Annotated in this window: 57 protein-coding genes and 1 riboswitch; of the genes, 37 read left to right on the top strand and 20 right to left on the bottom strand. The window is 73.4% G+C overall.

Annotated features, from left to right (window positions below; genetic code table 11):
- Positions 1-109 precede the first annotated feature (109 nt).
- Positions 110-565, top strand: coding sequence for a flavodoxin family protein (locus RM812_RS32860; protein ID WP_311580968.1), 456 nt, complete (start codon positions 110-112; stop codon positions 563-565).
- 260 nt (positions 566-825) lie between these two features.
- Here RM812_RS32860 and RM812_RS32855 read toward each other — a convergent pair whose 3' ends face one another.
- From RM812_RS32855 to RM812_RS32835, 5 genes are all read right to left on the bottom strand, one after another.
- Positions 826-1,644 (bottom strand): ABC transporter ATP-binding protein, encoded by an 819-nt coding sequence (locus tag RM812_RS32855; RefSeq protein WP_311580964.1) that lies wholly within the window; start codon positions 1,642-1,644, stop codon positions 826-828.
- Entirely contained in the window at positions 1,641-2,639 is a 999-nt protein-coding gene (locus RM812_RS32850; protein WP_394816549.1) for a FecCD family ABC transporter permease, read from the bottom strand. The genes RM812_RS32855 and RM812_RS32850 overlap by 4 nt, the downstream gene beginning before the upstream one ends.
- 35 nt (positions 2,640-2,674) lie before the next feature.
- Positions 2,675-3,685: an ABC transporter substrate-binding protein gene (locus tag RM812_RS32845; RefSeq protein WP_311580979.1), complete on the bottom strand. Its 1,011-nt coding sequence runs from the start codon at positions 3,683-3,685 to the stop codon at positions 2,675-2,677.
- A 178-nt stretch (positions 3,686-3,863) separates the two neighbouring features.
- Positions 3,864-4,049, bottom strand: a riboswitch (cobalamin riboswitch).
- 63 nt (positions 4,050-4,112) lie between these two features.
- Positions 4,113-5,045: a M56 family metallopeptidase gene (locus RM812_RS32840; protein WP_311580958.1), complete on the bottom strand. Its 933-nt coding sequence runs from the start codon at positions 5,043-5,045 to the stop codon at positions 4,113-4,115.
- 6 nt (positions 5,046-5,051) lie between these two features.
- Positions 5,052-5,438: a BlaI/MecI/CopY family transcriptional regulator gene (locus RM812_RS32835; protein WP_311580954.1), complete on the bottom strand. Its 387-nt coding sequence runs from the start codon at positions 5,436-5,438 to the stop codon at positions 5,052-5,054.
- A gap of 166 nt (positions 5,439-5,604) precedes the next feature.
- Here RM812_RS32835 and RM812_RS32830 point away from each other — a divergent pair, with 166 nt between their 5' ends.
- Together RM812_RS32830 and RM812_RS32825 are read left to right on the top strand one after the other, a co-directional pair.
- Positions 5,605-6,180, top strand: coding sequence for a TerD family protein (locus tag RM812_RS32830; protein WP_311580951.1), 576 nt, complete (start codon positions 5,605-5,607; stop codon positions 6,178-6,180).
- Positions 6,181-6,385: 205 nt separating this feature from the next.
- A complete protein-coding gene (locus RM812_RS32825; protein ID WP_311580948.1) occupies positions 6,386-7,684 on the top strand; it encodes a phytase in 1,299 nt (432 codons plus the stop codon).
- 22 nt (positions 7,685-7,706) lie between these two features.
- Here RM812_RS32825 and RM812_RS32820 read toward each other — a convergent pair whose 3' ends face one another.
- Together RM812_RS32820 and RM812_RS32815 are read right to left on the bottom strand one after the other, a co-directional pair.
- On the bottom strand, positions 7,707-9,395 hold the full coding sequence (locus RM812_RS32820; protein ID WP_311580945.1) for a hypothetical protein: 1,689 nt from the start codon (positions 9,393-9,395) through the stop codon (positions 7,707-7,709).
- A gap of 121 nt (positions 9,396-9,516) precedes the next feature.
- Complete coding sequence (locus tag RM812_RS32815; protein WP_311580942.1) at positions 9,517-10,197, bottom strand: lytic polysaccharide monooxygenase auxiliary activity family 9 protein; 681 nt, start codon at positions 10,195-10,197, stop codon at positions 9,517-9,519.
- Between the two features lie 362 nt (positions 10,198-10,559).
- Between RM812_RS32815 and RM812_RS32810 the strand changes: the two genes are divergently transcribed.
- The 19 genes from RM812_RS32810 (at position 10,560) to RM812_RS32720 (ending at position 27,122) form a co-directional block, all read left to right on the top strand.
- Complete coding sequence (locus RM812_RS32810; RefSeq protein WP_394816547.1) at positions 10,560-11,216, top strand: class I SAM-dependent methyltransferase; 657 nt, start codon at positions 10,560-10,562, stop codon at positions 11,214-11,216.
- Between the two features lie 107 nt (positions 11,217-11,323).
- The gene (locus RM812_RS32805) at positions 11,324-11,647 is read left to right on the top strand and encodes a gas vesicle protein GvpO (protein ID WP_311580936.1); all 324 of its coding nucleotides are present in this window, start codon (positions 11,324-11,326) and stop codon (positions 11,645-11,647) included.
- A gap of 36 nt (positions 11,648-11,683) precedes the next feature.
- Entirely contained in the window at positions 11,684-12,193 is a 510-nt protein-coding gene (locus RM812_RS32800) for a gas vesicle structural protein GvpA (RefSeq protein ID WP_311580933.1), read from the top strand.
- Positions 12,190-12,954 (top strand): GvpL/GvpF family gas vesicle protein, encoded by a 765-nt coding sequence (locus tag RM812_RS32795; RefSeq protein ID WP_311580930.1) that lies wholly within the window; start codon positions 12,190-12,192, stop codon positions 12,952-12,954. Before RM812_RS32800 ends, RM812_RS32795 begins: the two co-directional genes overlap by 4 nt.
- Before the next feature lie 4 nt (positions 12,955-12,958).
- Positions 12,959-13,237: a gas vesicle protein GvpG gene (locus RM812_RS32790; RefSeq protein ID WP_311580927.1), complete on the top strand. Its 279-nt coding sequence runs from the start codon at positions 12,959-12,961 to the stop codon at positions 13,235-13,237.
- Positions 13,234-13,806 (top strand): hypothetical protein, encoded by a 573-nt coding sequence (locus tag RM812_RS32785; RefSeq protein ID WP_311580924.1) that lies wholly within the window; start codon positions 13,234-13,236, stop codon positions 13,804-13,806. The genes RM812_RS32790 and RM812_RS32785 overlap by 4 nt, the downstream gene beginning before the upstream one ends.
- On the top strand, positions 13,803-14,708 hold the full coding sequence (locus RM812_RS32780) for an SRPBCC family protein (protein ID WP_311580921.1): 906 nt from the start codon (positions 13,803-13,805) through the stop codon (positions 14,706-14,708). Before RM812_RS32785 ends, RM812_RS32780 begins: the two co-directional genes overlap by 4 nt.
- 18 nt (positions 14,709-14,726) lie before the next feature.
- Positions 14,727-15,071 carry a gas vesicle protein gene (locus RM812_RS32775; protein WP_311580919.1) on the top strand — a complete coding sequence of 115 codons (345 nt, stop codon included), beginning with the start codon at positions 14,727-14,729 and terminating at the stop codon, positions 15,069-15,071.
- A complete protein-coding gene (locus RM812_RS32770) occupies positions 15,068-15,982 on the top strand; it encodes a GvpL/GvpF family gas vesicle protein (RefSeq protein ID WP_311580916.1) in 915 nt (304 codons plus the stop codon). The genes RM812_RS32775 and RM812_RS32770 overlap by 4 nt, the downstream gene beginning before the upstream one ends.
- Positions 15,983-16,017: 35 nt before the next feature.
- Positions 16,018-16,227 carry a gas vesicle protein gene (locus RM812_RS32765; protein WP_311580976.1) on the top strand — a complete coding sequence of 70 codons (210 nt, stop codon included), beginning with the start codon at positions 16,018-16,020 and terminating at the stop codon, positions 16,225-16,227.
- Complete coding sequence (locus RM812_RS32760) at positions 16,224-16,517, top strand: gas vesicle protein K (RefSeq protein ID WP_311580913.1); 294 nt, start codon at positions 16,224-16,226, stop codon at positions 16,515-16,517. Before RM812_RS32765 ends, RM812_RS32760 begins: the two co-directional genes overlap by 4 nt.
- Before the next feature lie 97 nt (positions 16,518-16,614).
- A complete protein-coding gene (locus RM812_RS32755) occupies positions 16,615-17,706 on the top strand; it encodes a substrate-binding domain-containing protein (RefSeq protein WP_311580910.1) in 1,092 nt (363 codons plus the stop codon).
- 126 nt (positions 17,707-17,832) lie between these two features.
- The gene (locus tag RM812_RS32750; protein WP_311580907.1) at positions 17,833-19,164 is read left to right on the top strand and encodes an ABC transporter substrate-binding protein; all 1,332 of its coding nucleotides are present in this window, start codon (positions 17,833-17,835) and stop codon (positions 19,162-19,164) included.
- 25 nt (positions 19,165-19,189) lie between these two features.
- Positions 19,190-20,179 (top strand): carbohydrate ABC transporter permease, encoded by a 990-nt coding sequence (locus tag RM812_RS32745; RefSeq protein WP_311580904.1) that lies wholly within the window; start codon positions 19,190-19,192, stop codon positions 20,177-20,179.
- Complete coding sequence (locus RM812_RS32740) at positions 20,176-21,039, top strand: carbohydrate ABC transporter permease (protein ID WP_311580901.1); 864 nt, start codon at positions 20,176-20,178, stop codon at positions 21,037-21,039. Before RM812_RS32745 ends, RM812_RS32740 begins: the two co-directional genes overlap by 4 nt.
- A 59-nt stretch (positions 21,040-21,098) precedes the next feature.
- Positions 21,099-22,079, top strand: a complete 981-nt coding sequence (locus RM812_RS32735) for a hydroxyacid dehydrogenase (protein ID WP_394816548.1) — start codon at positions 21,099-21,101, stop codon at positions 22,077-22,079.
- Positions 22,076-23,974: a DUF2264 domain-containing protein gene (locus tag RM812_RS32730; protein ID WP_311580895.1), complete on the top strand. Its 1,899-nt coding sequence runs from the start codon at positions 22,076-22,078 to the stop codon at positions 23,972-23,974. Before RM812_RS32735 ends, RM812_RS32730 begins: the two co-directional genes overlap by 4 nt.
- A 505-nt stretch (positions 23,975-24,479) precedes the next feature.
- Positions 24,480-24,704: a hypothetical protein gene (locus tag RM812_RS32725; RefSeq protein ID WP_311580892.1), complete on the top strand. Its 225-nt coding sequence runs from the start codon at positions 24,480-24,482 to the stop codon at positions 24,702-24,704.
- 138 nt (positions 24,705-24,842) lie between these two features.
- The gene (locus RM812_RS32720) at positions 24,843-27,122 is read left to right on the top strand and encodes a catalase (protein WP_311580889.1); all 2,280 of its coding nucleotides are present in this window, start codon (positions 24,843-24,845) and stop codon (positions 27,120-27,122) included.
- A 54-nt stretch (positions 27,123-27,176) separates the two neighbouring features.
- Here RM812_RS32720 and RM812_RS32715 read toward each other — a convergent pair whose 3' ends face one another.
- Together RM812_RS32715 and RM812_RS32710 are read right to left on the bottom strand one after the other, a co-directional pair.
- Positions 27,177-28,058: a YegS/Rv2252/BmrU family lipid kinase gene (locus RM812_RS32715; protein ID WP_311580885.1), complete on the bottom strand. Its 882-nt coding sequence runs from the start codon at positions 28,056-28,058 to the stop codon at positions 27,177-27,179.
- 75 nt (positions 28,059-28,133) lie between these two features.
- Positions 28,134-29,732, bottom strand: a complete 1,599-nt coding sequence (locus RM812_RS32710; protein WP_311580882.1) for an FAD-binding oxidoreductase — start codon at positions 29,730-29,732, stop codon at positions 28,134-28,136.
- Between the two features lie 69 nt (positions 29,733-29,801).
- On the opposite strand from RM812_RS32710, the gene RM812_RS32705 reads away from it, so the two are divergent.
- Together RM812_RS32705 and RM812_RS32700 are read left to right on the top strand one after the other, a co-directional pair.
- Positions 29,802-30,419, top strand: coding sequence for a TetR/AcrR family transcriptional regulator (locus RM812_RS32705; RefSeq protein ID WP_311580879.1), 618 nt, complete (start codon positions 29,802-29,804; stop codon positions 30,417-30,419).
- Positions 30,416-31,999 (top strand): glycerol-3-phosphate dehydrogenase/oxidase, encoded by a 1,584-nt coding sequence (locus tag RM812_RS32700; RefSeq protein ID WP_311580876.1) that lies wholly within the window; start codon positions 30,416-30,418, stop codon positions 31,997-31,999. Before RM812_RS32705 ends, RM812_RS32700 begins: the two co-directional genes overlap by 4 nt.
- 64 nt (positions 32,000-32,063) lie before the next feature.
- Here the strand turns inward: RM812_RS32700 and RM812_RS32695 are convergent, their stop codons facing one another.
- The 3 genes from RM812_RS32695 to RM812_RS32685 form a co-directional block, all read right to left on the bottom strand.
- Positions 32,064-32,342, bottom strand: coding sequence for a hypothetical protein (locus tag RM812_RS32695; protein WP_311580973.1), 279 nt, complete (start codon positions 32,340-32,342; stop codon positions 32,064-32,066).
- Between the two features lie 248 nt (positions 32,343-32,590).
- On the bottom strand, positions 32,591-33,019 hold the full coding sequence (locus tag RM812_RS32690; protein WP_311580873.1) for an ATP-binding protein: 429 nt from the start codon (positions 33,017-33,019) through the stop codon (positions 32,591-32,593).
- A 203-nt stretch (positions 33,020-33,222) separates the two neighbouring features.
- Positions 33,223-34,560, bottom strand: coding sequence for an endo-1,4-beta-xylanase (locus RM812_RS32685; protein ID WP_311580870.1), 1,338 nt, complete (start codon positions 34,558-34,560; stop codon positions 33,223-33,225).
- A 603-nt stretch (positions 34,561-35,163) separates the two neighbouring features.
- Between RM812_RS32685 and RM812_RS32680 the strand changes: the two genes are divergently transcribed.
- Positions 35,164-37,917 carry a SpoIIE family protein phosphatase gene (locus tag RM812_RS32680; protein WP_311580868.1) on the top strand — a complete coding sequence of 918 codons (2,754 nt, stop codon included), beginning with the start codon at positions 35,164-35,166 and terminating at the stop codon, positions 37,915-37,917.
- A 179-nt stretch (positions 37,918-38,096) separates the two neighbouring features.
- Here the strand turns inward: RM812_RS32680 and RM812_RS32675 are convergent, their stop codons facing one another.
- Positions 38,097-38,270 (bottom strand): CsbD family protein, encoded by a 174-nt coding sequence (locus tag RM812_RS32675; RefSeq protein ID WP_311580865.1) that lies wholly within the window; start codon positions 38,268-38,270, stop codon positions 38,097-38,099.
- Between the two features lie 154 nt (positions 38,271-38,424).
- On the opposite strand from RM812_RS32675, the gene RM812_RS32670 reads away from it, so the two are divergent.
- From RM812_RS32670 to RM812_RS32660, 3 genes are all read left to right on the top strand, one after another.
- On the top strand, positions 38,425-38,571 hold the full coding sequence (locus tag RM812_RS32670) for a hypothetical protein (RefSeq protein WP_311580863.1): 147 nt from the start codon (positions 38,425-38,427) through the stop codon (positions 38,569-38,571).
- Between the two features lie 177 nt (positions 38,572-38,748).
- Positions 38,749-40,113 carry an FAD-dependent oxidoreductase gene (locus RM812_RS32665; RefSeq protein WP_311580860.1) on the top strand — a complete coding sequence of 455 codons (1,365 nt, stop codon included), beginning with the start codon at positions 38,749-38,751 and terminating at the stop codon, positions 40,111-40,113.
- A gap of 210 nt (positions 40,114-40,323) precedes the next feature.
- Positions 40,324-41,436 (top strand): ABC transporter substrate-binding protein, encoded by a 1,113-nt coding sequence (locus RM812_RS32660; protein ID WP_394816546.1) that lies wholly within the window; start codon positions 40,324-40,326, stop codon positions 41,434-41,436.
- Between the two features lie 117 nt (positions 41,437-41,553).
- Here RM812_RS32660 and RM812_RS32655 read toward each other — a convergent pair whose 3' ends face one another.
- The 4 genes from RM812_RS32655 to RM812_RS32640 are packed head-to-tail and all read right to left on the bottom strand — an operon-like array spanning position 41,554 to position 43,724.
- Positions 41,554-41,928, bottom strand: coding sequence for a roadblock/LC7 domain-containing protein (locus tag RM812_RS32655; RefSeq protein WP_311580858.1), 375 nt, complete (start codon positions 41,926-41,928; stop codon positions 41,554-41,556).
- 43 nt (positions 41,929-41,971) lie between these two features.
- Positions 41,972-42,496, bottom strand: coding sequence for a roadblock/LC7 domain-containing protein (locus tag RM812_RS32650; RefSeq protein WP_311580855.1), 525 nt, complete (start codon positions 42,494-42,496; stop codon positions 41,972-41,974).
- A gap of 38 nt (positions 42,497-42,534) precedes the next feature.
- A complete protein-coding gene (locus RM812_RS32645) occupies positions 42,535-43,320 on the bottom strand; it encodes a hypothetical protein (protein WP_311580853.1) in 786 nt (261 codons plus the stop codon).
- Positions 43,317-43,724, bottom strand: coding sequence for a hypothetical protein (locus tag RM812_RS32640; RefSeq protein WP_311580850.1), 408 nt, complete (start codon positions 43,722-43,724; stop codon positions 43,317-43,319). Before RM812_RS32640 ends, RM812_RS32645 begins: the two co-directional genes overlap by 4 nt.
- A 260-nt stretch (positions 43,725-43,984) precedes the next feature.
- Between RM812_RS32640 and RM812_RS32635 the strand changes: the two genes are divergently transcribed.
- Positions 43,985-45,091, top strand: coding sequence for a YihY/virulence factor BrkB family protein (locus tag RM812_RS32635; RefSeq protein WP_311580848.1), 1,107 nt, complete (start codon positions 43,985-43,987; stop codon positions 45,089-45,091).
- An 11-nt stretch (positions 45,092-45,102) separates the two neighbouring features.
- On the opposite strand, the gene RM812_RS32630 is transcribed toward RM812_RS32635, so the two are convergent.
- The gene (locus RM812_RS32630) at positions 45,103-45,897 is read right to left on the bottom strand and encodes an SDR family NAD(P)-dependent oxidoreductase (protein ID WP_311580846.1); all 795 of its coding nucleotides are present in this window, start codon (positions 45,895-45,897) and stop codon (positions 45,103-45,105) included.
- Between the two features lie 199 nt (positions 45,898-46,096).
- Here RM812_RS32630 and RM812_RS32625 point away from each other — a divergent pair, with 199 nt between their 5' ends.
- From RM812_RS32625 to tgmB, 7 genes are all read left to right on the top strand, one after another.
- On the top strand, positions 46,097-47,251 hold the full coding sequence (locus RM812_RS32625; RefSeq protein WP_311580843.1) for a hypothetical protein: 1,155 nt from the start codon (positions 46,097-46,099) through the stop codon (positions 47,249-47,251).
- 257 nt (positions 47,252-47,508) lie between these two features.
- On the top strand, positions 47,509-48,075 hold the full coding sequence (locus tag RM812_RS32620; protein ID WP_311580841.1) for a (2Fe-2S)-binding protein: 567 nt from the start codon (positions 47,509-47,511) through the stop codon (positions 48,073-48,075).
- Positions 48,072-49,064: an FAD binding domain-containing protein gene (locus RM812_RS32615; RefSeq protein ID WP_311580838.1), complete on the top strand. Its 993-nt coding sequence runs from the start codon at positions 48,072-48,074 to the stop codon at positions 49,062-49,064. Before RM812_RS32620 ends, RM812_RS32615 begins: the two co-directional genes overlap by 4 nt.
- A gap of 25 nt (positions 49,065-49,089) precedes the next feature.
- Positions 49,090-51,213 (top strand): xanthine dehydrogenase family protein molybdopterin-binding subunit, encoded by a 2,124-nt coding sequence (locus RM812_RS32610; protein WP_311580835.1) that lies wholly within the window; start codon positions 49,090-49,092, stop codon positions 51,211-51,213.
- A 241-nt stretch (positions 51,214-51,454) separates the two neighbouring features.
- The gene (locus RM812_RS32605) at positions 51,455-51,775 is read left to right on the top strand and encodes a YkvA family protein (protein WP_311580833.1); all 321 of its coding nucleotides are present in this window, start codon (positions 51,455-51,457) and stop codon (positions 51,773-51,775) included.
- Positions 51,776-51,893: 118 nt separating this feature from the next.
- Positions 51,894-52,085, top strand: coding sequence for a putative ATP-grasp-modified RiPP (tgmA, locus tag RM812_RS32600; RefSeq protein WP_311580831.1), 192 nt, complete (start codon positions 51,894-51,896; stop codon positions 52,083-52,085).
- A 16-nt stretch (positions 52,086-52,101) separates the two neighbouring features.
- Positions 52,102-53,088, top strand: a complete 987-nt coding sequence (gene tgmB, locus RM812_RS32595) for an ATP-grasp ribosomal peptide maturase (RefSeq protein WP_311580829.1) — start codon at positions 52,102-52,104, stop codon at positions 53,086-53,088.
- A 108-nt stretch (positions 53,089-53,196) separates the two neighbouring features.
- On the opposite strand, the gene RM812_RS32590 is transcribed toward tgmB, so the two are convergent.
- The gene (locus tag RM812_RS32590; protein ID WP_217140378.1) at positions 53,197-53,412 is read right to left on the bottom strand and encodes a hypothetical protein; all 216 of its coding nucleotides are present in this window, start codon (positions 53,410-53,412) and stop codon (positions 53,197-53,199) included.
- A gap of 108 nt (positions 53,413-53,520) precedes the next feature.
- On the bottom strand, positions 53,521-53,982 hold the full coding sequence (locus RM812_RS32585) for a hypothetical protein (protein WP_311580822.1): 462 nt from the start codon (positions 53,980-53,982) through the stop codon (positions 53,521-53,523).
- A gap of 264 nt (positions 53,983-54,246) precedes the next feature.
- Between RM812_RS32585 and RM812_RS32580 the strand changes: the two genes are divergently transcribed.
- On the top strand, positions 54,247-55,245 hold the full coding sequence (locus RM812_RS32580; protein WP_311580818.1) for a GlxA family transcriptional regulator: 999 nt from the start codon (positions 54,247-54,249) through the stop codon (positions 55,243-55,245).
- The last annotated feature ends 25 nt before the right edge of the window (positions 55,246-55,270 follow it).

Here is a 55,270-nt window from a genome sequence, read left to right as displayed (position 1 = left end):
GGCGGTGGCGTCGACGCGGTGGGCCGGTCGTGGCTGATTCGGGGTCCCTCGACGGCGGGCCGGAGGCGCTTCTTGCGGTCGGCGGGCGCCGGACGGCAGGCTTCGGGGCGTGTCCACTTTGCTGATCGTGCATCACACGCCCTCGCCGAACTGCCAGGCGATGCTGGAATCCGTGGTCTCCGGGGCGACCGCCCCCGAGATCGAAGGGGTACGGGTGGTCCGGCGCGCGGCGCTGGCGGCCACGGCGGTGGACGTGCTGGCGGCCGACGGATACCTGCTGGGCACGCCGGCCAACCTGGGCTACATGTCCGGGGCCCTGAAGCACTTCTTCGACCAGATCTACTACCCCTGCCTGGACGCGACGCGCGGCCGGCCCTTCGGCTACTACGTGCACGGCGGCAGTGACACCACGGGCGCGGTGCGCGGCATCGAGTCGGTCACGACGGGACTCGGCTGGCAGCGCGCGGCGACGGCGGTGAGCGTGGCCGGTGAGCCCGCCAAGGCCGACCTGGAGGCCTGCTGGGAGCTGGGGGCGACGCTCGCCGCCGGACTGATGGACGGCTGACGCCGACCGGGGCCGGTGCCGGCCGTGCGTCGGCCGGGCCGTCCCCCGGACGCCGTTCCTCGCGGGCACGACCGGGCGGGCACGACCGGGCGGGCACGACCGGGCGGGCGACCGGGTGTGCTCCACGGTGGCTCCGCCGTACGTGGTCGCCGATGGCGGGCGGTACGCGGCCCATTCCTGCGCCGCGCACGAGCCCATACGGCGGCGGGGCGGGCGGGCCGTCTCGCCCCGGCCCGCCCGCGCCGCTCGTCGCGAGGCGGTCATTCCCGGTCGGGCGGTCCGGCGGGTCGGGAGGGGCTCGGTGGTCGTCCCGTCAGCGTGCCGAGGAACCGGACGTGCGGACGGCCGCCCGGCCCGGTGCCGGCGACCTCGGCGCGCACCCGGTACACCTCGGCGACCAGGTCCGCGGTCAGTACCTCCCGGGGATCGCCCGACGCCACCACCCGCCCCTGCGACAGCACCACGAGGTGGTCGCAGTACATCCCGGCGAGGTTGAGGTCGTGCAGGGCGACGACGGTGGTGACGGGCAGGGCGGCCACGAGGGCCAGCACATCGAGCTGGTGCTGGATGTCGAGGTGGTTGGTCGGTTCGTCCAGCAGGAGTTCGCGCGGCTGCTGGGCGAGGGCGCGGGCGATCTGGACGCGCTGGCGTTCACCGCCGGACAGGGTGTGCCAGAACCGGTCCGACTGCGCGGTCAGGCCGGTGCGCTCCAGGGCCTCCGCGACCGCCTCGTCGTCGGCCGCCGACGCCGGGGCCCAGGCACGGCGGTGCGGGATCCGGCCGAGGCGGACGACGTCCCGGACGGTCAGGTCGACCTGGGTGTCCGCCTGCTGCTCGACCACGGCCACACGCCGGGCCACGTCCCGGCGACCCACACGGTCCAGCGGGCGGCCGTCGAGGGTGACGACGCCCCCGGCCGGGGCGAGGACGCCGGCGAGCAGCCGCAGCAGGGTGGACTTGCCGGAGCCGTTGGGGCCGAGCAGGCCGGTCGTGGCGCCGGGCCCCGGGCTCAGGCTGACGCCGTCCAGGATCAGCCGTCCACCGGCGGCGCGGGAGACCCGCTCGGCGCTCAGGGTCATCGTGCCCTCCGGGTGCGGTGGAGCACGAGCACGAAGGCGGGTACGCCGATCAGCGAGGTCACCACGCCCACCGGGACCTCCTGGGGTTCGAGGAGGGTACGGGCCAGGGTGTCGACCCACACCAGGAACACCGCCCCGGCGAGCGCGCAGACCGGCAGCAGCCGGACGTGCCCGGGGCCGGTCAGTGCCCGTACGGCGTGCGGCAGTACGAGGCCCACGAAGCCGATGGCGCCGGCCGCGGCGACCAGGGCCGCGGTGAGCAGGGCGGTGGCACACAGCAGCACCAGCCGGGTACGGGCGACGTGGACGCCGAGGGTGGCCGCCGCGTCCTGACCGAACGCGAAGGCGTCCAGCGTCCGGCCGTACCCGAGGCACACGGCCAGGACCGGCACCAGGACCGCCATGGCGGTCCATACGTCCGTCCAGCCGGCGCCGCCGAGCGAGCCGAGCAGCCAGAACAGCACGCCGCGGGTGGTCTCGGCGTCGGCCGCGGTCATCACCACGAAGGAGGTGAGCGCGGAGAACAGCTGCATCGCCGCCACGCCCGCGAGCACCACCCGGTCCGTGGTGCCGCCGAGGCTGTGGCTGAGCAGCATCACCAGCGCGAACGAGCACACCGCCCCGATGAAGGCGCCACCCGACACGGACAGCGCACCGCCGCCCACGCCGAGCACGACGACCAGGACGGCACCGGTCGAGGCGCCGGAGGAGACACCCAGCACGAAGGGATCGGCGAGCGGGTTGCGCAGCAGGGACTGGAGCACGGCCCCGCAGACGGCGAGTCCGGCGCCGCACACCGCCGCGAGGAGGGTGCGGGGCAGCCGCAGGTCCCAGACGATGCCGTCACGGATCGGCGTGACGTCCGCGGCGCCGGTGCCGCCGAGGTGGGCGGCGACCACGGACCACACCTCGCCGACGCCGATGTCCGCCGGGCCGATGGTGACGGCCACGGCCACGGAGGCGCACAGGGCGACGATTCCGGCCCCCGCCCACACGAGGTGGCCGCGGCCGGTCGCGCGTATGCCGGAGGTCACTTGGCGAGCCCGTAGGAGCGCAGCGCCGCCGCGAGCTTCTCCACGCCCTCGACGGTGCGGACGGTGGGGTTCATGGCCTGTCCGCTGAGCAGCACGTACCGCTTCTTCCTGACGGCGGTCATGTTCCTGGTGACGGGGTCGGTCTCCAGGAACTCGATCTTCTTCGCGGCCGTCTCGGCGGTCTGGGACTTGCGGGTGAGGTCGCCGACGACCAGGACGTCGGGGTCGCGGTCGGCGACGGTCTCCCAGCCGACCTGCGGCCATTCCTCGTGGGTGTCGTCCATGACGTTCCGCGCGCCGACCGCCCGGGTCATGACTCCGGGGGCGCCGCAGCAGCCCGCCAGATAGGGCGAGGTGGAGTTGGCGAACCAGTACATGAGGGTGACGCCGGAGGCGTCGATGCCCGCGGTCGCCTTGTCGATCCGGGCCTTGAGGTCGGCGACCAGCTCCTCGCCGCGCTGCTCGACGTCGAAGGCCCGGGCCAGGTCGCGGATTTCGGCGTAGACGGTGTCCATGGTCAGTGGCTCGCCGCGGCTGCCGTCGCCGTCGCCGCTGTTGTCCTTGCCGGCGCAGTCGGACGGGGACAGGTAGGCCGGCACGCCCAGTTCGGCGAACCGCTCACGTGTGGCCACGCCGCCGGTGCCGAGGGTGGAGGCGAAGGAGGCGGCGACGAAGTCGGGTTCGGCGTCCAGGACCGTCTCGAAGGACGGCATGTCGTCGGCGAGCCGGGGCACGTCGGCGTTCGCCTTCTCCAGGCCCTTCATGACCGGGTCGGTCCAGGTGGCGGTGCCCACCATGCGGTCCTCGAGGCCGAGCGAGAGCAGGATCTCCGTGGTGCCCTGGTTGAGGGAGACCGCCCGCCGGGGCGGTGCGGTGATCTTCAGGTGCTGCCCGCAGTCACTGAGGGTGCGGGGATAACCGGCCGCCGTCGCCCCCGCCGCGGCGGAGTCGGCGGCGGGTCCCCCGGAGCCGCAGGCGGAGGCCAGCAGGGCGCCGGACACCAGCAGGACGGGGCCGCGGAACGAACGGCGGGAGCGGAGGAAAGAGAGGGAGCGGAGGACGCGGCGGAAGCGGAGGGAGCCGCGAGGGCGGCGGGAGCCGACGGGGCGCGCTGCGGGCAAGGAAGATCCTCTGGCGTCGAGGGCTCATACGCGAAGCCCGTTCGTACGGTGCGGCCCGCGCCGTACGCGGGCGCGGGTGCCAGCAGGTCTTCGGACTCGGGATCGACCGGACGGGACGCCTTCCCGGACGGCTTGTGCCGCCCAGTGGCCCGTGTCCCGCCCGTCCCCCTCACCGCTGCGCGTCAGTTCCGGATTCTCACCGGATTCCCTGACCCACCAGGTGGGTTCGACTGGCTCCCGCAAGCTACCACAGGGTCACCTCGCCTCCGGGGGGCGGCCGACCGTCCGCGGCCGACGGACGTCCTGGCGTTGCTCACAGGGGCGTCGCGGCGCGGAGGATGAGGAACATGGTGACGGCGGCGTTCGCGGACGACATCGCCGACACGGCGGTTCCGGCGGCCGCCGCCCACGCCGCCAGGCCCACGGAGGTGAACACCGAGGGCCAGGTGCGGACCGCCGGCGCGGGGCCCAGCAGGGCGGCCACCCGGCGCGGCACCGGGCCGGGCGCCGCGAGACCGGCGAGGGTGGCGACCGGGGTGCCCCGCGAGACGAGGGCCGCCTTGCCGATCGCGGTCGCCACCGCGCGGCGGTTGCCGATCGCCCGGGCGGCCGCCTCGTCCGCCCACCGCTCCGCCGTGTAGGCCACGGCGGTCCGCAGGGGCCTCAGGAACGGGTTGGCCAGCGCGGCGAGCCGGACGGCGAGCAGGAAGCGGTGGTGCCGGGCGGCGAGATGGGCCCGCTCGTGGGCGAACAGTGCGCGCCGCTCGGCCGGTTCGAGGCAGTCGAGCAGGGCCGTGCTCACCACCACACGGTCCCGGTGTCCGCCGGGCAGCGCGTACGCGTAGGGCACCTCGTCCGGCAGTACGGCCACCCCGGTGCCCGGCAGCCCGGCCAGCGCGCGGTGGGCACGGCGACGCACCCTGCCGTGCCGCCACAGGGCCCGCGCCGAGGCCACGACCACCGCGCACAGCGCCGGGATCGCCGCCTTGCCGACGATCTCGTCGTACGGCACCGCCGCCCGGACCTCGGGATCCGACCAGCCGTCGGGCAGTGGGTTGCCCGGCAGCTGCGCGGTGCCCACCACCATCACCAGGGCCAGGCAGACGGTGCTGCACAGGGCCATCACGGCGGCCACGGCGGTGAGCAGTCCGGTCGCCGTCCGCGGGTGCAGATGCTGTTCCGCCAGCCGGGCGATCGGCCATGCCGTCAACGGCAGGACCAGTGGCAGGAAGACGAAGACCCCCATGAGTCGTCAGTCTTCCCCCGCGTCACTTGCGTGACCCAGGAGTTCGCGCAGCAGCCGCTCGTCGTCGGGGTCGAGGCCGGTGACGAAGCTGGCCAGCACCGCTTCCCGGTCGCTCTCGGCATCCAGGACCTTGCGCATCTTCCGCGCGGCCAGGCCCGCCTGATCCGAGGCGGGTGTCCAGGCGAAGGACCGGCCCGCGCGCTCGCGGCCGACCGCCCCCTTCTCCAGCAGCCGGGTCAGGATCGTGATCACCGTGGTGTAGGCGAGGTCGCCCCCCAGTCGCTCCTGTACCCAGCCGGCCGTCGCGGGGCCGTCCGCCTCGCACAGCGCCGACAGCACCAGCGCCTCCAGCTCGCCCTGGCCCCGCCGCCGCGGACGCCGGTGATCCGTCACGGCCCGCCTCCTTCCGCCGCTGTGCGTCTTCCGAGGCCACATCGTATAGAAGTCCATCTTCTACAGTGCTGTAGATTATCTGCGGACGTGATCAGACATGATCAGAGAACTGACCGGCAGAGCTGAGCAGCAGAACTGATCGGCAGACGTGACGGAGGAGTACACCATGGGAGTTTCCCTCGCCAAGGGCGGCAACGTCTCGCTCAGCAAGGAGGCGCCCGGCCTGACCGCCGTGCTGGTCGGACTGGGCTGGGACGTGCGCACCACGACCGGCACCGACTACGACCTCGACGCCTCCGCGCTGCTCCTCGACGCCTCCGGCAAGGTGCTCTCGGACGGGCACTTCGTCTTCTACAACAACCTCGCCAGCCCGGACGGCTCGGTCGAGCACACCGGCGACAACCTCACCGGCGAGGGCGAGGGCGACGACGAGGCGGTCAAGGTGAACCTCGCCGCCGTCCCCGCCGAGGTCGACAGGATCGTCTTCCCCGTCTCCATCCACGACGCGGAGAACCGCGGTCAGAGCTTCGGTCAGGTCCGCAACGCGTTCATCCGGGTCGTCAACCAGGCGAACGACCAGGAGCTCGCGCGCTACGACCTGTCCGAGGACGCCTCGACCGAGACCGCGATGGTCTTCGGCGAGCTGTACCGCCACGGCGCGGAGTGGAAGTTCCGGGCGGTCGGGCAGGGCTACGCCTCGGGTCTGGCCGGCATCGCCGCCGACTTCGGCGTCAGCGTCTGAACCCGCCTCCGCCCGCCCCGCGCCGGGGCCCGCCCCCGAAGACGGTCTCCAGGGGGCGGGTCCCGGCGTCCGTGCGTACGACGGACCGCGCGCCGTTCCCCCGCCGGACGCTCTTCCTTCACCGCGAGGACCCCTCGGCGACCGACTCCATCACCAAGATCACCGGTGACCCTGTTGTCATGTTTCCGACTTTTAGGAGAACCGCGTGACCAGACACCGCCTCAGCCGGTCGGCGGCCTACGCCCTCGCCGCGGCCGTCGCCCTGCTCCCCGCGACACCGGCCGCGGCCGGCGGCGACGACACGCTGCCGGCCGTGCAGCCGCGGTCCGAGACGGCTCCCCTGTACGACGACGAGGCCGGCGGGAACGCCGACGCGGACGACCCCGCGATCTGGCGCAACCCGGCGAACCCCGACCGCAGCCTCGTCGTCGCCACGGCGAAGGAGGGCGGGCTGCGCGTCTACGACCTCGACGCGCGCCTGGTGCAGTCGGTCCCGGCTCCCCCCGGGCCGGGCCCCGACGACGCGCCCGGCCGCTTCAACAACGTCGACCTCGTGCACGGCATGAAGCTGACCACCGGCCGGGCCGACCTCGCGGTCACCACCGACCGGGGCAACGACCGGCTGCGCGTCTACCGCGTCGACCCGGCCGACCCGGCCCGCCCGCTCACCGACGTCACCGACCCGGCCGCCGCGCCGGTCTTCTCCGCCGACCAGGCCGAGATCAACGAAGAGCGCACGGCGTACGGCCTGGCCACCTGGACCGACAAGGCGACCGGCCGTTCGTACGCCCTGGTCAGCCGGCGTGAGCGCACCAGGATCGCCCTGCTGGAGCTGACCGCGACCGCCTCCGGACGCGTCGGCTACCGCGAGGTCCGTACCCTGGACCTGCCCGCGTCCTTCCGGCTGCCGAACGGCGCCGACTGGTCCCCCTGCGCGGAGCCCGGCGAACTGCCCCAGGTCGAGGGCATGGTCGTCGACCCGGCGGACGGCACGCTCTACGCCGGCCAGGAGGACGTCGGCGTCTGGCGGCTGCGCGCCGACCTGACCGGCACGCCCCGGCTCGTCGACAAGGTCCGGGAGTACGGGGTCCCGGCCACCTACGACGAGGCCACCGACGAGTGCGTCGCCGGTGCCGACCCCGGCTACGGCGGCACCCGGCTGACCGCCGACGTCGAGGGGCTGACGCTCCTCGAGGAGGAGGACGGGGACGGTTACCTGCTCGCCTCCAGCCAGGGCGACAACACCTTCGTCGCCTACGACCGGGAGATCGGCGACCACAACGAGTACGAGGGCGGGTTCCGCGTCACGGCCACCTCGGCCGGCCCGGACGGCTCCGAGGAGTGCGACGGCGCCGCGGTGCTGAACCAGCCGCTGGGCAGCCGCTACCCCCACGGCCTGCTCGTCGTGCAGGACGGCCACGACGCTCCCGGTGACGGCGACCGGGCCGCCACCAACTTCAAGTTCGTCGACCTGGGCAAGGTCAAGGACGCGCTCGACGACTGATGCCGGTCGGCACCGGGCCGGTTCAGTGGTCCGTGGCGCAGCAGCCGCCGGTCCCAGCCGTGGCCGGGCCGGTGCCCAGGCGGCAGTAGCAGGAGGCCTCGACCCGTACGTCCGCCAGCGCGGCGGCGAACGTCAGCTGCTGCGCCACGATCCGCGCCTCCCCCGCCCTGCCCAGGCGTACCAGGCACTCGTGCAGCCCGTGCAGGGCCCAGACGTTGCCGGGGTGCTGCCGGGCACGGGGCAGGCTGTCGTCCAGGCCCAGGTCGGCCCGGTAGACCGCCTCTGCCTCCGCGACGCGGCCCTGTTCCAGGAGCAGGGCGCCGTAGGCGTGCCGGGTGGGTTGCATCCAGCCCCACGGTTCGTCGTACGGGAGGTTGTCGTCCAGTGCGATCGAGTGCTCCAGGGCGGCGAAGGCGGCGGCGTGGTCGCCCTTGCGGTACTCCAGTTCGCCGTCGAGCATGGCGGAGGCGACGGCGAGGAGGTCGGCGCAGGTGTTGTTGAACAGCGTGCGTGTGTCCGGCACCCGGGCCACCGCCTCGCGGAACAGGACGCGTTCGGCCTCCGCCTCGGCGACCTCGCCGGTGGCCGAGAGGGCGATCCCGCGGGCGTAGTGGAGCATCGCGGTCGTCACGCAGTACAGGCGCGGGTCGGCGGGCAGTGGCAGCCGGAGGATGTCCGCCCAGCGGCCGAACCGGATCAGGACGTGCACCCGCATGGCCAGGAAGCCCTCCAGCCAGTCGGCCATCGGCGGGCTCTCGACGCGCAGCAGTTCCTCCGGGACGGACGCCTCCAGTTGCGCGGCGGTCTCGAGGGCCACCTCGTACTGGCCGAGGAACATCGCGCCGTAGATCCTGAAGTGGTAGTTGTGCGAACGGTAGAGGGTGTAGAAGTTCATCGCCCCGGCCCGCGCGCGGTACTTCTCGTCGGCGGCGATCGCGGCGCTGTTGTCCGACACCACGCGCCGGTAGTCGCCGCACAGGACTTCGAGGTGTGACGGCATGTGGTGGAGGTGCCCGGCGTCGGGGACCAGGCCGCGCAGCCGGTCGGCGACGGGCAGGGCCGCCTCGGGGGTCGCGGACATCTCCATCAGGTGGATGTACAGGTGCAGGAGGCCCGGGTGGTCGCGTCCGGCCGCGGTGGCCAGCGCCCGGTCGAGGACGTCCTTCGCCTCCAGTGTGCGGGCCCCCTCGGCGGGCAGGCCGGTGCGCAGGTCCCACATCCGCCAGGGCGTCAGGTTCATCAGGGCGTCGGCGTGGAGGGTGGCCACGTCCAGGTCGTCCGGGGCGAGTTGGTGGACGGCCCGCATGCTCTCGGCGTACGGCGCGTTCCACACCGAGCAGTCCTCGACGGCACGTGCCTGCGGGTAGCGGGCGCGCAGGGCGCCGATCAGGGCCCGTTCGACCGGGGTGGCCCCCTCCGCCCTCTCGTGGGCACGCTCGACGGCGGCGTGGGTGCGGTCGACGGTCCGCGCGCGCTCCTGGGCGTCGAAGGCCTCCCAGGGCTTGTTGTAGTTCGGGCCGAGGGCGTAGGCGATGCCCCAGTGGGCCATGGCGCAGTCCGGGTCGGCCGCGGCGGCGGCCTCGAAGCAGGAGACGGCCTCCTCGTGGTGGAAGGCGTACGTCCACACGAGCCCGCGGTCGAACCACCGCTGGGCCTCGGAGGACGAGGTCGTCACGGGGCGACCGTGGGTGCCGAGGTCGTAGTAGTCCATGGGGGGACGTATACCGCACGCCGCGGCGGCCACGGAGTACTTCGCTCAACGGTCGCACCGGCCGGTGTCCCCGCCGGACGCGGCGCGCCCGGCGGGGAGTGGGGGGACGGGGTGGCGTGGGTCAGCCGAAGTCCACGTCGCTGCACAGGAAGTACGTCTGGTCCATGTGCGACGCCTGCCAGACCGTGTAGACGACGTGCCGGCCGCTCAGGCCCGACGTGCTCACCGGGATCTCGTAGTTCTGACCGGGGGCGTACCTGCCCGTGGTCGCGACCAGTTGGAGGTCGTTCCAGCCGAGGGCCTGCGTGGCGGGGTCGAAGCCCTGCCGGGAGACATAGACCTGGAAGTAGTCGGCGCCGTGGCTGGCCTGGTCGTACAGCTTGACGGTGAAGTTGTCGGCGACGGCCGTGGTCTTCCACGCGCCCACGGTGTCCAGGGAGTTGTAGCGCCCGCCCTCGGTCCGGCCGCCGCTGCAGAGCTGGCCGTCGGGGACGACGGCCCGGAAGTTGCCGCCGGAGCCGTTGCGGTACAGGCCGTTCCAGTTCCACATGGCGTTGGGGTCGTCCTGCCACGCCTGCCAGCACATGGGGTCCTGGTCGGCCATGGCGGGGTTCTGGAAGTCGCTGCCCCAGCGCAGCCAGCAGCCGTAGTTGCGGGAGGCGGGGTCGACGACCGAGCCGTGGGCGACGGCGGTGCCGCTCCAGGGGATCAGGGTCAGCAGGGCCGCGCTGAGGGTGCTGAGCGCGAGGGTGGTGCGGCGGCGCACACGGCGACCATTTTTGTTCCGATCATGACAACTCATGGAGCCTTCTTTCGCGTGGGGGGACGGCTGGGGAGGGCGGGGATATGGGAGCGCTCCCATACCTCTCGCTGAACAGGCTGCGCCCAGGTGAACGGAACGGCAACGTTCGAACACGCCACTTCCGTCCGGCGATGGCGTGTTCGATCCGTTCGACGGTGCCGTTCCGCGTCCGCGGCACACACGGGCCGGTAGGAGAACGTGTCGCCCTGGTCCGTCCGTGCGGGGGGGTGCCGATGACGGTCGCCCGGAGGGCCCCTTGTCGGTGGGGCGCGTGACGGTTCGCCCGGAGGGCCCCTTGTCGGTGGGTCCCGCCCGGTGGAACGATGCCTGCGGCACCGGCTCACCCCACCGAAGGGACCGTCGTGACCGACGAGCAGCAACGGCAGCGGGCCGCCGCCGTGTTCGACGCGCTGGGCGCCGACTACGAGAAGGCCTTCGCCACGTCGAAGACACACCGGCGCTCACTGCAGTGGCTGCTGGGACGGCTCACGCCGGGCAGCCGGGTGCTGGACGTGGGCAGCGGCACGGGCCGGCCCACCGCCGAGACGCTCGCGGCCGCCGGGCACGAGGTGCTCGGCATCGACGTCTCCCCCGTCATGGTGGACCTGGCGACGCGGCAGGTGCCGGACGCGTCCTTCCGGTGCGCCGACATCCGTGACGTGCCCCTCGCGGACGGTTCCTTCGACGCGGTCTGCGTCTACTTCTCCCTGCTTCAGCTGGACCGGCGGGAGCAGACGGAGGTCGTCCGGCGCCTCGTACGGGCGCTGACACCGACGGGCTACATGGTCCTGGCCACCGTGCCGCTGGACGTGGAGGGCGTCGACGCCACCTTCATGGGTCAGCCCGTGCGCGTCACCAGTTTCACCGCGCAGGGCCTCGCCGCCGTGGCCGAGGAAGCCGGCCTGGAGGTGCTGGGGCAGGAGGCGACGATGTTCACCCCGGCCCACCCGGACGCCCGGCCGGAGCCGCACCTCTTCCTGCACTGCCGGCGCCGGACCACCACCGCGCCGAACGCCTGACACCCGCGCCCACGGGCGGTACGCCGCCGTGGGTCATCACCCCGTACAGCCCCGGATGGGGTAACTGCGCACGCGCGGACCGGGGCCCGCGGGCCAGAGTGAGCACCATGACAGAACCTGGCGAGCGACGGCGCGGCACGACCTCCTCGTCCACACGGACGCGCGAGCGTGCGGTACGTGGCGCCCGGGACGCCGCCCGACGCGCCGCGGAGGCCTTGTCCGAGCTGATCCGGCACCGCCTGGAGGGGGTCTCCGCGGTGTGCCGGAACGAGGACGACGGCTGGATCGTCAACGTGGACGTGCTGGAGGTGGCACGCATCCCCGACACCACCAGCCTGCTCGCCACCTACGAGGTCGAACTCGACCCGGCGGGCGACCTGCTGCAGTACCGCCGGGTCGCCCGCTACCGGCGCGGTGCCCAGGACCAGTGACCGGGCCCCCCGGCCCGCCTCCGGAAGGACCACCGCATGATCACCTACGACGACGAGGTCGTCTGCGCGCCCCGCGCCGGAACCCTCTACGACGTCCTCGAAATCATCCTCGACCGCGGCATGGTGATCGACGTCTTCGTGCGCGTCTCCCTGGTCGGTATCGAGATCCTCAAGATCGACGCCCGGATCGTGGTCGCGAGCGTCGACACCTATCTGCGGTTCGCGGAGGCCTGCAACCGACTGGACCTGGAGCACGACGTGCGCTCCAAGACCGTCCCCGAGATGTTCGGCAGTCCGGTCGCCAAGACCATAGGCAGGGCGGGCGCCAAACGGACGGCCCGCTCCGTGACCGACAAGGTGCGGGACATCCTCTCGCCCGGGGAGGAGGCGGAAGAGGAGGAGGGCCGGCCCCGCGCCCGCCCCCGCGGGCGGGGGGAACGGGACCGGGAGCGGCCCCCCGCCCGCCGGCCCGCCGCACGCCCCCGCGATGACGACGACCGCCCGCGCAGCCGCCCCCGCCGGCGCACGGCCATGGAGGACGAATGACCGCGCCCGTCACCACCACCCCCACCGCCTCCGGCCCGGACGCCCTGTACGTCTACGGCATCGCCCCCGCCGGGGTCCGCACCCCCCGCTGCCCGGGGGTCGACGGTGCCCCGGTACGGCTGCTGACCGGGTCCGGTCTGTGCGCGGCGGTCTCGGCCGCTCCCGCACGACTGCGGCCCCGGCGCCGTGACCTGCTGGCCCACCAGGCCGTACTGGACGAACTGGCGGAGCAGGGACCGCTGCTCCCCATGCGGTTCGCGGTCCTCAGCCCCGCACCGGACGCCCTGCTCGCCCAACTGCGGTCCGACGCGGACCACTTGGTCCGGCAGCTCAACGGCGTCCGGGGTTGCGTCGAACTCAACGTCAAGGGAGAGGTCCTGCCCGGCCGCTTCGCCGACCTGGTGCGCCGGGACGAGAGCCTGCGGGCCCTGGCCCTGCGGACGCGGCGCCGGCCCGACTACGAGGCCAACGTCCGGCTGGGTGAGGCGATCGCCCTCGCTGTCCGCCGCGAGGCGCGGCGCGCGGCGCGGGAGGTCCTGGACCACCTGACCCCCATCGCCCTGCGCACGGTGCGGGGTCCGACCGACGACGATCAGGTGCTGAGCGCGTCCTTCCTCCTGCGCTCGGCCGACGAGCGACGGTTCCGGCGGGCGGTGACCGCGCGGGCACGCGACTGCGGGGACCGCCTGGCGCTCAGCGTGACCGGTCCCCTGCCCTGCTACAGCTTCGTCGACCCGCGCCCCGCGCAGGCCGGGCGGTGACGCGGTGGGCATCGTGAGCGGTCTCCTGCTGCTGCCCCTCGCCCCCGTGCGGGGCACGGCGTGGATCGCCGACCACCTGCTCCAGGAGGCCCGGCGCCAGACCCACGACCCGCGGGCCGTCCAGGCGCGGCTGTCCGCACTCAACCGGGCCCTGGACGAGGGCGCCATCGACGAGGCGGCATTCGAACGGGAGGAGGAGCGCCTGCTCGCCCTCCTCGAACGCCCGGCGCGGCCCACCGGCCGCACGACAACCACGGATCCAGCGCGGAGAAGACACACATGAACGACAACAGGGCGGCCATCGCCGCGGCCATGGCCGGCGGCTATCTCCTGGGCCGCACGAAAAAGGTGAAACTGGCCTTCATGGTCGGCTCCTACCTCGCGGGCCGGCGCATCGGCCTGTCCCCGGGCCAGGGGCTGTCCCAGGGCCTGGGCAAGCTCCAACTGGCGCCACAGTTCCAGGAGTTGTCCGACCAGGTGCGCGGCGAACTGCTGACGGCCGGACGCGCGGCCGTCACCGCCGCGGCGAACCGCGGGCTCACCGGCCTCGCGGACAACCTCCGCGACCGTACCGACGCGCTGACCGGCGCGGGACGACGAGGCGGCGAGGCGACGGAGGACCAAAACGGCGACCACGACGAGGACTACGACGGCACTCCGGACGAGGACGCCTATTTCGACGAAGAGGACCGGGAGGAGGACCGGGAGGAGGACCGCGAGCCCGCTCCCGCGCCGCCCCGGCGGGCCGGGAGGAACGCTCCGCCACGCAAGGCCGCATCCCCCCCGAAGAAGGCCGAGCCGGCGAGGGAGGCCATGGGCTCGGGCGGTAGGCGCGGAGGTGGGCGCGGATGAACCACACCCGGCAGGAGGGCGGGGAGCCCTCCCCCCTCGGTGACCTGAAGGACGCACTCGGCGGATACCTCTCCGCCACGGGCCACAGCCTCGTGGGCAAGGCGGGGGAACGGATCGGAGGGCTGACCGACCGGCTGACCTCCTCCGCGGGCGGCCGGAGTTCCCAGGGCGGCGGAGCGGGGGGCGGGGCCCGCGGCGGCAGCATCAAGGCGACGCACATCATGGAGACCGTCGACATCGGCGTCCCCCTGCGCACCGTCTACGACCAGTGGACCCGGCTCCAGGACTTCAGCGGCTTCACCAAGGGCGTCCGCAGCGTCTCCCCCGACGACGAGGTCACCTCCGACTGGATCGTCAAGGTCGGCCCCTCGAGCCGCGGTTGGAAGGCGACCGTCCAGGAGCAGGTCCCCGACGAGCGGATCGTCTGGACCTCCGAGGGCGCCAAGGGCAGTACACGCGGCGCGGTCACCTTCCACGAGCTGGCGCCCCGGCTGACCCGGGTCGTGGTGGTCGTCGAGTACTACCCGTCGGGTTTCTTCGAGAAGACCGGCAACCTCTGGCGTGCCCAGGGACGCCGGCTGCGGCTGGACGTGAAGCACTTCGCGCGGCACGTGACCCTGATGGGCGACGAGGAGGTGGAGGGCTGGCGCGGGGAGATCCGTGACGGCGAGGTCGTCCGCACCCACGAGGAGGCGCTGGAGGAGGAGAACGCCGACCGGGGCGAGTACGAGGACGACGGCGAGGGCGAGGGCGACGAGGAGAGCGTCGGGTACGGGCGCGACCAGGACGAGTACGACGAGGACGAGGACGGTGAGTACGACGAGGAAGGTGACGAAGGTGAGGACGGCGACGAGGACGACGAGGCGTACCAGGACGACGAACGTGCCCGCCCGTATCGCTGACGCCGCGGGGAGTGCGCGGTGACGGACATCGACCACCGCTTCGCGAGCCCTGGGACGCAGCCCTACGCGCCCGTCACCGGCAACCTCGCCGACCTCCTCGAGCGGGTCCTCGACAAAGGCATCGTCATCGCCGGTGACATCAAGATCGACCTCCTCGACATCGAACTGCTCACCATCAGGCTGCGTCTGTTCATCGCCTCGGTGGAGACGGCGAAGAAGGCGGGCATCGACTGGTGGGAGACCGACCCGGCGTTGTCCTCCCGGGCCGCGCGGGACGCGCTCGCCGAGGAGAACGCGCGGTTGCGGGCCCGGCTCGACGCCCTGGAGGGGGCCGCCGAGGACGCGGTGGGAGCCGTCCGGTGAGCGCGCCCGCGACCCCGGCGGCCCCTGTGATCGTCTGCGCGTTCGCCGTCACCCGTACCCCGCCGGCCGTCGCCACGCTGGCCGCGGCGACCGGTCACGAGGAGGGCGGTCCGCTGCGCGTGCTGCACGCGGGCGGCCTCAGCCTGGTCGTCCAGGACGTCCCCGCCGCGCTGTTCGACAAGGAGGCGCTGGCGGAGCGGCTCAACCGCCCCGACGATCTGGAACGCTGCGCCCGCGCCCACCACCGGGGTGTCGAGGCCGCGAGCGGGCCGGGCCCCGTGGTTCCGCTGCCGATGGCGACCCTGTACCGCAGCGACCGCAGCGCGCGGCGGGCCGTCGCGGCCCGGGAGGCGGTGCTGGGCACGCTGCTCGACCGTCTCCGGGGCCGCAGGGAATGGGCGGTGAAGGTCCACGCCGCCGAAAGCGCGACCGGCGCCGCCGCCCCCGGCGCCGCGGCCACCGATGGACGTGCCTACCTCAGCCGGGCCAGCGCGCGGCGCCGGGGCCGGCAGGAGGCGCACGAGCGGGCGCTGGCCGAGGCGGAGGCCGTCGACGCGGAACTGCGACGGTATGCCGTCGCCGCGACGCGGCACCGCCCGCAGAGCGAGCGGCTGACCGGCCGGAGCGCTCCGCAACTGCTCAATGCCGCCTACCTGGTGGAGGACACGGCGAGCCCCGCCTTCACCCGTGCCCTGGCCGGGCTGGCCGCCGACGGTCGGCTTCCGGCCGTGGAGGTCGGTGCGTCGGGGCCGTGGATCCCGTACTCCTTCGCCCGCTGGGACGAGGACCCGGACACCGTCGAACGGGACGACACCGGACACGACCGGACGGAACACGACCGCCCGGCAGGCGGCCGCACGGAGCAGGACCCCACGGCGCGCGGCCACACGGAGCAGGAGGCTCCCTCGTGACCCTCCAGGACCCGCGGAAGCCGGGTCCGGAGCCCGTGCCCTGGGACGGCCCGGAGCCGTACGCACCCGTCGGGCTGCCCCTGGTCGACCTGCTGGACCGGGTGCTGGCGACCGGTGTCGTCGTCAGCGGGGACCTGGTCCTGGCCATCGCGGACGTGCCGCTGGTGCGGATCTCCCTGCACGCCCTGCTGTCGTCGGTGAACGAGCGGGTGCCCGCCCCCTGGGCGGACAGCGGGCCGTTGTGACCGCGCCCGGGGACCACGCGCTCGACCTGGATCCCGAGCGCGTCACGAACGACCTGGCCGCCCTGGTCCTCACCGTTGTGGAGCTGTTGCGCCAGCTCATGGAACGCCAGGCCGTACGCCGCTTCGACGAGGGCACCCTGAGCGCGCAGCAGGAGGACCGGCTCGGTACGGCCCTCATGCTGCTCGACGAGCGCATGGACGACCTGTGCGCGCAGCACGGGCTGACCCGCGGCGATCTCAATCTCGACCTGGGCCCGCTGGGCCCGCTCCTCTCGGACCCCGAACCGTAGGGACGCCCGGGTCGGGAGGACGGCACGCACCCGGGACGAACGATCGCTATGATGGCGGCGAATCGCTCAAACGAACATTTCCGGGTGGGGAGGCCTGATGAGGGAGCCGGTCGATCTCAGGCGCCAGCGGATTCTGGCGGCGGTCCAGGCGCGCGGTACCGCGCGCGTGCGCGATCTCGCCGACGAGTTGCAGGTCTCCGTGGTGACGGTGCGCCGGGACGTGGAGGAGCTGACGCGGGAGGGCAGGCTGCGGCGCGGGCACGGCGTCGTCCGGTCGACGCTGCCCTCACCGGACGCGCCACCCGCGGGGGCCGCGGCGGCCGGGGACCGGGTGGCCGTGGTGGTCCCCGTGCGGCACTCGTATCTGAACGAGACCCTGCACGGCGCCCGCACGGTCCTGGAGGAGGCCGGGGTGCGCATCGCCCTGCACCTCGCGCCGCAGGCTTCCGGTGCCGAACGCCCGCTGGTGGAGCGTGCGCTGGCGGACGGGGCGCGCGGGCTGCTGATCGCCCCGCGCTGGCGCGGCCGGGCCGAGGAGGAGGCCGACCACGAGTGGCTCGCCGCGCTCGGGGTGCCGACGGTGCTGATGGAGCGCCGCCCGTGGCGCGGCAGCGCGTTGCACGCCCTGGACTCGGTGTGCTCGGACCACTGGTACGGCGCGCATCTGGCCGTGGAGCACCTGGTGGGGCTCGGTCACCGGCGCATCGTGTTCGCCACACGGCACGACAGTCCCACCGCGCGTTCGCTGCGTGCCGCCTTCGCCGAGGTCGCGCAGGCGCATCCCCTGGTGGAGCAGTGGGCGTGGGCGCTGATCGCGCCGGAGGCCGGAGCCGACGGACCGTACTCGGCGGACGAGACGGCCGAGTTGCCGGCGCTGATGCGCAAGATGGGTGCGACCGCCGCGGTGCTGCACGGCGACGTGGACGCGCTGATGATCGTGCAGCGGCTGGCGGAGGAGGCGGTACGTGTGCCGCAGGACTGCTCGGTCGTGGCGTACGACGATGTCGTGGCCGGGCTGGGTTCGCCGCCGCTGACGGCCGTGTCGCCGCCGAAGACCGAGGTCGGGCGCATGGCCGCGGAGTTGCTGCTCCAGCGGCTCTCCGAGGCGCCCGGCAGCCGGCCGGGCCGGCGCGTGGAGTTGCTGCCCCGGCTGATGGTGCGCGGATCGGCGGACCGCCCCGCCGTTTGATCGTTTGATCGCTTCATTTTCTTCTGATCGATCTATTGACCGTTTGTTCTGGAGCCTTCAGGATTCCCGTGTCCCGAACAGTCGGGTCCGCACCCACGCGGACCCGCAGGAGCCGCGGGAGGCGCCATGCCCGGACGACCCAGCCGTCGGTCCGTGCTCGCCGCGATGGCCGCCGTACCCCTGACAGGAGCCGCGAGCGCCTGCAGCGGGGAGAACGGCGCCTCGTCGGCCCGCACGAGTACCACCACGCGCATCACCTTCTGGTCCGCACTGCGCGGCAGCCAGGACGTGGTCGACGCGTTCAACCGCACGCACAGGAACATCCAGGTGGAGTTCCAGCAGATCCCCTCCGGCGGGCAGGGCGGCTACGCCAAGCTCAGCAACGCCGCCCGGGCCGGCAACGCGCCCGACGTCGCCACCATCGAGTATCCGCAGGTGCCGGGGTACGCCATCGACGGCGTCGCCCGCGACATCACCGACCTCGTCGGCGACCGCCTGCGCCGCAAACTGCTGCCGCAGGCACTCGGACTGACCACCTTCGAGGGGCGGGTGTTCAGCGTGCCGCTGGACGTCGAGCCCATGGTGATGCACTACCGCACCGATCTGTTCGACCACTACGGCCTGCGGGTCGCGCGCACCTGGGACGAGTTCGCCGAGCAGGCCGCGACCGTGCACCGCAAGGCGCCCGACCGGCGGCTGGTGCTGTTCCCCACCGACGGCATGACCCAGTTCGCCGCGTACGCCTGGCAGGCGGGCGCCCGCTGGTTCGACACCTCCCGCGGCGCCTGGAACGTCTCCCTCGCCGACGCGCCCTCCCGACGGGTCGCGGACTACTGGCAGGGGCTCATCGACCGGGACGACGTCTTCATGAACGCCGTCGAGAGCAGGCAGGCCGACGCGCAGATCGGCAACGGCCTGGTCCTCACCCGGCTCAGCGGCGCCTGGGACGCCGGCGCCCAGATGAACGCGCGGCCCGGGCAGAAGAACCAGTGGCGGATCGCCCCGCTGCCGCAGTGGGACACCGCCCGCCCTGCGGTCGGCACGCACGGCGGCTCGACCTTCGCGGTCACCAAGGACAGCCGCCACCCCGAGGCCGCCATGGAGTTCATCGAGTGGCAGGTCTCCCACCCGGACGCCCTGCGCGCCCGTCTCTCCAGCGGCACCAGCAGCCAGTACCCGGCCGCCCCCGACCTGGTCGCCGTGGGCCGCGAGGCGTTCGACCGGTCGTACTACGGCGGGCAGGACGTCTACGGCCTGTTCGAGCAGGAGGCCGAGAGGATCGGCGAGGGGTGGCTGTGGGGGCCGCGGATGAGCGCCACCCAGAAGGTCATGCAGGACTCCTTCGCCCGCGTCGGCGCCGGCCAGGGCTCCCTCGTCGAGTCCCTGCGCACCGCGCAGGAGGGCACCATGCCCGACCTCAAGGCCCTCGGCCTGTCCACCACCCAGCACAGCACCTGAGCCGACGAAAGGCAGGTGACACCCCATGACCACGACCACCCAGCCACGGGTGCCGACCGGCGCCTCCCGCGCCACCGCCCCCGCGTCCTCCGCCGCCGGCCCGCGCGCCCGCAGGGCGGCGAAGCGCCGCCAACTGGCCGCCTGCGGCGTCCTGATGACGCCGTTCTTCGCCCTGTTGGTCACCGTCTTCCTGATCCCCGTCGGCACGGCCGTCTACCTCAGCTTCTACAGCGACGACCAGCCCGGCCTCGGCTTCGGCCCCGAGCACACGGTCTTCGTCGGTCTGCGCAGCTACGCGGCCGTCCTGACCGACCCCACCTTCCTCGGCGGGCTCGGCACGGTGGCCCTGTACTGCCTGATCTACATCCCGCTCATGGTGCTCGGCGCGCTGGCCCTCGCCCTGCTGCTGGACTCCGGAGTGGTGCGGCTGCGCGCCTTCGCCCAGCTCTCCCTGTTCCTGCCGCACGCGGTGCCCGGCATCATCGCCGCGCTGATCTGGCTGTACCTGTACACGCCGGGCATCAGCCCGGTGATCGACCTGTTCGCCCGCGCCGACATCACGATCGACTTCCTCGGCATCCACACGGTGGTCCCGTCCATCGTGAACATCGCCCTGTGGAGCAACCTCGGCTACAACATGGTGGTCTTCTACGCCGCCCTGCAGGCCGTGCCCCGCGAGGTGATCGAGGCGTCCGTGGTGGACGGCGCGGGGCCGGTGCGCACGGCGCTCCAGGTCAAGGCACCGCTGGTGCGGGCCTCGATCGTCATGGTCGCCATCTTCACCCTGATCTGGGCGCTCCAGCTGTTCACCGAGCCGATGCTGCTCAGCCAGTCCTCCCCCATGATCAACTCCCGCTTCTCGCCCAGCATGTACATCTACGACGCGGCGTTCACCCGGAACAACTACGGCCTGGCGGCGGCCGCATCGGTCGTCCTGCTCGTCTTCACCATCGTCCTGTCCTACGGCGTCACCCGCTTCACCAGCCGCGCCGACTCCGCCGAGGAGGCCCGATGAGCGCCACCGACAGCTCCCTGCTCCGCCCGAGGCTGCTGGGCCGGGCGACGGTCAACGTGGTCGTCGCGGTCTCCGTCCTCTACACGCTGCTGCCCGTGCTGTGGCTGTTGCTCGCCTCGACGAAGACCCGGGACGCGCTGTTCAGCAGCGACCTGCTGAGCCTGAGCGACTTCTCGTTCGTGCAGAACCTCGAGGACCTGTTCGCCATGGACGGCGGACTGTACAGCCGCTGGTACCTCAACAGCCTGCTGTACGCGGTGCTCGGCGCCGCCCTCGGCGCGCTGCTGAGCGTCGCCTGCGGCTACGCCTTCGACAAGTACCGCTTCCGGCACAAGGAGAAGCTGTTCGGCCTGGTCCTCGCGGCGGTCATGGTGCCGCAGACCGTGCTCGCGCTGCCGCTGTACCTGATGGCCTCCGAGGCCGGCCTGGTCAACACCTTCTGGGCGGTGTTCATCCCGGTGCTGTTCAACCCGTTCGGCGTCTACCTCGGCCGCATCTTCAGCCGGGGCTACGTGCCCGACGAGGTGCTGGAGGCGGCGCGCGTGGACGGGGCCGGCGAGCTGACCACGTACGCGCGCGTGGCGTTCAGGATGCTCGGACCCGGTCTGATCACCGTCTTCCTCTTCCAGCTCACCGCGATATGGAACAACTTCTTCCTGCCCATGGTGATGCTGTCCGACCAGGACCTGTACCCCGTCAGTCTCGGCCTGTACCAGTGGAACAGTTCGGCGTCCGTCTCGCCGGAGTACTACCCCGTGGTGATCATGGGATCGCTGCTCGCCGTACTGCCGCTCATCCTCGCCTTCGTGCTGCTCCAGCGTTTCTGGCGCAGCGGTCTGACCGCCGGAGCCGTCAAGTGACCGACCCGCACGCCCCCGACACCCCCGACGGCGGGTTCCGGCCCCGTGCCGCCGTGGCCATGTCCCAGGACGCCGCCGCGGCCGTCCTCGACCCGCAGTCGCTCGGGGCGTTCCGCCGGGTGTGCGACCTCGCGCCCCTCCCGGCGCTGGACGACCTGTCCACACCGCGGGCCAGGTCCGTGCTGGCCGACGTCGACCTGCTGATCACCGGCTGGGGCTGTCCGCCGCTGGACGCTCAGGTCCTGCGGGCGGCGCCGCGGCTGCGGGCCGTGGTGCACACGGCGGGCAGCGTCCGCGGGCATGTCACCGACGCGTGCTGGGAGCGGGGGATCGAGGTGTCCTCCGCCGCCGCGGCCAACGCCGTGCCGGTGGCCGAGTACACGCTCGGCATGATCCTGCTCACCGGCAAGCGGGTGCTGGAGCGGGCCCGGGAATTCCGGGCCTCCCGCACCCGCGACAACTGGCTGCGCACCCCGCGCAGCGTCGGCAACTACCGCCGCACGGTCGGCATCCTGTCGGCGTCGCTGATCGGGCGCCGGGTCGTCGAGCTGCTGCGCCCCCACGACATCGACGTCCTGCTGCACGACCCCTATGTCAGCGCCGCGGACGCCGCCGCCCTCGGTGTCGAACGCGTCGAGCTGCCGGAGCTCTTCGCGCGCTGCGACACCGTCAGCGTGCACACCCCGCTGCTGCCCTCCACCCGGGGCCTGGTCGGCCGTTCCCTGATCGACTCGATGCCGGCCGGGGCCGTACTGATCAACACATCCCGAGGGGCGGTCGTCGACCAGGATGCGCTCACCGACGCCGTGCTCGCGGGCCGGATCCGGGCCGTCCTGGATGTCACCGACCCCGAGGTGCTGCCCGCGGACCACCCGCTGTGGGACTGCGAGAACGCCCTGATCACCCCCCACCTCGCCGGCTCCGAGGGCAACGAGTGGCGCCGCCTGGCGGACCTCGCCCTCGCCGAGAGCACCCGCTGGGCGTCCGGTGCCGGCTTCCTCCATCCCGTACGACGCGAAAGGCTGGCGTTCCTGGCATGAGCATCCCGTTCGAACTGCCCACCGAGGACCGTGCGCTGAGCCCCTGGACCGGTTACACCCGGGCCCACTGGGAGGCCGTCGCGGACGGGCTCCTGTGGGCGGCGTGGCGCTGGAGCACCCCGGGCCGCGCCCTGCTCGACCTGCCGGGGCGGCCCTCGCGGTCGGGAGTGCGCTCCGACGGTCTGGAGGGCTTCGCCCGGACGTTCCTCGCGGCGGCCTTCCGGGTCGCGGGCGCCGACGGCGACGATCCGCACGGCTGGCTGGACCGGTACGCGCGGGGCCTCGCCTCGGGCACGCTCACCCCCGGCCGCGACGACACCGAGTCCTGGCCGCTGATCCTCGACCACGACGTCCAGGGCCAGCCGATGGTCGAGTCGGCGTCGGTCGCACTCGGGCTCAGGCTGACCGCGCCGTGGTTGTGGAAGAACCTGGACGCCGGGATCCAGGACCGGGTGGAGGAGTGGCTGCGCGGGTCTCTGCGGCACGTGCCGGCGCCGAACAACTGGTACCTGTTCCCGTACACGGTCGCCGGTTTCCTGGAGTCGGTCGGCCGCGGCGACGCCGAGACGGCCGCGGCCCGTCAGCGGGCGCTGGAGCTGATGGAGGGCTGGTACCGGGGCGAGGGCTGGTACGCCGACGGCGACGGCCGCGCCTTCGACCACTACAACGGCTGGGCCCTGCACCTGTACCCGGTGCTGGACGCCCATCTCTCGGGGGACACCGAGCAGGGCGCCCGGTACGGTGACCGGCTGCGTACGCATCTGGAGGGTTTCTCGCTGATGTTCGGCGGCGACGGGGCGCCGCTGCACTTCGGCCGGTCGCTGGCGTACCGCTTCGCCGCCTCCTCGGCCGTGGGCCTGGGCGCGGTGACCGGGCACACGCCGCTGACACCGGGTGCCTCGCGGCGGCTGGCGAGCGGCAGTCTGCGGTACTTCCTCGACCGCGGCTCGCTGACCGACGACGGACTGCTGAGCCTGGGCTGGCACGGGCCGCACGAGGCGTCGCTGCAGCCGTACTCCGGCCCGGCCTCCCCGTACTGGGCGTCGAAGGCGTTCGTGTCGCTCCTCGCACCGGCCGGCCACCCGCTGTGGACGGCCACGGAGGAGCCCGCGCCGGTGGAGATGGCCGACCGCGTACTGGCCCTGACCGCGCCCGGGCTGCTGGTGCAGGCGACCCGCGACGACGGGATCGTACGGCTGCACAACCACGGCAGCGACCACGTACGGCCGCACGAGGGCGAGACGGCCGCCGAGGACGACCCGCACTACGGGCGGCAGGCGTACTCGACCCGGACCGGCCCCACCGCGTCCGACAACGCCGCGGACAACCACCTGTCGGTGGAGGTGAACGGCCGGCGCAGTGTGCGCCGCCGCGTCCGTCCGCTCGGCGCGGGCCACGGCGACGGCTGGGGCTGGGCGGCGTCCTGGCACCGGCCGGTGTTCGCCGGCGGGCCTCCGATGGTGCCGGGGCTGCGGGTGGAGAGCGTGACCGTGGCGCGGGGGCCGTACGAGCTGCGGGTGCACCGGGTGGTCGGCGCGCCGGCCGGGTCGCGCGTCACCCACACCGGGTGGGCCACCGGCCCCGAGGAGCCCCTGGTCTCGGTGCTGCACGGCCTGCACGGCTGGCGCCCCGAGCCCGAGACCGTGCGCGCCCCGCAGGGCACCGCCTACGCGCCGTGGGCCGAGATGCCCCGGCTGTCCGGCGACGCGGGCGGCACCTCCCTGCACGTGTGCCTGGCGGCGCTCACCGGTGAGCCGGGGCCCGTCCCGCCGGCCGAGGCCGTCACGGAGGTCGCGGCCGACGACACCGGCGTCGAGGTGACCTGGGCGCTCGACGGTGCGCGCACCCGGGTCTCCTTCGACCCGCCGGTGCGGGTGACGCACACGGCGGGTTAGGCACCGCCTGGCCCGAGCCGGGCCTCTCCTGGTTCGGGCCAGGCGCCTCCCTGCCCGAGACCGGGCACCGCCCGGCCCGAGCGGACACTCCCGGCGCGAGCCGACACCTCCCGGTCCGAGCCGGCCTCTCCTGGCTCAAGCCGGGCCTCTCCTGGCTCAAGCCGGTGACCTTCCGACCCGAGCCGGCACCACCCAGCCCAAGCAGACACTCCCGGCGCGAGCCGACACCCCTCTGTCCGAGCCGACACCTCCAGGCCCGAGCCGACACCACCCACCCCGAGCGGACACTCCCGGCGCGAGCGGACACTCCCGGCGCGAGCCGGCAGCTCCAAGCCCGCGCCGGCATCTCCTTGTTCGAGCCGGGCGTCTGCGGCTCGTGTCAGGGCGTTTCAAGGGCCCCGACCGGCGCGTCCGGTCGGGGCCCTCCCTCGTGCGCGCGTCTCCGGTGGCGCGTCGCACCCGTGCCGGTGACGCTGGTACGGCACCGGTGAGAAGGAGCTCCCCCATGCGCCAGTCGTCGTGGGCCGTGATCGCGGCCCTGGCCGTGTCGGTCCTGTGCGCCGCTGAGGCGAAGGCCGTCGTACCCCGCGCCGCACACCTTCCGGGCGACGTGGCGGCGACCGAACGCGTCCGGGGCGGCGGAGTGGTCATCTCGGCGGACGGGGAGGGGACGGGCTCCTCCACGGCACGCGGCCAGGGCGGCACCCACGACGGGGAGACCATCACCTGAGCCAACCGCTTCCGTTCCCTCGCGCCCATGCCTTGAGACCCGTTCGCTGGGTACGCGGTCACGGCCCCACACGCCCAGTCGGTACTCGAATCAACCCGGCCGCGTGCAGCGGCCCGCGCAGAACGGAGAAATGGCTTTATGAGCGAGGCCAACCCCCTCAAGCGGGTAGCCCACAAGGTCACCGAAACCCTGCAGGGCGACGGTGGCGGACCGGCAGAGGGGATTCCCGGCAAGCCCGGTCCCGAGTCGCCCCCCGTCGCCGAACCCACCGAGCCCAGGGAGCCGCTGCCCGCGAAGCCGGACCAGAGCGGTCCGGACACCGTGTCGCCGACCGGCCAGCCGACCGGCGCCGACCAGGCCCGCGTGGCGCAGTCCGGGAGCTACCTGACGAACGCTCAGGGCACTCGGCTGTACGACACGGACCACTCGCTGAAGGCCGGGCCGCGCGGGCCCGTGCTGCTGCAGGACCATCACCTGCGCGAGAAGGTCATGCACTTCGACCACGAGCGCATCCCGGAGCGCGTGGTGCACGCCCGGGGCGCCGGCGCGCACGGGGTCTTCCAGAGCTACGGCACGGCGGCCTCCGTGACCAAGGCCGGGTTCCTGGCCGCGGACGTGGAGACGCCGGTGTTCGTGCGGTTCTCCACGGTGGTCGGCTCCCGGGGGTCGTCGGACACCGTGCGCGACACCCGCGGTTTCGCCACGAAGTTCTACACCAGTGAGGGCGTCTTCGACCTGGTCGGCAACAACATCCCGGTCTTCTTCATCCAGGACGCCATCAAGTTCCCGGACGTCATCCACGCCGCGAAGCCGCACCCCGACCGGGAGATCCCGCAGGCGCAGAGCGCGCACGACACCTTCTGGGACTTCGTCTCGCTGCACACCGAGGCGACCCACCACACCATCTTCTTCATGGGCGACCGCGGCATCCCGCGCTCCTTCCGGATGATGGAGGGCTTCGGCGTCCACACCTTCCGGCTGGTGAACGCCGAGGGCGCCACGACGCTGGTGAAGTTCCACTGGAAGCCGAAGCTGGGCGTGCACTCCCTGGTGTGGGACGAGGCCCAGATGATCAACGGCATCGATCCGGACTTCCACCGCCGGGACCTCGCCGACGCGATCGAGGCGGGCGCGTACCCGCAGTGGGAGCTGGGCATCCAGACCTTCCCCGACAACCCGGAGCAGACCTTCGAGGGCATCGACCTGCTCGACCCGACCAACATCGTTCCCGAGGAACTCGCCCCGGTGCAGCCGATCGGGCTGATGACCCTCAACCGCAACCCGTCCAACTTCTTCGCCGAGACCGAGCAGGTCGCCTTCCACGTCGGCCACCTCGTGCCCGGTATCGACATCACCGACGACCCGCTGCTCGCCGGGCGGTTGTTCTCGTACCTGGACACCCAGATCACGCGTCTGGGCGGCCCCAACTTCCCGCAGCTGCCGATCAACCGGCCGCACGCTCCGGTCAACGACATGCTGCGCGACGGCATGCACCAGACGGCCGTGCACCGGGGGGTGGCGCCCTACCGGCCCAACTCTCTCGACGGCGGCTGCCCGTTCGTCGCCGGAGCGGCCGAAGGGGCGTACATCGAAGCGCCGGTACGGGTCCCGGAGGCGACCAAGGTGAGGGACGCGCCGGAGTCGTTCGCGGACCACTTCAGCCAGCCGCGCCGGTTCTGGCTGAGCATGAGCCCGGTGGAGCGCGAGCACATCATCGGCGCGTACACCTTCGAGCTGGGCAAGTGCTACGAACAGGCCATCAGGGAGCGGACGCTCCAGGTCCTGGCCAACATCGACCCGGAGCTGTGCGCGGGTGTCGCCGAGGGGCTCGGCCTGCCCGCCCCGCAGCCGACGGTGCCGCTGGCCGACGTCGCACCCAGCCCGGCGCTGTCCCAGGTGGGGCGCACCTGGCCCGTCGAGGGCCGGGTGGTCGGCATCGTGACCGGCGGGGCCGATCTGGAGGGCGTGACGGCCGTGCGGGAGGCGGTGCTGACCGCGGGGATGGTGCCGCTGGTCGTGGCGCCGACCGGCGGCACCATCGGTTCGGGCGGCGAGGCGCTGACGGTGCAGCGCAGCTACGTCACCGCGCGGTCCGTGGAGTTCGACGCCGTCCTGCTGGCGGGGACGCCCGAGATGGGCGGCGACGCCTACACGCCGCGGGACTACAAGGCCGCTCCGGCTCCCCTGGGGCCGGGCGCGATCGACCCGCGGGTGAGCCTGCTGGTGTCGGAGGCGTTCCGGCACGGCAAGGCGATCGGCGTCTGGGCGGGCGGCGAGACGGCTCTCGAGGCCTCGGGTGTTCCCGCCGACGCTCCCGGTGTGGTCGTCGCCGAGTCCGGCACCGCGGCCCTGGCGCGGGTCACGGAGCTGATGGGCTCCCACCGGGTGTGGGAACGCTTCACCACGCCCCGGGGCTGATCCGCGTACCCGCCGGGCCGGTCGCCGCTGTCGGCGGCCGGCCCGGCGGCGTGTTCAGCACAGGACGCGCAGCGCTCCGGGCAGCACCCTGGCCGTGACGGGGACGACCGCCTCGACCTCGCCGTCGGCGCCGTAGGGTATGGCCCGGTCGGCCTCGATGCGGACCTCCCGTCCGCGCAGGACGCGGACCTGGGGCCGGTGGACGTGGGCGCCCGAGGCCAGTTCGTTCATCAGGGCGAAGAACAGCCGCCGCGGCGCCTCGTGGATCATCACGACCTCCAGCAGGCCGTCGTCGACCCGGGCGGAGGGGGCGATCAGGCGGTTGGAGCCGTAGTAGCCGGAGTTGGCGGCCACCACCGTGTAGCCGGTGAACGCCTGCTCCTCGCCGTCGACGGTCACCCGGTAGCGCGTCGCCCGCCAGCTCGCGACGGCGCGCAGCGCGCCCGCGTAGTAGGAGGCGGTGCCGCGCAGCAGGCGCGCGTGGTTGGCGTGGTGGTTGGCGAGCGCGTCGACACCGGCGTAGACGCTGCCGAGCACGACGACGCGGTCGTGGACGGCCGAGGTGACCTCGATGGTGTCGACCGGCCGGGGTTCGCCGTGCAGGAGCACCCGGGCGAGCGCGGCGGGCTCGGTGGGCAGGTCCAGGGCGCGGGCGAAGTCGTTGCCGCGGCCGGCCGGGACGAGACCGAGCAGGGCGCCGGTGCCGCTGAGGGCGCCGCCGATCCCGCCGGCCATGCCGTCGCCGCCGACGGCGAGCACCACCCGGCCCCGTTGTCCGGCCCGCCGGGCGAGTTCCCGGGCGTGCGCGAGGCTGCGGCTGTACTCGGTCTCGAGCTCCGCGCCCGCCTCCCGCAGCAGCCGGGCCACCCCCAGCAGCGCGGCGGCCGAGGTGGCACCGCCCGCGGTGGGGTTGACGACGGCGGTGAACTCTCGCATCGATGTGCCTCCGGGCTGACGGGTGGAGCCGGACTGTTGTCTCACGGGGCGGGCGGGCGCCGGTGGCCGGGGGGTTCAGTCCGCGGGCAGCAGGACCCCCGGGTTGAGCAGTCCGGCGGGGTCCAGGCTCCGCTTGACGGCGCGCAGGGCCCGGGCGCCGAGGGGGCCGGCCTCCCGGACGTACCAGTCGCGGTGGTCGGTGCCGACCCCGTGGTGGTGGGTGATGGTGCCGCCGGCGGCGAGGATCGCCTCGTTGGCGGCGTGCTTGGCCCGGGTCCAGTGCGCCACGGCGTCCTCGCCCTGGGCCGAGACGACCGTGAAGTACAGGGAGGCGCCGTTCTCGTAGACGTGCGAGATGTGGCACATGACCAGCGGTGGTGTGCCGGTCTCGGTGAGGGTGCCGGTGAGCGCGTCGCGGACGGCGGTGTACAGGGCGGGGATGCGCGACCAGTAGGTCGCCGTCTCCAGGGTCTCGGCGAGCGCCCCGGCGTCGAGCAGCGCGTCGCGCAGGTACGGCGCCGAGTAGCGGCCGTGGGCCCAGCGTTCCCCCGGTTCCTCGCCGGCGAAGGTGCCGCCGCTCTCCCGCAGTACGGCGGCGGCGCCCTCGCGGCGGTGCGCGGTGTCCTCCTCGGTGCCCTCGAATCCGAGGACCGCGAGGCATCCGGCGTCCTGCCGCGCGAGCACGTCGCCGAGGGCGTCGGGCTGGGCGAGGCCGATGAGCGTCTCGGTCTCGTCGGACAGGCGCAGCACCGTGGGACGCGGGCCGTCCTGGGCGAGACGGCGCAGGGCCGCGGCGCCCTCGTCGAAGGAGGCGAAGCGCCAGCCCTCGTAGCGGCGGACGCGCGGCACGGGACGCACGCGCACGGTCACGGAGGTGATGACGCCGAAGGCGCCTTCCGAGCCCAGCACGAGCTGGCGCAGGTCGGGGCCGGCCGCCGAGCGGGGGGCGCGGCCGGTGTCGAGGGTGCCCTCGGGAGTGGCGAGGGTGAGGCCGAGGACCATCTCGTCGAAGCGGCCGTATCCGGCGGAGGCCTGTCCGCTGGAGCGGGTGGCGGCGAAGCCGCCGAGGGTGGCCCACTCGTAGGACTGGGGGAAGTGGCCGAGGGTGTACCCGTGGTCGGCGAGGAGCGCCTCGGCCTCGGGGGCGCGCAGGCCGGGTTGCAGGGTGGCGGTGCGGGAGACCTCGTCGAGGTCGAGCAGGCGGTTCATGCGCCGCAGGTCCAGGGCGACGAAGGGCCGGCGGCGGTCGGGGGCGAGGCCGCCGACGACGGAGGTGCCGCCGCCGAACGGGACGAGGGCGAGGCCGTGTGCGGCGCAGGCCTCCAGGACGGCGAGCACCTCGTCATGGCTGTCCGGGAGGACGACGGCGGCCGGGGTGTCGGCGGTGTCGCCGGACCGTATCCGCAGCAGGTCGGGGGTGGACTTGCCGCGGGTGTGCCGGACGCGGGTCTCCGCGTCCGTGCGCAGGCACTCCGCGCGGTCGCCGACGGCGGCTGCGAGCGCGCGCCGGGCGGCGGTGTCCAGCGGTGGCCCGGGTACCTCGATCTCCTCCAGCGCCACGGACGCGGCGTCGCGGGGCTCGACGCCGAGCAGCTCGCCCAGCAGCCGGCTCACCGTGTCGGGCAGCGGCGTCGCCCGGGCCGGATCGCCCCAGCCGTTCCACAGCATGTCCATCGCCTGTCGTCCTCACGGTCGGTACGGGGATGCCTTCGGCGCGGCCCCACGGGCGTTACACTGTTACACATGGCGCCCAAACGTCACAACCACTCGAGCCGACCGAAACCCTCGGACGACGACGCGGTGCTCGACGCCGTGCGCGACTGCGTCCTGGCCGTCGGAGTCCGCCGTACGACCATGACCGACGTGGCCCGTCGCGCCGGCGTCTCCCGGATGACGCTCTACCGGCGCCACCCCGACGTGCGGTCGCTGGTCGGCGACCTGATGACCCGCGAGTGGGTCGCGGTGGCCACCGGGTCCGTCCCCGAGCCCCGGGCGGGTCTGGGCACCCGCACCCGCATGGTCGAGGGGCTCGTGGCGGGCGTGGCGGCCTTCCGCGGCCACCCGCTCTTCCGCAAGATCGTCGACGTCGACCCCGAGCTGCTCCTGCCCTACGTCCTGGACCGCCGCGGGGCGAGCCAGGAGGCGCTGCTGGAGCTGCTGGCCCAGTCCGTGCGGGAGGGGCACACCGACGGGTCGGTGCGCCCGGGGCACCCCGAGCGGCAGGCCCGGTCCGTGCTGCTGGTCGTCCAGTCCTTCGCCCTGTCGCTGCGGACCATGACCGACGAGGACGACGCCGAGCTGACCCCGGCGGCCTTCCTCGCGGAGCTGCGCACCATCCTGGAGAGGACCCTCACGCCATGACCCCGATCAGCGGCCCCGCCGCCGGGGCCTCCCTGTCCGCCGCACGGCGCTCGCGCGAGCTGACCGACGCCGTCGGCGGTCCCGTCGTGGACGTCCTGGTCGTCGGTCTCGGCGCGACCGGTGCCGGGGCGGCCCTGGACGCCGCGGCCCGCGGTCTGAGCGTCGTCGCGGTGGACGCGCACGACCTGGCCTTCGGCACCTCCCGCTGGAGCTCCAAGCTCGTCCACGGCGGCCTGCGCTACCTCGCCTCCGCCCAGCTCGACGTCGCCCACGAGAGCGCGGTGGAGCGCGGCGTGCTGATGGAGCGCACCGCGCCCCACCTGGTGAGCGCCCAGCCGTTCGTGCTGCCGCTGACCCCGCTGGTCTCCCGTGGGCAGGCGGCCCTCGCGTGGGCCGGGTTCCGGGCCGGCGACACCCTGCGCCTGGCGGCGCGTACGGCGCGGGCCACGCTGCCCGCGCCGCGCCGGCTCTCCGCCGTGGAGACCCGCCACCTCGCCCCGGTGCTCCGCCCCGACCGGCTGCGCGGCGGCCTGCTGTCCTGGGACGGCCGGCTCACCGACGACGCCCGGCTGGTGACGGCGCTCGCCCGGACCGCCGCCGCCCGGGGCGCCCGCGTCCTGACCCGTGTCCGGGCCCTGGAGCTGACCGCGTCCGGCGCCCGGATACGAGACGAGGTCACCGGTGAGGAGGGCGTGATCCGGGCCCGCGCGGTGATCAACGCATCCGGCGTGTGGGCCGGCGGCCTCGTGGACGGCATCCGCGTCCGGCCCTCCCGCGGCACCCACCTCGTCCTGCGTTCCGACCGGCTCGGTCCGCTCCCGGCGGGCCTGCACGTGCCGGTCCCCGGGGAGACCAACCGCTTCGTCCTCGTCCTGCCGCAGGGCGACGGCCGCGTCTACGTGGGGCTGACCGACGAGCCGGTGGACGGTGGGATCCCGGACGTGCCCGAGGTGCCCGAGGCCGACGTGGGCTTCCTGCTCGACGTGCTCGGCTCCGTGCTGGACATGCCCGTCCACCGCGCGGACGTGGTCGGCGCCTTCGCGGGCCTGCGCCCCCTGCTGGACACCGCGTCCGCCGACCGGCCCGGCGGCGGGCCGCGTACCGCGGACGTCTCGCGCCGGCACGCCGTGCTCACCTCGTCGGAGGGGGTGATCACCGTGGTCGGCGGCAAGCTCACCACGTACCGGCGGATGGCCGAGGACGCGGTGGACGCCGCCGTCGCCGCCCGTCGGCTGGCCGCCGGCCCCTCCCCCACCGCCGCGCTGCCCCTGGTCGGGGCCGCTCCCGCGCACGCCTTGGCCGCGCTGCGGGCCCCGCGCCGCCTGGTGCGGCGCTACGGCACCGAGGCGCCGGCCGTCCATGCACTGGCCGCCCGGGATCCCCGGCTCGGCGAACGGGTCCTGCCTGACCACCCGGTCACCGGGGCCGAGCTGGTCTGGGCGCTGCGCCACGAGGGAGCCCTCGACGAGGCCGACCTGCTCGACCGGCGCACCCGCATCGGGCTGGTACCCGCCGACCGGGCGGCGGCACTGGACACCGCACGCGCTCTCGTCGGCGAGACCACGACCGCACGGGGCTGAACCCCGCCACGACCGCGCAGGGCCGAACCCCGCCGCACCCGGCGGGGTTCGGCCCCGGCACCGCTCAGGCGCCCTGGCCCCCGTCCTGGACGGCCTTGCGGACCTTCGCCTCGATTTTGTGCCGGGACTGGCCCCCTTCCTTGACGTACTCCGTCATCGCGGACTGCGCGTCCCGGTCCAGGTCGCGCCAGGCCCGTACGGCGGTCTCGTACGTGTGCGACTGCCGTTGGGTCCACTGATGTTGCGTGGGAGGCCCGTACGAGTCGCGCAGCTCCTCGACCCGGTGCTGTGCCTGGTCCGCCGCGCGCCGCTTGTGTACGAGCTCCTCGAATGTGTGTGCCACCACACCTCGACCGTAGTCAGCGGAGCGCGGTCGCGCGCGTCGAGCCCGCGGCGGCCGGCGCCGGGCCCCCCGGTCCGGGCCCCGGTCCGCGCTGGTCCGCGACGTACTGCCGACCCGCACGCGGACGGCGCCGGGCACGGTGGTCGGCCCGCCTGCCTGGCGCCGAGTCCCCCGGCAGGCGGTCCCACGACCGGTTCAGGCCCGGTCGTCCCACCGACGAGCAGGCCGGCCGTCGCCCGACGTCGGGCTCAGCGCAGCGGCAGGCGCGCGTACACCGTCTTGCCCGTCGCATGGGGCTTGGTGATCACTTCCTCGCACAGGTGTGTCACGATCTCCAGACCGTGGCGGCCGACCCGCAGGGGGTCGCGGGGCAGGAACGTGGGGAAGCCGTCCCCCGTGTCCGACACCGCGATCTGCACACCGTCGGCCACCAGGGTCAGCTCCAGCCGGCAGGGGCCGGGCGCATGACGGAGCGCGTTCGTCACCAGCTCGGTGGCGACCAGGCGGGCGGCGTCGAGGAAGCCGTCGGCCAGGTCGACGTTCCCCTCGGCGAGTCGCCCGACGAAGCCGTGCACGACGTCCCGGGAGGCGGGGATCATCGCCGACCCGCCGCTGAACTCCACCGCCGCGGACACGACGGGGGCGTCCGCGGCATGGGGTCCGTGCGCCGGAGTCATACAGAGTCTCACCGTCCGGTCCGGGGCCGAGTGGGGGGAGCGAAGACTCCCGGTCCCTCACGATACGCACCGGGACGGCTCTCACGGCTGCCTTGCCCCAACTTCCGCCGGACGCGCCGTTTTTGACCGCCTGCTCGCCACGGTCCGGGCATGGGTGGGGCGCACCGGGCCGGGTTCGGGGGTGGCCCGGTGCGCCGGCGGGATCAAGAGGCGGTGCAGGTTCCGACCGTGGGTGCGGCGTCGCTGCCGTTCTTGGCCACGGTGAATCCGAAACTGGTCGACGCGCCGGCCGCCAGCGAGCCGTTCCACGTCGGCCGCGCGGTCATGACGTTGCCGCTGCCGTCCCAGGTGGCCGAGGCGTTCCAGGTGGCCGAGACCTTCTGCGGCAAGGACAGGGTGACGGTGGTCGTCCAGGAGCTGATCGGCTCGCTGCCCGCGGTGATGGTGACCTGGCCGTTGTAGCCGCTGCTCCAGTCCGCGGTCCTGGTGTACGTGGCGGTGCAGCTCGCCGTGCCGTTGCCCGGGCCGCCGCCCGAGCCGCCGAGGGCTGACAGGACGGCGTCGTAGGCGGGCTTCTCGTTGTAGTTGCCGTCGAACAGCAGCGGGGTGCCGCTGCTGCGCCACGAGTACTTGTCGGTGACACCCCAGACGGTGATGCCGGTGCAGCGGTCCACGGCGAGACAGGCCTTGACCACGTTGGCGTAGTTGTCGGCCTGGGCGGTGCCCGAGCCCTCGATGTCGAGTTCCGTGATCTGCACGTCGACGCCGAGGTCGGCGAAGCGCTGGAGGTTCGCCCGGTAGTCGGCCGGGACCGGGGAGGCGCCGTTGAAGTGGGACTGGAGGCCGACGCAGTCGATGGGCACACCGCGGGACTTGAAGTCCTTGACCATGGCGTAGACGGCGTTGCTCTTCGCGTTGACGCCGTCGGTGTTGTAGTCGTTGTAGCAGAGCTTGGCGGCCGGGTCGGCGGCGCGCGCGGTGCGGAACGCCTCCTCGATGAATCCGTCGCCCAGCTTGTCCTGGAACGGGGAGCTGCGGCGTGCGCCGCTGCCGCCGTCCTGGAAGGCCTCGTTGACCACGTCCCAGCTGTGGATCTGGCCCTTGTAGTGGCCCATCACCCGGTTGATGTGGTTGTTCATCGCCGTGCGCAGGTCGGCGGCGCCCAGGCCGCTCACCCAGGACGGCAGCTGGGAGTGCCAGACGAGGGTGTGGCCGCGGACGTCCATGCCCTGGGACCGCGCGTGGTTCACGATCTGGTCGGCGGCGCCGAAGGTGAAGGTGTCGCGGTTGCCTTCGACGGCGTCCCACTTCATCTCGTTCTCGGGCGTCACCGAGGTGAACTCACGGTCCAGGGTGGCGGCGTACGCGGACTCGCCGAGGTGGTTGGCCGCGACGGCGGTGCCGAAGTAGCGGCCCTGTCCGGCCGCCGCGGACCCGAGCGTGTCGGCGGCCTCGGCCGAGTGGGCCGCGGCCGTCAGCGCCGCCGCGGCGATGAGGCCGGCGGCGGCCGCCCTGGACAGGCGTAGCAGGGTCATGCTCATGACATCCCTTTCCTGGAGTGGAACACGGAGGCCGTACGAAGAAGGCAGGATGGTTCGAATGTTTCGAGCATATTTCCGAATGGCCCGGAGGAGATTACGGACTCCGGTCCCCACGGTCAACGCCTGTAACGGCTCCATCGCTGAAGCACTGCGGAAGCGCACCGGGTCCGAAATTTTCGCCGCCCCGTGCGGCCCCGTCACCCGCGCGGCCCGACCGCATGCGCCACCGGGCCGTCGAGGCGCATTCTTGCCGTGTCGCCCCCGTGACGGCGCACGGACGAGGTGGGGCCGATGAGCGCAGGCGCCGAGGACGCGGACCGGACGCCCGGGCGGCCGACGGCGCTGCTGATCGACGCCTCCGCCGAGGTGATCGGCGCGTGCGGTGGCCATGCGGGCGGGGTCTGTCCGCGCTCCCCCACGCCCGGCCTGCCGGGGCCGGCCGTCCTCGCCGGACTGCCCGACGACATCGCCCGGTTGCTCGCCACCCGCCGCCCCCGCCCGGGAGCCCCGGACGAGGACGGCACCGGGACCGGGTGCGGCCGTCCGCTCCACACCGGCGGGTGCCCCTCGCCTCCCGCGGCGCGGCAGTGTAGACATGGGCTCATGGTCCGGCTGAGGGGTCGACAGGGAGAGTGGTCACCCCGTCGTCCCAGCGGTCCGCTCGCCCGAAGCCGGCGAGACCAGGACCGGTCACGGCGGGGAGCGGGCGCGGGACGGCGCCGCCGTGCCGCGGCATTGCGTTCGGCGCTGTCCGGCCGCAGCGTCGCGGGGCAGGTCTTCGTCCTGAACGTGGTCATCGTGCTGCTGCTCGTGGTGGCCGCGGTGGCCGCGCTGGTGCTCCAGGTGCGGCGCGACAGCGAGACGGAGGCGCGCAACCGGTCCCTCGCCGTGGCCGCGACGTTCGCCAACGCCCCCGGCATCCGCGAGGCGCTGCGCGGCCCCGATCCGACCGCGCTCCTCCAACCGCGGGCGGAGGCGACACGCAGGGCGACGGGCGTGGACTTCGTCGTCGTCATGAACACCGACGGGGTCCGCTACACCCACCCCGAGCCCGACCGCATCGGCAAGAAGTTCGTGGGGAACATCGCTCCCGCGCTGTCCGGGGAGACGGTGACCGAGGAGATCGAGGGAACGATAGGGCCGCTGGTCCAGGCGATCGTCCCGGTCGAGGCGCCCGACGGCACGGTCGTGGGGCTGGTCTCGGCCGGCATCACGACGGAGAACGTGGGCGGCGTCGCCGACCGGCAGCTCCCGCTGGTGCTGTCCGCGGCGGCCGTCGGGCTCGCCCTGGCCACGGCGGGCACGGCGCTCGTCAGCCGACGGCTGCTGCGGCAGACGCACGGCCTGGGCCCGCACGAGATGACCCGGATGTACGAACACCACGACGCGGTCCTGCACTCCGTCCGGGAGGGTGTGCTCATCGTCGGCGGTGAGGGCAGGCTGCTGCTCGCCAACGACGAGGCGCACCGCCTGCTCGACCTGCCCGCCGACGCCGAGGGGCGGCACGTGCTCGACCTCGGGCTCCCGGGCGACACGGCGGAGCTGCTGGCCTCCGGACGGGTCGCGACGGACGAGGTGCACCTGGTCAAGGACCGGCTGCTGGCGGTCAACCAGCGGCCGACGGACGTACGGGGCGGCCCGGCCGGCAGCGTCGCCACACTGCGCGACTCCACGGAGCTGCGGGCCCTGTCAGGACGGGCCGAGACCGCCCGGGAACGCCTGGACATGCTGTACGACGCCGGCGTGGGCATCGGCACCAGCCTGGACGTCACCCGTACGGCCGAGGAACTGGCGGAGCTGGCCGTGCCCCGTTTCGCGGACTACGTCAGCGTGGACCTGTACGACGCCGTACTGGCCGGCGGCCAGCCGGAGGGCGCGACCCGGCTGAGCCGGGCCGCGCTCGGCGGCATCCGCGAGGACGCTCCGCTCTACCCGGTGGGCCGGCAGATCCGCTTCGTGCCGTCCACCCCGCAGGGCCGGTCCCTGAGCACCGGCCGGCCCGTGCTGGAACCGCGCCTCGGCCAGGCCCGGGACTGGCAGGCACAGGACGTCGAACGCTCCGCCCAGGTGGTGGAGTTCGGCATCCACTCGCTGATCACCGTGCCGCTGCGGGCGGGCACCCTGGTGCTCGGGGTGGTCGGCTTCTGGCGTTCGGAGAAGCCCGAGCCCTTCGACGAGGACGAGCTGACCCTCGCCGAGGAACTGGTCGCGCGTGCCGCGGTCTCCATCGACAACGCGCGCCGCTACACGCGCGAGCACAACATGGCGGTGACCCTCCAGCGCAGTCTGCTGCCCCGCAGGATGCCCGACCAGAACGCCCTGGACATCGCCTACCGGTACCTGCCCGCGCAGGCGGGGGTCGGCGGGGACTGGTTCGACGTGCTGCCGCTGTCGGGGGCCCGCGTCGCGCTCGTGGTCGGCGACGTCGTCGGCCACGGGCTGCACGCCGCGGCCACCATGGGACGACTGCGGACGGCCGTGCACAACTTCACCGCCCTCGACCTGCCGCCCGACGAACTGCTGGGCCTGCTGGACGAGCTGGTCAACCGCATCGACCAGGACGAGTCGGCCGACGACGGCACCGCCCCGGTCACCGGCGCGACCTGCCTCTACGCCATCTACGACCCGGTCTCCGGCACCTGTGTGATCGCCCGCGCCGGCCACCCGCCCCCGGCTCTGATCCATCCCGACGGCCGCGTGGAGTTCCCCGAGGTGCCCGCCGGCCCTCCGCTGGGTCTGGGCGGCCTCCCGTTCGAGACGACCGTGCTGCACCTGGCGGAGGGCAGTCGGCTGGTCCTGTACACCGACGGGCTGGTCGAGGACCGGCAGCACGACATCGACGTGGGTCTGGAACACCTGCGCCGGGCTCTGGAGACGGCCGGCGAGTCGCCCGAGGAGACCTGTCGGTCCGTCCTCGACGCCCGGCTCCCGGAGCGCCCGGGCGACGACATCGCGCTGCTCGTCGCCCGCACCCACGTGCTGGGTCCCGACCGGGTCGCCGAGTGGCAGGTCCCGTCCGACCCGGCGGCGGTCGGCGAGGTGCGCGCCCAGGTCACACGGCGGCTGACGGAGTGGGGGCTGGACGAGCTGGCGTTCACGACGGAGCTGATCCTGAGCGAGCTGGTCACCAACGCGATCCGGTACGGCGGTGAGACCGTCCACGTCCGGGTACTGCGCGACCGCAGCCTCGTCTGCGAGGTGTTCGACAGCAGCAGCACCTCGCCCCATCTGCGCTACGCGGCGATGACGGACGAGGGCGGACGCGGACTGTTCCTCGTCGCGCAGCTCGCCGAACGCTGGGGCACCCGCTACACGCCGGCCGGCAAGGTCATCTGGGCGGAGCAGCCGGTCCCCTGACCCTTCGCGGGCGTCGAGGCCCCGACCGGCCGCCGGACCGGCAGGTGTACGGCGACACCCACCACATCGGCCGACCCGGCCCAGGAGCGCCGCCCCGCCGGGGGCCGAAAAACCCGAGGGGGGCCGGGGAACGGGCGGTGTCCCGGTACCGCGGCCCGCGTGTCAGAGCGGTGGCGGCGTCAGTGCCGGAACGCGTCCTTGCCCTTCTCCTTGGCCTGCCGGGCGTCGCCCTTGGACTGCTCGGCGCGGCCCTCGGCCGTCATCCTCTCGTTGCCGACGGTCCGACCGACCGCTTCCTTGGCCTTCCCCTTGGCCTGCTCCATCTTGGCCTTGGACTTCTTGTTGCCGGCCACAGTGGTTCACCTCTCGGCGTTCGCTTGCGATGTCCTGCCCTGCGGGTGCCCTTCGCCGGGAGGTCAAACCCGGCGGCGCCCGCCGGGGTGACCGCGGGACCCGGGGGTAGGAGGACGGGCGAGGAGAACCACTGTCGTCGCCCCGGAGGACGTCATGGCCGGAATGCTGGACCGCATCAAGAGCTTCGCGCGCAGCCCCCAGGGCCGCCGGACGGTGGAGCAGGTGCGGCGCGCGGCCTCGGACCCCCGCCGCCGCGCGCAGGCCCAGGAGATGCTGCGGAAGTTCGGCAAGCGCCGCTGAACCGGCCGGCCGCCGCCCCCGGTCCTGGCCCGGCCCCGCGCAATCACAAACCCATGCCATGAGATCCCATAAGTTCGGCTTATGGGCTCATAGACCGGACCCGCGTACCGACTTAGGCTTGCCTTAGCTTAGGCTTCCCCGAGAGTCGATCTGTCACCGCTCGAAGGGAACCTGAACATGCCCCGCCCTCTGCGGGTAGCCATCGTCGGATCCGGCCCGGCCGGGATCTACGCCGCCGACGCCCTGCTCAAGTCCGAGGTGGCCGCCGACCCCGGTGTGTCCATCGACATCTTCGAGCGCATGCCCGCCCCGTTCGGACTGATCCGTTACGGCGTGGCACCCGACCACCCGCGGATCAAGGGCATCATCACCGCTCTGCACCAGGTGCTCGACAAGCCGCAGATCCGCCTCTTCGGCAACGTGGACTACCCGACCGACATCAGCCTGGACGACCTGCGGGCGTTCTACGACGGTGTGATCTTCGCCACGGGCGCCACGGCCGACCGGGCGCTGCCCATCCCCGGCATCGACCTCGACGGCTCCTACGGCGCCGCCGACTTCGTGTCCTGGTACGACGGCCACCCGGACGTACCGCGCACCTGGCCGCTGGAGGCGGAGAAGGTCGCCGTCCTCGGCGTCGGCAACGTCGCCCTCGACGTGGCCCGCGTCCTGGCGAAGACGGCGGACGAGCTGCTGCCGACCGAGATCCCGCCGAACGTCTACGAGGGTCTGAAGGCCAACAAGGCGCTCGAGATCCACGTCTTCGGCCGCCGCGGACCCGCGCAGGCGAAGTTCAGCCCGATGGAGCTGCGGGAGCTGGACCACTCCCCCAACATCGAGGTCATCGTCGACCCCGAGGACATCGACTACGACGACGGTTCGATAGCGACCCGGCGGGGCAACAAGCAGGCCGACATGGTCGCCAAGACCCTGGAGAACTGGGCGATCCGCGACGTCGGCGACCGGCCGCACAAGCTGTTCCTGCACTTCTTCGAGTCGCCCACCGAGATCCTCGGCGAGGACGGCAAGGTCGTCGGCCTGCGTACCGAGCGCACCGCTCTCGACGGCACCGGCAACGTCAAGGGCACCGGGGAGTTCAAGGACTGGGACGTGCAGGCGGTCTACCGGGCCGTCGGCTACCTGTCCGACCAGCTCCCCAAGCTGCCCTGGGACCTCGACTCGGGCACGGTCCCGGACGAGGGCGGTCGCGTCGTCCAGGAGTCCGGCGAGCACCTCCGGTCGACGTACGTCACCGGCTGGATCCGGCGCGGCCCGGTCGGCCTGATCGGCCACACCAAGGGCGACGCCAACGAGACGGTGTCCAACCTGCTGGACGACTACGCGAACGGCCGCCTCCAGACGCCGGCGTCACCGGTCCCGGAGGCCGTGGACGCCTTCCTCGCCGAGCGGAACATCCGTTTCACCACCTGGGACGGCTGGTACCGCCTCGACGCGGCGGAGAAGGCGCTGGGCGAGCCGCAGGGGCGCGAGCGCGTGAAGCTCGTCGAGCGTGAGGACATGCTCCGGGAGAGCGGCGCCTGATCCCCCGGTGACCGGCACCGGCGGCCCTTCGACGAGGCCCCGGTGCCGGCCGGTCCACGCGGCCGGACAATTCGGTTGCCAGGTGGCGAGGGCGGTGGATGCAATGTCCGGCATGGTCACCCAGGTGTGCCCGCCAGGGCGGGACGAGACGAACGCGTACCACCGGGCCTCGCCACTCCGCGGTGCGGGCAATCCGGAAGGCACCGGCGCATGAGTACGCCACCCTCGCCGCCTGGTGCGGAGCGGACCGACGGCTCAGCCGTCCGGATCGGCGCTCTCGTTCCGCTGACTCGGCCCGGGTGGGTCGAGGCGGGCCGGCACTTGCTCGCCGGACTCGAGCTGGCCGTTCGCGAAGTCAACGACGCCGGCGGGATCACCGGAAGGCCCCTCGAGCTGGTGGTCCGGGACACCGCGGCCGACCCGCAGCGGGCCGCGGCGGCCGTGGACGAATTGGCTCGCCTGGGCGTGGCCGCGTTGGCGGGGGAGTACCACAGCGTCGTCGCTCGCGCCGCTGCCGCCCGGGCCGACGCCCTCGGCCTGCCGTTCCTCTGCTCGTCCGCGGTTCTCGACGCGCTCACCGAACAGCCGACACAGTGGGTCGCGCGCCTCGCCCCGGCGCAGTCCCGCGGCTGGCGGGTCTACGCGGACTTCCTCCTCGGCGCGGGCCACCGTCGCATCGCCGTAGCGGCCCAGTCGAGTCCCTACTGGGCGGCCGGCGCCCGCGTTCTGCGGGACCACCTCGCTCCGCGCGGCGGCACCGTCGTCGAACTCGACATGCGGGCGCTCACTCCCGCGGCCGTGTGCGACGAACTCGTCGCCCATCGCGCGACAGCCCTGCTTCTTCTGGTCGGCCACCCGGAACCGGCCGTGTCGATCGTCAGGTCCGTCCGCCGCGACCAGCGCCTCGCGGAGGTCATGATCGGCGCTCCGGCCGGGCAACCGGAGTTCACCGAATGGGCGGCGTCGCTGGGCGCCGACGGCGCGGAGATCCCGTTCTTGCGCTACCTGCCCGAGCGCCTCGGCCCACTCGGTGCGCGAGTCGGGACGGCCCTGCGCGAGCGGCTGGCCGAAGCACCCTCCTTCGTCGCCTTCGAGGGCTACGACACGGTCACCGTCCTCGCCGATGTGCTGCGTTCGCACGGCGTGGACCGGGCGCGCACTGCCGCGTCCTGGCCGCGCGTCGCGGTCGAAGGCACCCGTGGGCGGATCCGGTTCTCCCGCGCGCCGGGCATCGGCGTCTGGCAATGGGCTTGGCCGCCCGTCCAAGTCGTCGATCGAGATCCGGCGGAACCCGACCGCCTTCGCATCCTTCACACCGGCTGAGCCCAGGCCGAGACGGCCGAGACGGGGCAGGGCCGGGGACGGCGGACGGGGGGGGCGGGCCGGGGACGGGAAGTGTCCCACCCCGGCCCACCACCCGGTGAGCGGTGCGTTCGAGAGTCAGACCTCCAGCTCGTTCTCGATCCGGCGCAGTTGGTGGCGGGCCATCGCCAGGTTGGCGCGGCTCGCGTCGAGCACCAGGTAGAGGAAGAGTCCGTCGCCGCCACGCCCCTTGAGCAGGCGGATCATGTGGTACTGGCTGCTGAGCGTGATCAGGATGTCCTCGATCTCCTCCTTCAGACCGAGGTGCTCCATCGTGCGCAGCTTGGACCGCACGACATCGGTGTTGCCGGCGGCTGCGACCTCGAGGTTGAAGTCCTTGCTCCCGCCCAGCGTGCCGAGGGCCATGCCGCTGGTGTAGTCGACCAGCGCGGCGGCGGTCGCTCCGTCGATGGCGCTCAGGCATTCCTTGAGGGAGGTCTCCAGGTTGGCCATGCGTGGGTTCCTTTCCGGACGTGATCGGTACGCGATCGGTGGATCAGGTCGGCCGGCGGTCGCCGCCGGCCCGGGCAATCGGTTGGTGTGTGGGGCGCGGCGGGGTGCGCACCGGCAGGGTGCCGATGGGACGGGCCGTGTCCGCGAGCGGCGTCGTGACGTGTTCGCCGGACGGGGGACGGCCACGGTCCTGACCGAGGTGGGCGACGACCAGCTCTCCGATCCGGGCACCGCTGCGCCGCCCCTCCAGGTGCAGCCGGCCCACATTGACCCGGCCGTCGGCGAGCAGGGTGAGGACGGCGGCCGCACCGGCGGCGTACGTGGCGACGTAGCCGTCGGACCCGCGCAGCAGCAGTTCGCGGAACCCGCCGCGCGCGGTGGCGTCGGCCGTGCGGTGCGCGACACCGAGTGCCGCCGCGGTCAGCGCGGCGAGGCCCTCGGGTTCGGTGCCCGGCGCGTCATGGGCGAGGACGAGCCCGTCGACGGTGGCCGCGAGCGAGCCGGTCAACTGGGGGACGCGGTGGCGCAGTCGGTGCAGTTCGTCCAGGACGTCGCTCTCGACGGCCATGAGCAGTCTCCTTTCGGCACGCTGGCGACGCGCGCGGATCACAGGGCCTCCAGGGCGTCTCGGAGCCGTCGCAGCAGGGCCGTGTCCGGGTCGTCCCACACGACGCCGCGCGGCTCCGGGGCCGCCGCGAGGGACGTGGGGGCGGGCGGCGCGGCGGTGACGAGTCCGTCGGCGGCCAGGCGGCGCAGTTCGACGAGGGTGTGGTACGTGCGGCAGGCGAGCGCCGAGGCGATCTGAGCGGCGGTGCGGACGCCGTCGACCTGCGTCAGGATCCGGCCGCGCCGCACCGGCAGATCGGCGGTGCCGGCGTCGGTGACGCGGGTCAGGGGGACGGTGTCGATGTCGGGGTCCGGCCATATGCGGTCCAGCAGGGCACGGCGGCGGCCGGACTCGCGGACGACGACGTCCACCGGTACGGACCGGACCGCGCCGAGCCAGTGCGCGGCACCGGGCCGGAAGCGGTGCGCACGCGTGTCGTGGGCGAGGACGAAGTACGCGGCGTCGAAGAGCGCGCCGAGGTGGCAGAGCTCCAGCGCGCCGGCGGCGAGCCGACCGCTGTCCACGAGCCGGTGCCCGACCCGGTGCTGCCGTCCGCCCCGGTCGACCGCGTCCCACCAGCCGTCCGGTGGGACGGCGCCGCTGCCGGTGAGCAGTGCGCCGAGGTCCGGGGTGAAGGGGGACTCCACGTGCACGACACGGCCCGCCGAGAGGTAGACGATCCCCCACTCACCCGACAGGGCACCGGTCGCCCCGTCGGCCGCGAGCGCGCCGAGGGTCGCGGACGTCGTCTCGTACGTGGTCCAGCCGGTCGTGACTCCCGTCATCCGAGCACCAGACGATCCGCCATCCCGGCCAGTCGGATGCGGGCCAGGGCGAGGTTTCCGTCGTTGCGGTCCAGCCACAGGTGGAGGAAGACGGTGCTGTCGAAGGGGGTGCTGACGAACCTGAGCAGGTGGTAGGCGTCCGCGGTCGTGGCGATGACGTCCTCGACCGGCGGTTCCTTCTCCGGCGGGACGGAGGCCGAGTGGGCGCCGGGCGCGGACAGGGAGCCGCTCTCCGTGACGTGGCGGGCCAGTTCCGCGGTCTCCGCGGCCGTCGCCTCCCAGTCGCCGCCCGGTGCGTCGCCCACGGCGCCCAGGGCGAGCCCGCTGATCCAGTCGACCAGCGACGCGCCCCGTGCGCCGGGCAGTCGCATGGCTTCCAGCAGACTCTCGTCGATTCCGGGCACGCCGGATCCCCTCCCCTGCACGGCTGTACCGCGAACGTGACGCCGAGACTACGGAACGTGCACGCATCCGGTGAGAGCTTTGGCATTTTCCAGAGGTACGTGCGCGCGCTCCGGCATACTGCGTTGTTTCGGCCGTGCAGGGCAGGTCGGGCGGGAACTGTCCGCGCCGGCCAGGGATCCGCCTCGGGTGGTGGCCGCACACCGGGCGCGCATCCCGCGGACGAGGGCTTGAGCACGCCGGGACGGGCAACCCGGGGTGCATGGCCCGACAGCACCTCCCCCATCACGGGAAGCACACGAAGGACGGCACGCCGGCCGACACCCCCGCCGGCACGCCGGCCGACACCGCGGACGACTCGCCGGCCGGGGCGGCGCCCGAGGACTACGGTCCGCGGGCCGCCACCGAGCGTGCCGCCCCCGACTCCCCCACGCAGCTGCCGAAGCGCTCGTGGTCCGCGCTGCTGCGGCGTGTGATGGCCGAGTTCAAGGACGACGAGCTGACCGACCGCGCCGCCGCCCTGACCTACTACGGGATCCTGTCGCTGTTCCCGGCCCTGCTGGTGCTGGTCTCCCTGCTCGGGATCGCCGGGCAGTCCGCCACCCAGGAGGTGCTGGACAACATCCAGAAGCTCGCTCCGGGATCCGCGCGGGACGTCATCACCGACGCGGTGCGGCAGTTGCAGGCGAAGGCCGGTCTGGGCTCCGTGCTGGCGGTGGTCGGACTGGTGGGCGCCGTCTGGACGGCGTCCGGCTACGTGGCCGCGTTCATCCGCGCGGCGAACGCGGTCTACGACATGCCCGAGGGACGCCCGGTGTGGAAGGTGCTGCCGCTGCGGGTGGCCCTGACCGTGGTGCTGCTGGTGCTCGCCGTGGTCAGCGCGCTCATCGTCGTGTTCACCGGCGCACTGGCCCGGCAGGCGGGCACCGCGCTCGGCATCGGCGACACCGCGCTGACCGTGTGGTCGATCGCCAAGTGGCCGGTGCTGGTCGTACTCGTCACGTTCATGATCGCGATCCTGTACTGGGCCACGCCGAACGCCCGGGTCAAGGGCTTCAAGTGGGTCTCACCGGGCAGCTTCCTCGCCCTGTTGATCTGGCTGGTCGCCTCCGCGGGGTTCGCCTTCTACGTGGCGAACTTCGGTTCGTACAACAAGACGTACGGCACCCTGGCCGGTGTCATCATCTTCCTGGTGTGGCTGTGGGTGACGAACCTGGCCATCCTTCTCGGCCTGGAGTTCGACGCCGAACTGGCCCGGCAGCGTGTCATCGACGGCGGGCATCCGCCCGACCGGGAACCGTACGTGGAGCCGCGCTCCACCCGTACCTGGGACGAGGCGGACCGACGGCGCGCGGCACCGGGCGAGTGACCCCCGGCCCGCTACGGGAGGATCGAGTCGACGTATCCCCCGTCGACGCGGACGGCCGCGCCGGTGGTGGCGGACGCCTGGGGGGAGCTGAGGTACACCACGAGGTTGGCGATCTCCGCGGGCTCGATCAGCCGCTGGAGCAGCGACTGCGGGCGGTGTTCGCGCATGAAGGCGCGCTGGGCCTCGTCCCAGGGCAGGTCGCGGTCGACGAGCTGGTACACGAAGTCCTCGACGCCTTCCGTGTGGGTGGGCCCGGCGATGACGGAGTTCACCGTGACACCGCTGCCGGCCGCCTCCTTGGCGAAGCCGCGGCTCACCGCGAGCAGTGCCGTCTTGGACACGCCGTAGTGGATCATCTCGGCCGGGATGACGACGGCCGAGTCACTCGCGATGTACAGCACCCGGCCCCAGCCCCGTTCCCTCATCCGGGGGAGATGAGCGCGCGTCAGCCTGACGCCCGCGAGGACGTTGATCTCGAAGTAGCGGCGCCACTCGTCGTCGCTGATCTCCAGCGCGGGCACGGCGCCGAACACGCCGAGGTTGTTCACGAGGATGTCGACGTCGGGCAGCGTCTCGAGGGCCCGTTCGGCGCCCTCCTCGGTACCGAGGTCGGCCGCGACCGGAACGAACACGCCGTCCGGCACCTCGGCCCGCAGTCTCCCGACGCTCTCCGCCAGACGGGCGGCGTCGCGTCCGTTGACGCCCACGGTGGCGCCGGCCCGGGCCAGTCCGGCGGCGATCGCCGCCCCGATGCCCTGCGAGGAGCCCGTCACCAGCGCGGTTCGTCCGCCGAGGTCGAGGTTCATCGGGTCGCTCCTTCTCGTGCCGTTCGGTCGGTCGCCGTTCCTCCTGCCCACCCTCGCCCATGGCGTACGTCGCACCCGCCGACCGCACCGTGCACCGCGCCGGGGCCGCCCGGTCGGCGGACCCCGGGTGCTCCTTGCTGACCTGCGGCGACGATACTGGCCTGTGTCCGTGCCCGTGCCCCTGCTTCCCGATGGACTCATGCCGACCTCTTCCAGCGCCCGCCCCACGACTCCGCCCACGCTGTGGACCGCCCGCGGCCGCCACGTCGGATCCGCGGCGGAGGACACCGTCCGGCACACCCTTCAGCGGCTCAAGGACGGCCGCGTCATCGACGACTTCCTGGAGCTGCCCGAGGAGGCCGCGGACGACGGCAGCGCCGGCCCGCGCGTCTTCGAGGCGCGCTGGAAGGTTTCCGGGGCCGTCACCGTCCGGGCCAGGCTGCTCCTGGAGCCCGGCTCGGCCGGCGGGCAGGCGTGGACGCTGCTCGCGGAGGCCGAGGAGGCCTGGGACACCGCCTGGCCCTCCCCCGCCACCATGTTCTGGCCCGACGACCCGGACGTCACCTGGGACCGGGACGTCGCCACGGGACTGCGGCTGCGGGGCATCAACACCCTGCCGGACGACGACAAGGCCGTCCGGCGGCTGCTCAAGGAGTCCGGGCGCAGCCCGTGGAACATCCACGTCGTGGTGCACGAGGCGATGACCCCCGACCACCGCGGCCGGGTGCCGCTCGCGGACCGGCTGCCGCCCGGCCTGCGGCACCGGGTGGTCGAGCACCGCGCCGCGCCGCAGCAACATCGGGTCGTGAACTGGGCTCTGGAGGACTTCGGTGTCCAGGTGCCGCGCGGCGGCGCCGTGGTCCTGCCCGGCACTCCGGCACCGTCCGGCTACGACGCCCGGGAGTACTCCGTCCGCACCGTCTTCCTGGACGGCTCCGAGCCGGCCGACCTGATCGCGGCGGTGACGGCCTTCGCCGCGCTGCCCAGGCCGCTGCCGGACGGGACGGAGGACGCCCTGACCGCGCTGCGGGAGGACTGGCGGCTGCTGACCCTGGAGGAGGAGCTGGAGCGCGAGCGCAAGCTGGTGGCCATGTACGCCGAGGCGCTGGAGGCCATGACGCAGTCCCGGGACCTGTACCGGGAGGCGGCCGAACGCGCGACCGAGGCGCTGGCCGCGTACCGGGAGTCCGCCGGGGCGGCCCCCGCCGGGCCACCGCCGCCCGCGTCCCCGGCGCCGTCCCCGCTGCGGGGGCTGACCCGCACGCTGGAACGGTTCAGGGTCTCCGGCCGGCCACCGCGTCCCGACACCGGACGCCGGGAGACCACCCAGCCGTCGGCCGACCCCGGCGACTGACGACAGCCGGACCCGACTGACGACTGCCCACCACCGATCAGCCGACAACCGGACACGACCGCCGCCGGGCCGAGGCACTCCGGTGGCATCCGCCCCTGCCCCGGCGGGCGACGCCGCGGCGCGCCGGCGAGCGACGACGGCGTGGCAGGCGTGCGACCGACCGCGGCGGGCTGAGGTCGCCCTCACGTGTCAGCGGGCGCAACCTGGATACGCGGACTGCACAGCAGCACGGCCCGTCCCGGAAGGTCATCGACGCCATGGACAGCCAGCACGAGAGCCCCACTCCCGCTTCCCGCCCGCCGGAGTCCTCCCGTTCGGAGACCACCCTCCGGGTCAACGGCAAACCGCACACTCTCATCGTCGACCACCGCCGGGTCCTGCTGGACCTCCTGAGGGAGGATCTCGGGCTCCCGGGCGCCAAGAAGGGATGCGACCACGGGCAGTGCGGCGCCTGTACGGTCCTGGTGGACGGGCGGCGCGTCAACAGCTGCCTGCTGTTCGCCGTCGCCCTGGACGGCTGCGAGATCACCACCGTCGAGGGTCTCGCCGGCGACGGCGAGGAACTGCATCCGATGCAGCGGGCCTTCCTCGAGCGCGACGCCTTCCAGTGCGGGTACTGCACCCCGGGCCAGATCTGCTCGGCCGTCGGCGTACTCGCCGAGGCCGCGGCCGGCCACCCGTCGCACGTCACCGACCCGCAGACCCCCTCGGGCGAACCCGTTGTGCTGGACCGGGAGGAGATCCGGGAACGGCTGAGCGGCAACCTGTGCCGGTGCGGTGCCTATCCGCGCATCGTCGACGCGGTCGAGGACGTGATCCCGTGAAGCCCTTCACCTATGTGCGCGCCGACAGCGTCGAGGAGGCCACCGGCGCGTTCGTCGCCCACCCCGGCGCCCGCTATCTCGGCGGCGGCACCAACCTCGTCGACCTGATGAAGCTCGGCGTGGAGACGCCCACGGCCCTCGTCGACGTCACCCGGCTCCCGCTGGACGCGGTGGAGGAACTGCCCGACGGTGCGCTGCGGGTCGGCGCGATGGTCCGCAACAGCGATCTCGCGGCCCACCCCGTCGTCCGCGACCGCTACCCGGCGCTGTCCCAGGCGCTGCTGGCGGGCGCCTCGGGACAGCTGCGCAACGTCGCCACCACGGGCGGCAACCTGCTGCAACGCACCCGCTGCCCCTACTTCCAGGACCTGTCCAAGCCCTGCAACAAGCGCGAGCCCGGCACCGGCTGCGGCGCCCTGGAGGGCGTGCACCGCGATCACGCGGTGCTCGGCCATTCCGACCAGTGCATCGCCACCAACCCCTCGGACATGGCGGTGGCGCTCGCCGCCCTCGACGCGCGCGTGGAGCTGCACGGCCCCGAGGGCACGCGGAGCGTTCCCGCCGCCGACTTCCACCGGCTGCCGGGCCGGCACCCGGAGCGGGACACGGAGATCCATCCCGGCGAGCTGATCACCGGCGTGGTCCTGCCGGCCGCGACGGGCGGGCTGCCCTCGGCGTACCGCAAGGCCCGGGACCGGGCGTCGTACGCCTTCGCGCTGGCCTCCGTCGCCGCCGTCCTGCACCTGACGGACGGAGTGGTGGACCGGGCCGGAATCGCGTTCGGGGCGCTGGCGCACCGGCCCTGGAGGGCCCGGCGGGCCGAGGACGCGCTGGTGGGCGCGGCACCCACGACGGCGGCGTTCGAGCACGCCGTCGATCTGGAACTCGCCGCCGCCGAGCCGCTGCGGGACAACGCCTACAAGGTGCCGCTGGCCCGCCGCCTCGCCCTGGACGTACTGGACCGGCTCGCCCCGCCGGCCACGACCTGACCCCGGCGTCCACGAGGAGGACTCCATGACCGGCACCGAGACCGTCCTGGGCGCTCCCGTCGAGCGCCTGGAGGGGCGGGAGAAGGTCACCGGCACCGCCCGGTACGCCGCCGAGTACGACGCCCCCGGCCGCGCCCAGGCCTGGCCCGTGCCGGCGGCGGTCGCCCGGGGCCGGGTGACCGGCGTCGACACCGCCGCGGCGCTCGCCCTGCCCGGCGTCGTCGCGGTGCTCACCCACGAGAACGCGCCCCGGCTGGCGGACCCGGAGGACCCCACCCTGGCCGTGCTGCAGAGCCCGCAGGTCCCGCACCGCGGCTGGTTCGTGGGCCTGGTGGTGGCGGAGACGCTGGAGGCGGCCCGCGCCGGCGCCGACGCCGTCCGTGTCACGTACGAGGAGGAGGGCCACGACGTGACACTGACGGCCTCCCATCCGGAGGCGTACGTGCCCGAGACGGCCAACGGCGGGTTCCCGGCCGTCACCGAGCAGGGCGACCCCGATGGCGCCTTCGACTCGTCGGCGACGCGGCTCGACGTCGAGTACCGGATACCGCCGCTGCACAACCACCCGATGGAGCCGCACACCAGCACCGCGCAGTGGGTCGGCGACCGGCTGGTGGTGCACTCCTCCAGCCAGGGCAGCAGCGCCGTCCGCACCGAACTCGCCCGGATGTTCGAGATGCCCGAGGACCGGATCACGGTGCGCGCGGAGCACGTGGGCGGCGGCTTCGGTTCGAAGGGCACGCCCCGCGTCGAGGTGGTGCTGGCCGCGATGGCGGCACGGCAGACCGACCGTCCGGTCACCGTCGCACTGCCACGCCGCTACCTGGCCGCCGTGGTCGGCCATCGCGCGCCGACCCTGCACCGGCTGCGCCTCGGCGCCGACCCCGACGGCCGGCTCACCTCTCTCGTGCACGAGGTGACGACGCAGACCTCCCGGGTGAAGGAGTTCGTGGAGCAGGCGGCGGTCCCCGCGCGCGTCATGTACGCCGCTCCCGCCCTGCGCACGCTGCACCGCGTGGTGCGGCTGGACGTGCCCACGCCGTCCTGGATGCGCGCGCCGGGCGAGTGCCCGGGCATGTACGCGCTGGAGTCCGCGGTGGACGAGCTGGCCGCCGAACTCCACGTCGACCCGGTGGAGCTGAGGATCCGCAACGAGCCGGAGACCGAACCCGACAGCGGCAAACCCTTCAGCAGCAGGCATCTGGTGGAGTGTCTGCGCGAGGGCGCCCGCCGCTTCGGGTGGCAGGACCGTGATCCGCGGTCCCGGTCCGCCGGGCCCCTGCTGGTGGGCAGCGGGGTGGCCGCCGCCACGTATCCGGTCATGGCGTCTCCGTGCGTGGCTTCGGCACGGGCCCTGCCCGACGGCGGTTTCCTGGTACGGGTCAACGCCACCGACATCGGCACGGGCGCCCGGACGGTGCTCGCGCAGATCGCGGCCGACGCCCTCGGCGCTCCCCTGGACCGGGTCCGTATCGAGGTCGCCGACAGCGACATCGGATTCGCCCCCATGGCCGGCGGCTCCTCCGGCACCGCCTCCTGGGGCTGGGCCGTCCACGAGGCGTGCGTCCGGCTGACCGACCGGCTGGCCGGTCACTCGGGGCCGCTGCCCGACGAGGGGATCACGGCGGACGCCGACACCTCCGGCACGGCCGACGCCGAGAGCCCCTTCGCACGGCACGCCTTCGGCGCGCACTTCGCCGAGGTCACCGTGGACACGGTCAGCGGTGAGGTGCGCGTGACGCGGCTGCTGGGTGTGTTCGCCGCCGGCCGCATCCTCAACTCCCGTACGGCACGCTCGCAGTTCATCGGGGGCATGACGATGGGCCTGGGCATGGCGCTGACCGAGGACAGCACGATGGACCCGGCGTTCGGCGACTTCGCCGAGCGCGACCTGGCGTCCTACCACGTGCCCGCGCACGCCGACGTCGCCGACGTTCAGGCGTACTGGCTGGACGAGGACGACGACCATCTCAACCCGATGGGCAGCAAGGGGATCGGCGAGATCGGCATCGTCGGCTCGGCGGCGGCCATCGGCAACGCCGTCCACCACGCCACGGGCATCCGCTTCCGGGAACTCCCGCTCACTCCGCACCGGGTGCTCACCGGTCTGCTCGAACACGAGCATCCCGCGGGCATGTTGGGGGTCTGAGCACGGCACGCGGTCCACGCCGGAGTGTCCGGCGTGGACCACGTGGCGCCCGGGGCCGGCGAAGCGGTCGGTCCGCGACCCGGCACGCCCGGGGCCGGCGGACCGGCCGCCCGCCGCGCCCTGCCGGTCGAGGAGTGGGCCACAGGGATGAGAGAGCCCTCCCGCCGGTCTTGCCGCCGCCGCGAACGGGCATCCGGGAGACAAGGCGCGTGCCGCGTGCCCGGTGGAGCGGAGGGGTGGGGTGGACTCGACCACAGTGGTGATCGCCGTGGCGGCGTCGCTCGCGGCGATCGTCCTCGCGACGGCGGTCGGCGTCCTGGTGCGCCTGGTCCGCACCCGGCGGGAGCTCGGACGTGCCGGGCTCCCCACCGGTCCGCGGTGGGTCTTCTGGGGGGCCGTCCTCTACTTGGTGCTGCCCGCGGACCTGGTACCCGATCCGGTCTACCTGGACGACATCGGTGTCCTGCTCCTCGCCCTGCGCTCCGCGCGAGGCGGTTCCGGGGGACCGCGGTCCGCGGACGGGCGACGGGGCACGCGCCCGCCCCGTGACTACGCAGAGTAAGGAAACCATTCACCCGTTCGATTCGTATAAGTCTCTGGAAGCCGAAGGAAGTCGGTGGACCGGGCGACGGCGCACAGGGGCCCTCGCCTGATCGGCGCAGCACCATCAGGGAGAGACGATGCAACCGTTCGCGCTCAACTACGCACGGCCCGCTGTGGAGTTGGAAGCCACCACTCCGTACGTCTACGACTCCGGGCTGCAGTTGAACGTGCTCCTCGACGGGCGGGTGGCCGCCGGTGACCACACGCTGTTGAGAGAACTGGGGACCACGACCTCCACCGCGGGGTCGAAGACTCACTTCGACGACTGACCACGGGCCGTCGACAATGACCGTGTTGATCCTGACCTGTGAAGAGGACGTCACCGCGGACATGGTGGTCGTGCACCTGAACGCGTCGGGAGTACCGGTGGTCCGCCTGGACCCCGCCGATCTGACGGACTCCGTCGCGCTCTCCGGCGAGTTCGTGCACGGCTCCTTCCGGGGCCATCTCTCCTCCGGGGGCCGCCTGGTGAGCATCGGCGGACTGCGTTCCGTCTGGGTGCGCCGGCCGGGCGGCGCGGCCACGCGTGCCGCCGAGCCCTCCGGCTGGCTGACCGAGGAGTCCGAGCAGGCGCTCTACGGCATGCTCCGCGACTGCGGGGCGCGCTGGATGAACCAGCCCGACGCGGCGCACCGCGCCCGGTACAAGCCCTGGCAGTTGCGGCTCGCCCAGCAGTGCGGGCTGCCCGTCCCGGCCACCCTGATCACGACGTTCCCCCGGGCGGCGCGCGAGTTCGCCGAGCGCTATCCGGACCTGGTGGTGAAGCCGGTCTCCGGCGCGCATCCACAGGATCCGCCGCTGGCGGTGCCGACCAGCAGGGTCCCGCCCGAGGCGGACTTCTCCGCCGTCGCCCACGGCCCGACCCTGCTGCAACGCCGGGTCGCCAAGCGTGCCGACATCCGTCTCACCGTCGTGGGCGACACATTGCTGGCCGCCCGGAAGACGGCCCTCGCGGGCCTGGTCCCCGACGAGGTGGACGTCCGCTTCGCCGCGTCCCGCGAGCCGTGGCGCCCCGCCGAGGTGCCGCCACGCGTCGCCGAGGCCGTCCGCGCCTACGTCCGTGCGGCGCAGCTGGCGTACGGCGCCTTCGACTTCGCGGAGGACGGCGACGGCACCTGGTGGTTCCTGGAGTGCAACCAGTCGGGTCAGTTCGGCTTCGTCGAGGTGGACACGGGCCAGCCGATCGCCCGCACCATCGCCGAGTGGCTGGCCCGGCCCGGCGCCGATGAGTCGGCGGACACGGACGGCACGAGCCGGACGGTCGGCGGGTGAGGCCGGCCCGGCAGGTCGCCGGCCGGTTGACGGGCTCGCCGGTGGGACCTGCACGGTCGGTCGCACGACGTCGTCCCCGCGCACGACCGCGAAGCGTGCCGACGCCCCTCAGTGCGGGCGCGGGCCCGGCAGCAGGGCGGTGCGCTGCCAGCCGGCGCCCGGGGACGGCCTGCGTTCGGCGCCGGGCAGGTGGCCGGGTGAGTGCAACGGGCGCATGACAACCTCCAACTCCCTGCTCACGCGCTCGGCCTCCCGCCGCACCTGCGTGGGGATGTCACCGCATTCGGCGACGAGTCGGTCGTAGATGGGGGAATCCTGGAACACCCGTCAACGTGCCTTTCGTGTCGTCCGCCTCCGTACGGAGGCGCGACTGAGCAGTCTAGGCGCCCGTCCACCCGCTCGTGCGCATTCCGTCCAGGTGGTGACGGCCACTCAGGCGCCGGTCGTCGAGCCGGGCCGGACGATCATGAGGACCGTGACGGTGGCCCACAGCAGGTTGAACAGACCGGTGAACATGGCGAGCCGGGCCGTACGGGCGCGCTCCACGGACTGCCGACCGGTCAGCTGCTCCAGGATTTCCTCCTGGCGGGGCAGGACGAAGGCGACCAGGATGCCGGCGGCCGCCGCGGTCAGGGTGATGGACGTGATGAGCCACGCGTCCTGCAGCACACCCATCGCGGCCGCGGTGGCGAAGCCGAGGACCGGCACCGCCAGCCCGAGCCCGGCGTAGACGCGGCAGATGCGGTGCAGCAGCCGTACGGTCCCCACGTCCCCGGCCTCGTCGGGCAGGCCCACGCGACGCACGGCCGGCGGGAACATGCTGGCCGCGACGGTGACGGGGCCGATGGCGACGATGGCGGCCAGGACGTGGAGGGACAGCAGGACTTTGGTCATCGGTCGGGCTCCGGAAGGCAGGTTCGGGCGGTGCGGTGATCGGCGCGGGGGACGGCGGGCGGCGGCACGCCTCGTCGTGCGAGGCGCGCCGCCCGCCGGAGCCACGTTAGGAAGCCGTCCGGTGATCGCACAGAGGCTGAAATGACAGCTTCCAACGGATTCTCGCCAACGCCTCCACCAGGCGGTGTCCGGCCGGACGGCCACCGCCGAGGGCTTCTGCCACGGACTTCTGCAGAGGGCGGGAACCCGCCTATCGTGGCGGCCATGCACTCCGTGGCGATCCTGGTCCTCGACGACGTGGTGCCGTTCGACATGGCGGCGCCCATGCAGGCGTTCGACTGGACACGGCTGCCCGACGGGCGCAGCCCCTACCGGGTCCGTCTGTGCGCGGAGTCCCCGGAGGTGCGCACGACGGGACTCGCCCTCCGTATCGACCGCGGCCTGGACGCTCTGGAGTCCGCCGACACGATCATCGTGCCGGGGCGTTCCGACGAGTCCGGCCCGCCGTCCGAGCGCGTCCTCGCGGCGCTGCGCCGGGCGGCCGGTGCCGGTACGCGGATCGCGTCCGTGTGTGTGGGCGCCTTCGTCCTCGCGGAGGCCGGGCTGCTGGACGGGCTGCGCGCCACCACACACTGGATCGCCGCGGCGGAACTGGCCCGCCGCCATCCGCGCGTCGAGGTGCGGCCGGACGTGCTGTACGTCGACAACGGGCAGATCCTGACCTCGGCGGGCGCCGCCGCCGGTCTGGACATGTGCCTGCACATGATCCGCCGGGACCTGGGGTCGGCCGTCGCCGCGCACGCCGCCCGGATGTGTGTCGTACCGCTGGAACGGGAGGGCGGTCAGGCCCAGTTCATCGTGCACGAGCACCCGCCCGTACCACGCGGCTCGGACCTGGAACCGCTGCTGGAGTGGATCGAGGACAACCTGGCCGGGGAGATCACCCTCGGGGCGATGGCGGCGCGCGCGGGGATGAGCGAGCGCACCTTCAGCCGCCGGTTCCGCGAGCAGACGGGCACCACCGCGCTGCAGTATCTGTTGCGGGCGCGGGTGCGGCGCGCCCAGTACCTGCTGGAGAACGGCGACCACTCGATCGAACGAATCGCGCGTCAGGCCGGGTTCGGGTCCCCCACGGCCTTCCGGGAGCGGTTCCGCCGGGTGGTCGGCACCACACCGTACGCCTACCGCGCTGCGTTCCACGGGAAGTCGGCCGCCCGCGAGGACCAGTACGCCGACCACGTTGAGCACGACCCAGGACAGTGAGCCGAAGCGGCCGTTGACCAGGTCC

This window comes from Streptomyces lancefieldiae, from assembly GCF_031845825.1.
Lineage (GTDB): Bacteria > Actinomycetota > Actinomycetes > Streptomycetales > Streptomycetaceae > Streptomyces > Streptomyces lancefieldiae.
Note: the sequence above shows the minus strand (reverse complement) of the source record. Positions and strands in the feature narration are given on the sequence as shown.

Bases quoted from the DNA above. Each gene is read 5' to 3' on its own strand.
- RM812_RS32655 (WP_311580858.1), bottom strand. From the start codon at position 41,928: ATGGCCAACCTGGAGACCTCCCTCAAGGAATGCCTGAGCGCCATCGAC.
- RM812_RS32670 (WP_311580863.1), top strand. From the start codon at position 38,425: ATGGCCGGAATGCTGGACCGCATCAAGAGCTTCGCGCGCAGCCCCCAG.
- RM812_RS32730 (WP_311580895.1), top strand. From the start codon at position 22,076: ATGAGCATCCCGTTCGAACTGCCCACCGAGGACCGTGCGCTGAGCCCC.
- RM812_RS32855 (WP_311580964.1), bottom strand. From the start codon at position 1,644: ATGACCCTGAGCGCCGAGCGGGTCTCCCGCGCCGCCGGTGGACGGCTG.
- RM812_RS32755 (WP_311580910.1), top strand. From the start codon at position 16,615: ATGAGGGAGCCGGTCGATCTCAGGCGCCAGCGGATTCTGGCGGCGGTC.
- RM812_RS32785 (WP_311580924.1), top strand. From the start codon at position 13,234: ATGAACGACAACAGGGCGGCCATCGCCGCGGCCATGGCCGGCGGCTAT.
- RM812_RS32710 (WP_311580882.1), bottom strand. From the start codon at position 29,732: ATGGACATGCTGTGGAACGGCTGGGGCGATCCGGCCCGGGCGACGCCG.
- RM812_RS32725 (WP_311580892.1), top strand. From the start codon at position 24,480: ATGCGCCAGTCGTCGTGGGCCGTGATCGCGGCCCTGGCCGTGTCGGTC.
- RM812_RS32735 (WP_394816548.1), top strand. From the start codon at position 21,099: ATGTCCCAGGACGCCGCCGCGGCCGTCCTCGACCCGCAGTCGCTCGGG.
- RM812_RS32625 (WP_311580843.1), top strand. From the start codon at position 46,097: ATGCCGACCTCTTCCAGCGCCCGCCCCACGACTCCGCCCACGCTGTGG.
- RM812_RS32830 (WP_311580951.1), top strand. From the start codon at position 5,605: ATGGGAGTTTCCCTCGCCAAGGGCGGCAACGTCTCGCTCAGCAAGGAG.
- tgmB (WP_311580829.1), top strand. From the start codon at position 52,102: ATGACCGTGTTGATCCTGACCTGTGAAGAGGACGTCACCGCGGACATG.
- RM812_RS32820 (WP_311580945.1), bottom strand. From the start codon at position 9,395: ATGGACTACTACGACCTCGGCACCCACGGTCGCCCCGTGACGACCTCG.
- RM812_RS32665 (WP_311580860.1), top strand. From the start codon at position 38,749: ATGCCCCGCCCTCTGCGGGTAGCCATCGTCGGATCCGGCCCGGCCGGG.
- RM812_RS32660 (WP_394816546.1), top strand. From the start codon at position 40,324: ATGAGTACGCCACCCTCGCCGCCTGGTGCGGAGCGGACCGACGGCTCA.
- RM812_RS32580 (WP_311580818.1), top strand. From the start codon at position 54,247: ATGCACTCCGTGGCGATCCTGGTCCTCGACGACGTGGTGCCGTTCGAC.
- RM812_RS32630 (WP_311580846.1), bottom strand. From the start codon at position 45,897: ATGAACCTCGACCTCGGCGGACGAACCGCGCTGGTGACGGGCTCCTCG.
- RM812_RS32815 (WP_311580942.1), bottom strand. From the start codon at position 10,197: ATGAGTTGTCATGATCGGAACAAAAATGGTCGCCGTGTGCGCCGCCGC.
- RM812_RS32700 (WP_311580876.1), top strand. From the start codon at position 30,416: ATGACCCCGATCAGCGGCCCCGCCGCCGGGGCCTCCCTGTCCGCCGCA.
- tgmA (WP_311580831.1), top strand. From the start codon at position 51,894: ATGCAACCGTTCGCGCTCAACTACGCACGGCCCGCTGTGGAGTTGGAA.
- RM812_RS32685 (WP_311580870.1), bottom strand. From the start codon at position 34,560: ATGAGCATGACCCTGCTACGCCTGTCCAGGGCGGCCGCCGCCGGCCTC.
- RM812_RS32645 (WP_311580853.1), bottom strand. From the start codon at position 43,320: ATGACGGGAGTCACGACCGGCTGGACCACGTACGAGACGACGTCCGCG.
- RM812_RS32585 (WP_311580822.1), bottom strand. From the start codon at position 53,982: ATGACCAAAGTCCTGCTGTCCCTCCACGTCCTGGCCGCCATCGTCGCC.
- RM812_RS32800 (WP_311580933.1), top strand. From the start codon at position 11,684: ATGATCACCTACGACGACGAGGTCGTCTGCGCGCCCCGCGCCGGAACC.
- RM812_RS32780 (WP_311580921.1), top strand. From the start codon at position 13,803: ATGAACCACACCCGGCAGGAGGGCGGGGAGCCCTCCCCCCTCGGTGAC.
- RM812_RS32610 (WP_311580835.1), top strand. From the start codon at position 49,090: ATGACCGGCACCGAGACCGTCCTGGGCGCTCCCGTCGAGCGCCTGGAG.
- RM812_RS32740 (WP_311580901.1), top strand. From the start codon at position 20,176: ATGAGCGCCACCGACAGCTCCCTGCTCCGCCCGAGGCTGCTGGGCCGG.
- RM812_RS32795 (WP_311580930.1), top strand. From the start codon at position 12,190: ATGACCGCGCCCGTCACCACCACCCCCACCGCCTCCGGCCCGGACGCC.
- RM812_RS32750 (WP_311580907.1), top strand. From the start codon at position 17,833: ATGCCCGGACGACCCAGCCGTCGGTCCGTGCTCGCCGCGATGGCCGCC.
- RM812_RS32720 (WP_311580889.1), top strand. From the start codon at position 24,843: ATGAGCGAGGCCAACCCCCTCAAGCGGGTAGCCCACAAGGTCACCGAA.
- RM812_RS32745 (WP_311580904.1), top strand. From the start codon at position 19,190: ATGACCACGACCACCCAGCCACGGGTGCCGACCGGCGCCTCCCGCGCC.
- RM812_RS32805 (WP_311580936.1), top strand. From the start codon at position 11,324: ATGACAGAACCTGGCGAGCGACGGCGCGGCACGACCTCCTCGTCCACA.
- RM812_RS32705 (WP_311580879.1), top strand. From the start codon at position 29,802: ATGGCGCCCAAACGTCACAACCACTCGAGCCGACCGAAACCCTCGGAC.
- RM812_RS32650 (WP_311580855.1), bottom strand. From the start codon at position 42,496: ATGGCCGTCGAGAGCGACGTCCTGGACGAACTGCACCGACTGCGCCAC.
- RM812_RS32690 (WP_311580873.1), bottom strand. From the start codon at position 33,019: ATGACTCCGGCGCACGGACCCCATGCCGCGGACGCCCCCGTCGTGTCC.
- RM812_RS32715 (WP_311580885.1), bottom strand. From the start codon at position 28,058: ATGCGAGAGTTCACCGCCGTCGTCAACCCCACCGCGGGCGGTGCCACC.
- RM812_RS32635 (WP_311580848.1), top strand. From the start codon at position 43,985: ATGGCCCGACAGCACCTCCCCCATCACGGGAAGCACACGAAGGACGGC.
- RM812_RS32680 (WP_311580868.1), top strand. From the start codon at position 35,164: ATGGTCCGGCTGAGGGGTCGACAGGGAGAGTGGTCACCCCGTCGTCCC.
- RM812_RS32840 (WP_311580958.1), bottom strand. From the start codon at position 5,045: ATGGGGGTCTTCGTCTTCCTGCCACTGGTCCTGCCGTTGACGGCATGG.
- RM812_RS32620 (WP_311580841.1), top strand. From the start codon at position 47,509: ATGGACAGCCAGCACGAGAGCCCCACTCCCGCTTCCCGCCCGCCGGAG.